Annotated in this window: 52 protein-coding genes, 1 pseudogene, 1 riboswitch and 2 other annotated features (1 of these 56 cut by a window edge); of the genes and pseudogenes, 9 read left to right on the forward strand and 44 right to left on the reverse strand. The window is 54.9% G+C overall.

Annotation, left to right across the window (positions count from 1 at the left end):
- Together rnhC and ACTVIM_RS13065 are read left to right on the forward strand one after the other, a co-directional pair.
- On the forward strand, nucleotides 1–466 hold the 3' portion of the coding sequence (gene rnhC, locus ACTVIM_RS13060; protein ID WP_445612835.1) for a ribonuclease HIII. Its footprint begins 470 nt before the window's first position; the window shows 466 of its 936 coding nt (coding positions 471–936); its start codon lies beyond the left edge, outside the window; it ends in the stop codon at nucleotides 464–466.
- A gap of 325 nt (nucleotides 467–791) precedes the next feature.
- Entirely contained in the window at nucleotides 792–1400 is a 609-nt protein-coding gene (locus tag ACTVIM_RS13065; protein WP_445612836.1) for a VanZ family protein, read from the forward strand.
- A gap of 299 nt (nucleotides 1401–1699) precedes the next feature.
- Here the strand turns inward: ACTVIM_RS13065 and ACTVIM_RS13070 are convergent.
- The 3 genes and pseudogenes from ACTVIM_RS13070 to ACTVIM_RS13080 form a co-directional block, all read right to left on the reverse strand.
- Nucleotides 1700–1912 (reverse strand): annotated as a pseudogene (locus tag ACTVIM_RS13070) (aldo/keto reductase); the annotation flags it as partial.
- Between the two features lie 98 nt (nucleotides 1913–2010).
- Nucleotides 2011–3000, reverse strand: coding sequence for an aldo/keto reductase (locus ACTVIM_RS13075; RefSeq protein ID WP_445612837.1), 990 nt, complete (start codon nucleotides 2998–3000; stop codon nucleotides 2011–2013).
- 25 nt (nucleotides 3001–3025) lie between these two features.
- Nucleotides 3026–3877, reverse strand: a complete 852-nt coding sequence (locus ACTVIM_RS13080; RefSeq protein ID WP_445612838.1) for an aldo/keto reductase — start codon at nucleotides 3875–3877, stop codon at nucleotides 3026–3028.
- A gap of 219 nt (nucleotides 3878–4096) precedes the next feature.
- Here ACTVIM_RS13080 and ACTVIM_RS13085 point away from each other — a divergent pair, with 219 nt between their 5' ends.
- Together ACTVIM_RS13085 and ACTVIM_RS13090 are read left to right on the forward strand one after the other, a co-directional pair.
- Entirely contained in the window at nucleotides 4097–5011 is a 915-nt protein-coding gene (locus ACTVIM_RS13085; protein WP_445612839.1) for an AraC family transcriptional regulator N-terminal domain-containing protein, read from the forward strand.
- A gap of 63 nt (nucleotides 5012–5074) precedes the next feature.
- Nucleotides 5075–5269, forward strand: a complete 195-nt coding sequence (locus tag ACTVIM_RS13090) for a TetR-like C-terminal domain-containing protein (RefSeq protein WP_445612840.1) — start codon at nucleotides 5075–5077, stop codon at nucleotides 5267–5269.
- A gap of 129 nt (nucleotides 5270–5398) precedes the next feature.
- Here the strand turns inward: ACTVIM_RS13090 and ACTVIM_RS13095 are convergent, their stop codons facing one another.
- The 3 genes from ACTVIM_RS13095 to ACTVIM_RS13105 all read right to left on the reverse strand — a co-directional run bounded on the left by ACTVIM_RS13095 (nucleotide 5399) and on the right by ACTVIM_RS13105 (nucleotide 9970).
- Nucleotides 5399–6064 (reverse strand): type 1 glutamine amidotransferase domain-containing protein, encoded by a 666-nt coding sequence (locus ACTVIM_RS13095; RefSeq protein WP_445612841.1) that lies wholly within the window; start codon nucleotides 6062–6064, stop codon nucleotides 5399–5401.
- 292 nt (nucleotides 6065–6356) lie between these two features.
- On the reverse strand, nucleotides 6357–9521 hold the full coding sequence (locus ACTVIM_RS13100) for an MMPL family transporter (protein ID WP_445612842.1): 3165 nt from the start codon (nucleotides 9519–9521) through the stop codon (nucleotides 6357–6359).
- A complete protein-coding gene (locus ACTVIM_RS13105; RefSeq protein ID WP_445612843.1) occupies nucleotides 9518–9970 on the reverse strand; it encodes a MarR family winged helix-turn-helix transcriptional regulator in 453 nt (150 codons plus the stop codon). Before ACTVIM_RS13105 ends, ACTVIM_RS13100 begins: the two co-directional genes overlap by 4 nt.
- A 352-nt stretch (nucleotides 9971–10322) precedes the next feature.
- On the opposite strand from ACTVIM_RS13105, the gene ACTVIM_RS13110 reads away from it, so the two are divergent.
- The gene (locus tag ACTVIM_RS13110; RefSeq protein ID WP_033019416.1) at nucleotides 10323–11612 is read left to right on the forward strand and encodes an alkaline phosphatase; all 1290 of its coding nucleotides are present in this window, start codon (nucleotides 10323–10325) and stop codon (nucleotides 11610–11612) included.
- Nucleotides 11613–11939: 327 nt separating this feature from the next.
- Here ACTVIM_RS13110 and crcB read toward each other — a convergent pair whose 3' ends face one another.
- The 3 genes from crcB to modA form a co-directional block, all read right to left on the reverse strand.
- A complete protein-coding gene (crcB, locus tag ACTVIM_RS13115; RefSeq protein ID WP_033019418.1) occupies nucleotides 11940–12290 on the reverse strand; it encodes a fluoride efflux transporter CrcB in 351 nt (116 codons plus the stop codon).
- Entirely contained in the window at nucleotides 12287–12673 is a 387-nt protein-coding gene (locus ACTVIM_RS13120) for a fluoride efflux transporter FluC (RefSeq protein ID WP_033019420.1), read from the reverse strand. The genes crcB and ACTVIM_RS13120 overlap by 4 nt, the downstream gene beginning before the upstream one ends.
- A gap of 46 nt (nucleotides 12674–12719) precedes the next feature.
- Nucleotides 12720–12782, reverse strand: a riboswitch (Fluoride riboswitch).
- 449 nt (nucleotides 12783–13231) lie between these two features.
- Complete coding sequence (gene modA / locus ACTVIM_RS13125; RefSeq protein WP_445612844.1) at nucleotides 13232–14023, reverse strand: molybdate ABC transporter substrate-binding protein; 792 nt, start codon at nucleotides 14021–14023, stop codon at nucleotides 13232–13234.
- Nucleotides 14024–14568: 545 nt separating this feature from the next.
- Here modA and ACTVIM_RS13130 point away from each other — a divergent pair.
- Nucleotides 14569–15492 (forward strand): helix-turn-helix transcriptional regulator, encoded by a 924-nt coding sequence (locus ACTVIM_RS13130; protein ID WP_339232767.1) that lies wholly within the window; start codon nucleotides 14569–14571, stop codon nucleotides 15490–15492.
- Between the two features lie 236 nt (nucleotides 15493–15728).
- On the opposite strand, the gene pheT is transcribed toward ACTVIM_RS13130, so the two are convergent.
- From pheT to ACTVIM_RS13160, 6 genes are all read right to left on the reverse strand, one after another.
- Complete coding sequence (gene pheT / locus ACTVIM_RS13135) at nucleotides 15729–18143, reverse strand: phenylalanine--tRNA ligase subunit beta (RefSeq protein WP_445612845.1); 2415 nt, start codon at nucleotides 18141–18143, stop codon at nucleotides 15729–15731.
- Nucleotides 18144–18164: 21 nt separating this feature from the next.
- Complete coding sequence (gene pheS, locus ACTVIM_RS13140; protein WP_033019434.1) at nucleotides 18165–19199, reverse strand: phenylalanine--tRNA ligase subunit alpha; 1035 nt, start codon at nucleotides 19197–19199, stop codon at nucleotides 18165–18167.
- A gap of 39 nt (nucleotides 19200–19238) precedes the next feature.
- Nucleotides 19239–19480 (reverse strand) — a binding site (T-box leader).
- Nucleotides 19481–19534: 54 nt separating this feature from the next.
- The gene (locus tag ACTVIM_RS13145) at nucleotides 19535–19948 is read right to left on the reverse strand and encodes a hypothetical protein (protein ID WP_445612846.1); all 414 of its coding nucleotides are present in this window, start codon (nucleotides 19946–19948) and stop codon (nucleotides 19535–19537) included.
- 41 nt (nucleotides 19949–19989) lie between these two features.
- Nucleotides 19990–20745, reverse strand: a complete 756-nt coding sequence (locus ACTVIM_RS13150; RefSeq protein ID WP_445612847.1) for a TrmH family RNA methyltransferase — start codon at nucleotides 20743–20745, stop codon at nucleotides 19990–19992.
- Nucleotides 20742–21266, reverse strand: a complete 525-nt coding sequence (gene msrA, locus ACTVIM_RS13155; RefSeq protein ID WP_033019525.1) for a peptide-methionine (S)-S-oxide reductase MsrA — start codon at nucleotides 21264–21266, stop codon at nucleotides 20742–20744. The genes ACTVIM_RS13150 and msrA overlap by 4 nt, the downstream gene beginning before the upstream one ends.
- 129 nt (nucleotides 21267–21395) lie before the next feature.
- On the reverse strand, nucleotides 21396–22139 hold the full coding sequence (locus ACTVIM_RS13160) for an HI0074 family nucleotidyltransferase substrate-binding subunit (protein ID WP_033019440.1): 744 nt from the start codon (nucleotides 22137–22139) through the stop codon (nucleotides 21396–21398).
- 140 nt (nucleotides 22140–22279) lie between these two features.
- Here ACTVIM_RS13160 and sspI point away from each other — a divergent pair, with 140 nt between their 5' ends.
- On the forward strand, nucleotides 22280–22489 hold the full coding sequence (sspI, locus tag ACTVIM_RS13165; RefSeq protein WP_033019442.1) for a small acid-soluble spore protein SspI: 210 nt from the start codon (nucleotides 22280–22282) through the stop codon (nucleotides 22487–22489).
- A gap of 161 nt (nucleotides 22490–22650) precedes the next feature.
- Nucleotides 22651–23178, forward strand: coding sequence for a hypothetical protein (locus ACTVIM_RS13170; RefSeq protein WP_445612848.1), 528 nt, complete (start codon nucleotides 22651–22653; stop codon nucleotides 23176–23178).
- 429 nt (nucleotides 23179–23607) lie between these two features.
- Here the strand turns inward: ACTVIM_RS13170 and ACTVIM_RS13175 are convergent, their stop codons facing one another.
- From ACTVIM_RS13175 to ACTVIM_RS13290, 24 genes are all read right to left on the reverse strand, one after another.
- Nucleotides 23608–24693 carry a M42 family metallopeptidase gene (locus ACTVIM_RS13175; protein ID WP_445612849.1) on the reverse strand — a complete coding sequence of 362 codons (1086 nt, stop codon included), beginning with the start codon at nucleotides 24691–24693 and terminating at the stop codon, nucleotides 23608–23610.
- An 88-nt stretch (nucleotides 24694–24781) separates the two neighbouring features.
- The gene (locus ACTVIM_RS13180) at nucleotides 24782–25267 is read right to left on the reverse strand and encodes a dUTP diphosphatase (protein ID WP_033019449.1); all 486 of its coding nucleotides are present in this window, start codon (nucleotides 25265–25267) and stop codon (nucleotides 24782–24784) included.
- A gap of 15 nt (nucleotides 25268–25282) precedes the next feature.
- Nucleotides 25283–25534, reverse strand: coding sequence for a DUF1294 domain-containing protein (locus ACTVIM_RS13185; protein WP_445612850.1), 252 nt, complete (start codon nucleotides 25532–25534; stop codon nucleotides 25283–25285).
- A 64-nt stretch (nucleotides 25535–25598) separates the two neighbouring features.
- Complete coding sequence (gene rplT / locus ACTVIM_RS13190) at nucleotides 25599–25958, reverse strand: 50S ribosomal protein L20 (RefSeq protein WP_011887944.1); 360 nt, start codon at nucleotides 25956–25958, stop codon at nucleotides 25599–25601.
- Nucleotides 25959–25983: 25 nt separating this feature from the next.
- A complete protein-coding gene (rpmI, locus tag ACTVIM_RS13195; protein WP_025949458.1) occupies nucleotides 25984–26184 on the reverse strand; it encodes a 50S ribosomal protein L35 in 201 nt (66 codons plus the stop codon).
- Nucleotides 26185–26197: 13 nt separating this feature from the next.
- Nucleotides 26198–26719, reverse strand: a complete 522-nt coding sequence (gene infC, locus ACTVIM_RS13200) for a translation initiation factor IF-3 (protein ID WP_074044349.1) — start codon at nucleotides 26717–26719, stop codon at nucleotides 26198–26200.
- Between the two features lie 53 nt (nucleotides 26720–26772).
- Nucleotides 26773–26908: a sequence feature (ribosomal protein L20 leader region), on the reverse strand.
- A 321-nt stretch (nucleotides 26909–27229) separates the two neighbouring features.
- Nucleotides 27230–29179 (reverse strand): threonine--tRNA ligase, encoded by a 1950-nt coding sequence (thrS, locus tag ACTVIM_RS13205; protein WP_445612851.1) that lies wholly within the window; start codon nucleotides 29177–29179, stop codon nucleotides 27230–27232.
- A gap of 322 nt (nucleotides 29180–29501) precedes the next feature.
- Complete coding sequence (gene ytxC / locus ACTVIM_RS13210; protein WP_445612852.1) at nucleotides 29502–30377, reverse strand: putative sporulation protein YtxC; 876 nt, start codon at nucleotides 30375–30377, stop codon at nucleotides 29502–29504.
- A gap of 323 nt (nucleotides 30378–30700) precedes the next feature.
- Entirely contained in the window at nucleotides 30701–31642 is a 942-nt protein-coding gene (gene dnaI, locus ACTVIM_RS13215) for a primosomal protein DnaI (RefSeq protein ID WP_033019454.1), read from the reverse strand.
- Nucleotides 31643–31653: 11 nt separating this feature from the next.
- Nucleotides 31654–33036 carry a replication initiation and membrane attachment family protein gene (locus ACTVIM_RS13220; protein ID WP_445612853.1) on the reverse strand — a complete coding sequence of 461 codons (1383 nt, stop codon included), beginning with the start codon at nucleotides 33034–33036 and terminating at the stop codon, nucleotides 31654–31656.
- Between the two features lie 105 nt (nucleotides 33037–33141).
- Nucleotides 33142–33603 carry a transcriptional regulator NrdR gene (gene nrdR, locus ACTVIM_RS13225; RefSeq protein WP_033019455.1) on the reverse strand — a complete coding sequence of 154 codons (462 nt, stop codon included), beginning with the start codon at nucleotides 33601–33603 and terminating at the stop codon, nucleotides 33142–33144.
- A gap of 67 nt (nucleotides 33604–33670) precedes the next feature.
- Entirely contained in the window at nucleotides 33671–34069 is a 399-nt protein-coding gene (locus ACTVIM_RS13230; RefSeq protein ID WP_033844294.1) for a hypothetical protein, read from the reverse strand.
- A 123-nt stretch (nucleotides 34070–34192) separates the two neighbouring features.
- On the reverse strand, nucleotides 34193–34567 hold the full coding sequence (speD, locus tag ACTVIM_RS13235) for an adenosylmethionine decarboxylase (protein WP_033019460.1): 375 nt from the start codon (nucleotides 34565–34567) through the stop codon (nucleotides 34193–34195).
- A 314-nt stretch (nucleotides 34568–34881) separates the two neighbouring features.
- Entirely contained in the window at nucleotides 34882–35910 is a 1029-nt protein-coding gene (locus ACTVIM_RS13240; RefSeq protein ID WP_033019462.1) for a glyceraldehyde-3-phosphate dehydrogenase, read from the reverse strand.
- Nucleotides 35911–36026: 116 nt separating this feature from the next.
- Complete coding sequence (coaE, locus tag ACTVIM_RS13245; RefSeq protein ID WP_445612854.1) at nucleotides 36027–36632, reverse strand: dephospho-CoA kinase; 606 nt, start codon at nucleotides 36630–36632, stop codon at nucleotides 36027–36029.
- Nucleotides 36633–36658: 26 nt separating this feature from the next.
- Nucleotides 36659–37483: a DNA-formamidopyrimidine glycosylase gene (gene mutM / locus ACTVIM_RS13250; protein WP_445612855.1), complete on the reverse strand. Its 825-nt coding sequence runs from the start codon at nucleotides 37481–37483 to the stop codon at nucleotides 36659–36661.
- Nucleotides 37484–37558: 75 nt separating this feature from the next.
- Entirely contained in the window at nucleotides 37559–40195 is a 2637-nt protein-coding gene (gene polA, locus ACTVIM_RS13255; protein ID WP_445612856.1) for a DNA polymerase I, read from the reverse strand.
- A gap of 151 nt (nucleotides 40196–40346) precedes the next feature.
- Nucleotides 40347–42095: a two-component system histidine kinase PnpS gene (gene pnpS, locus ACTVIM_RS13260; protein ID WP_445612857.1), complete on the reverse strand. Its 1749-nt coding sequence runs from the start codon at nucleotides 42093–42095 to the stop codon at nucleotides 40347–40349.
- Nucleotides 42088–42795 carry a response regulator transcription factor gene (locus tag ACTVIM_RS13265; protein ID WP_033019474.1) on the reverse strand — a complete coding sequence of 236 codons (708 nt, stop codon included), beginning with the start codon at nucleotides 42793–42795 and terminating at the stop codon, nucleotides 42088–42090. The genes pnpS and ACTVIM_RS13265 overlap by 8 nt, the downstream gene beginning before the upstream one ends.
- A 244-nt stretch (nucleotides 42796–43039) precedes the next feature.
- Entirely contained in the window at nucleotides 43040–43507 is a 468-nt protein-coding gene (locus tag ACTVIM_RS13270) for a MaoC family dehydratase (RefSeq protein ID WP_445612858.1), read from the reverse strand.
- A 144-nt stretch (nucleotides 43508–43651) separates the two neighbouring features.
- A complete protein-coding gene (gene mdh, locus ACTVIM_RS13275) occupies nucleotides 43652–44590 on the reverse strand; it encodes a malate dehydrogenase (protein ID WP_033019478.1) in 939 nt (312 codons plus the stop codon).
- A 26-nt stretch (nucleotides 44591–44616) separates the two neighbouring features.
- Nucleotides 44617–45888, reverse strand: a complete 1272-nt coding sequence (gene icd, locus ACTVIM_RS13280) for an NADP-dependent isocitrate dehydrogenase (protein ID WP_033019480.1) — start codon at nucleotides 45886–45888, stop codon at nucleotides 44617–44619.
- A 98-nt stretch (nucleotides 45889–45986) separates the two neighbouring features.
- A complete protein-coding gene (citZ, locus tag ACTVIM_RS13285; protein WP_445612859.1) occupies nucleotides 45987–47105 on the reverse strand; it encodes a citrate synthase in 1119 nt (372 codons plus the stop codon).
- A gap of 290 nt (nucleotides 47106–47395) precedes the next feature.
- Nucleotides 47396–47851, reverse strand: coding sequence for a DUF441 domain-containing protein (locus ACTVIM_RS13290; RefSeq protein ID WP_061912418.1), 456 nt, complete (start codon nucleotides 47849–47851; stop codon nucleotides 47396–47398).
- A gap of 108 nt (nucleotides 47852–47959) precedes the next feature.
- Here ACTVIM_RS13290 and ytvI point away from each other — a divergent pair, with 108 nt between their 5' ends.
- Entirely contained in the window at nucleotides 47960–49078 is a 1119-nt protein-coding gene (gene ytvI, locus ACTVIM_RS13295) for a sporulation integral membrane protein YtvI (RefSeq protein ID WP_445612860.1), read from the forward strand.
- Between the two features lie 161 nt (nucleotides 49079–49239).
- Here the strand turns inward: ytvI and pyk are convergent, their stop codons facing one another.
- From pyk to dnaE, 5 genes are all read right to left on the reverse strand, one after another.
- Nucleotides 49240–51003 carry a pyruvate kinase gene (gene pyk, locus ACTVIM_RS13300; RefSeq protein WP_445612861.1) on the reverse strand — a complete coding sequence of 588 codons (1764 nt, stop codon included), beginning with the start codon at nucleotides 51001–51003 and terminating at the stop codon, nucleotides 49240–49242.
- A 253-nt stretch (nucleotides 51004–51256) separates the two neighbouring features.
- Nucleotides 51257–52216: a 6-phosphofructokinase gene (gene pfkA / locus ACTVIM_RS13305; RefSeq protein WP_033844305.1), complete on the reverse strand. Its 960-nt coding sequence runs from the start codon at nucleotides 52214–52216 to the stop codon at nucleotides 51257–51259.
- Between the two features lie 183 nt (nucleotides 52217–52399).
- Complete coding sequence (gene accA / locus ACTVIM_RS13310) at nucleotides 52400–53377, reverse strand: acetyl-CoA carboxylase carboxyl transferase subunit alpha (RefSeq protein WP_445612862.1); 978 nt, start codon at nucleotides 53375–53377, stop codon at nucleotides 52400–52402.
- Nucleotides 53362–54234 (reverse strand): acetyl-CoA carboxylase, carboxyltransferase subunit beta, encoded by an 873-nt coding sequence (gene accD / locus ACTVIM_RS13315; RefSeq protein ID WP_445612863.1) that lies wholly within the window; start codon nucleotides 54232–54234, stop codon nucleotides 53362–53364. Before accD ends, accA begins: the two co-directional genes overlap by 16 nt.
- Nucleotides 54235–54351: 117 nt before the next feature.
- On the reverse strand, nucleotides 54352–57633 hold the full coding sequence (gene dnaE / locus ACTVIM_RS13320) for a DNA polymerase III subunit alpha (RefSeq protein ID WP_445612864.1): 3282 nt from the start codon (nucleotides 57631–57633) through the stop codon (nucleotides 54352–54354).
- Between the last annotated feature and the right edge of the window lie 38 nt (nucleotides 57634–57671).

Raw genomic sequence — 57671 nt, forward strand, 5'->3', positions numbered from 1 at the left:
CGTGCTCGACAACGCCGCATACAACCGCTGGCAGCAAACGGGCATGCCGCAGACGAAAATGAAGGCGCTCCTTCACAACCGGACGCTCGCGAAACTCGTTGACGCCATCGCGCCGATCGAACCGGAAGCGATCATCATCGACCAATTTTTAGAGCGCGAATCGTATTTCCGCTACCTCGCGGATGAAACGCGCATCGTCCGCGAGCGGGTGCATTGCCTGCCGAAAGCGGAAAGCGTGCACGTATCAGTCGCCGCCGCCTCGATCATCGCCCGCTATGTGTTTTTAGAAGAGATGGCGCGATTATCCCGCACCATCGGCCTCCCGCTTCCGAAAGGGGCCGGTGCTGTCGTCGATGAAGCCGCCGCCCGAATCATCCGCCTGCGAGGAGAAGAGGTGCTCGAGACGTGCGCCAAGCTTCATTTCGCCAACACAAAAAAGGCGCTTGCCATCGCCAAGCGCCGGTAGGGGTGTCCATCACTCCCATGGGAAACGACAGCGTTGGCTCCATCGTACAGACCCCGCAGCAACGAAACGCCGCTGTTTCCCGTCCTTTCCGGCTTTACAAAAAAAGTTACTATACCCTATTATTGTAAATTTTCGGTTCATCACCAAAACGTGTACTTGACAGACGGTGTACTTCTCTGAACAGGTGTAGGCAAAAATGATTGATTTCCTGTTCTATCGTGGATGCATCAGTAAGATGTGTGATGAAAAAATCAAGTACAACTTTTGGTGAAGAGCCAAAATTGATTACAGTTGGTAAATTCATAAACCGGGATTGGTGACATGCATGAAAACGATTGGATTCTCAGTTGACTTACATCCCCCGCTATTTATGATCGTTTTTGTCATATTATGTGGTATCACTTGCTTCATTTTGAAAAAAAGGAAAGCGAATATCACCGTGAAACAACTCTTTTTTGTCGCAGCTACGATATTTTATTCTTTGTCTGTTGTCAAATTAACCTTACTCCCAATCACGATCAGCTTTGATCAAACAAGCGATCCGGACATGCCTTGGAAATACTATTATCAGTTGATCCCGTTTCAAACCATTATCTCTGCGTGGAAGCAAGGCAACTTTTTGCAAGTGGTGGGGAATATTGTTCTCCTTCTCCCGCTACCGATTTTAATAGGACTATTGAAAAAACGCAGCACAGGCTTTTTTCGAACGTTGACTGTCGTCATTTCCGTAAGTTTGGGCATTGAATTGACCCAATTACTCATTAATTGTTTAACCGGAGTTCCAAACAAAGTAGCGGACGTAGACGATTTTATATTAAATTCCATTGGTGGTTTGGTTGGATGGGCAACCATAAAACTATATTTTGTTTTGATAAGGGAGAAGAACGATCCATCTTTTCACCTTCCCAATTCAGCGGACAACTCGACTCACTAATATGAGTCGTTCGTCGTGACAACAAAATAGGTTGCGCCTGATGACCGGTTTCAAGAAGTAAAGCGCCACCCCAACATCATGAAAAATGGGTGGATTCCTTAATGATGTGCCCATCAATTTATGAGACATGAACCTCCTTGTGGGCAGTTGGTAGCACAGCGATTCTAACCAAGGAATCGGGTTCATGTCTCCTTTTTTGTTTAGTTGTCAATTTATGTTAGCGAATTTGCTCATCTACAGACACAAAAAAAGCTGCCATAAAAACCGATTCATCACAGTTTTTATGGCAGCTTTTACTTCGTCTCTTCAATCGGCGTATCATAATCCCAGCGGTGAATTTGATACAGATCGACATAATCGGTGCCTAGACGTTTCAAACTTTTGTCGATCTCGCTCATGATGGCTTTTCGGGACAGCCCTTTCCGATTGGGTCCTTCGTGCACAGAGAAATACACTTTCGTGGCGATGACGATTTCCTCCCGATTGGCGTACTCTTTTAAAATGCGCCCGATCTCACCGCATCGGCTTGTTGACTCCTGCGGCAAGATCGGGAGTCGGCGCCAATGTTTCCGCCAAGTGGGCTACGCTTTTTTCACAATGCGACGCCCAACTATTTTCCAATCCGTTTTGCAAAGTCGGAATCAGCCGGATAACGGTCGCCGGCAATGTCGATGTTGGCGAGAGCATCGTTCAACTCCTGCCATTCCTCCGCCGTCAACACGACATCCAACGCACCTAGATTTTCTTCGAGGCGCTCCAATTTGCGTGTTCCCGGAATCGGCACAATCCATGGCTTTTGCGCCAACAGCCATGCCAAGGCAATTTGTGCCGGCGTGGCTTGTTTCTCGGCCGCAAACCGCTTGATGAGCTCGACCAGCACTTGATTGGCCTCAATGTTTTCCTGTTGGAACCGGGGCACAATGCGGCGGAAATCGGATTCGGCGAACCTCGCGTTCTGGTCAATCGCTCCCGTCAGAAATCCCTTGCCAAGCGGGCTGAACGGCACGAAGCCGATGCCGAGCTCCTCAAGCGCAGGCAGCAACTCTTCTTCCGGGCTTCTCCACCATAACGAATATTCGCTCTGGACAGCCGTAAGCGGCTGCACCGCATGCGCGCGGCGGATCGTCTGCACTCCCGCCTCCGACAACCCCCAATGACGGATTTTCCCCTCTTTCATTAAATCTTGAATCACTCCGGCTACTTCCTCGATCGGCACGTCCGGGTCGACGCGGTGTTGGTAGTACAAATCAATGACCTCGACTCTCAGGCGCTTCAGCGATCCTTCCACCGAACGGCGGATCGTTTCCGGTTTGCTGTCGAGCACTTGCTTGCCGTCGTTCATTTGAATGCCAAATTTCGTGGCAATGACCACCTCTCCTTTGAAGGGAGCGAGCGCCTCGCCGACCAACTCTTCGTTCACGTACGGCCCGTACACTTCCGCTGTATCAAAAAACGTGACCCCGCGCTCCACAGCTGCATGAATGAGCGCAATCATCTCTTTTTTGTCCGCAGCCGGCCCATAGCCGTAGCTCATCCCCATGCAGCCAAGTCCAATCGCGGACACTTCCAATCCGCTTTCGCCTAGTTGACGTTTTTGCATCCTTTTCCCCCCTTTTTATTTCCTATTAAATTTCCAACCGACGCTGGCAAAGCCATTTCACGATTTCCGGGTCGCGATGGGAAAAGAACAAGCTTTGCTTCGTATCAAGTGCGGCAATTTTGTTCATATCGTCTTGATCAAGCTCAAAATCAAAGATTTGGAAGTTCTCCACAATGCGCTCTTTATGCACCGACTTAGGAATCGCTACAATCCCCCTTTGTGTCAGCCAACGCAAAATGACTTGGGCAACCGATTTATGATGCTTTTTCGCGATGGATACTAACACTTCATTTTGGAAGATGCCGTTTCTTCCTTCCGCAAACGGCGCCCACGACTCAAGTTGGACATTGTGCTGTTTCATCCATTCTGCACTCTCCATTTGCTGGCAGAACGGATGCGTCTCAATTTGGTTGACGGCTGGAGTCACTTCATGATGAAGAATCAAATCGATGAGACGATCCGTGTGGAAGTTGCTCACGCCAATCGCGCGAATTTTCCCTTCGCGATACAGTTCTTCCATGGCGCGCCATGAGCCGTATATATCACCAAATGGCTGGTGAATTAAATACAAATCAACATAATCGAGCTGCAACCGCTCGAGCGATCTCGCAAAGGCTCGTTTCGTGTTCTCATAGCCGGTATCTTGAATCCACAGCTTCGTCGTCACAAAGATGTCTTCCCTTGGAATGCCGCTCCGTTTGATCGCCCGCCCGACCGCCTCTTCATTTTGATAAGAAGCGGCCGTGTCAATGAGGCGATAGCCGGTCATGAGCGCATCATAGACGCATTGTTCGCACAAATCGAAATCGGTGATTTGATATACACCAAACCCTAGGATCGGCATCTTAACGCCATTGTTCAACGTAACGGTTTGCATCGCCCTCTCCCTTTCATCGTCATTTAGGTCACTCATATCGCCCAAAGGACGCGCTAGCAAGCTTCATCCTTAGCGAGCACCGGACAATATCATTATGTCCCCTTTTGCCCAGCAACCGGTATCACAATCCTCGCAAATCATTGCCTAATTCTCTCAGACCTCTTTCGGTTGTGGAAGAAGTTTGCGTAAAATAAATTGTAGTGGAAGGGGGAAAAACAATTGAAATCAATCATTGAACAACAACATGAATTGGCGGTGCTCATCGAGCGCCATACAGGAAAAGACGGCGTTTACGAAACAGAGATTCCATCGCTTCTTCTTTTTCGCGAATCGCATCCCACAACACCGAAACATGGCGTCCAACGCCCGGCGTTTTGTCTAATCGTGCAAGGCAGAAAAGATGTCTGGCTGGCGGGGGAACGGTTTACGTACAATCCGACCCACTATCTTGTCGCCTCTGTCGACTTGCCAGTTATTTCCCAAGTGGTCGAAGCAAGCGAACAGACGCCGTATTTGGCCTTGCGGATGGAATTTGCGCTCCATCAAATCGTCGAACTGCTGCAGCACACCGACAACGACGTTTCCCTGCAAAAAAAGCCAAAACGGGCAATGTTCGTCAGTGCGGTTGAGCCTCCGCTGCTCGATGCGGTCATGAGGCTCGTTCGCCTGCTCGACACCCCAGAACATATCGACGTCTTAGCACCGATTTACAAAAAAGAAATTTTGTATCGCGTTTTGCACGGGCCGTATGGCGATGTCCTCCAACAAATGGCCGTCCAAACCAGCCATGCCCGCCAAATTTATCATGTCATCGAATATATTAAAGAACACTATCATCAACCGATCCGCATCGAAGAGCTGGCTGATTTATCTCATATGAGCGCAGCATCGCTCCATCGTCATTTTAAAGAGGTGACAGGGATGAGCCCGATTCAGTTTCAAAAACAGCTGCGGCTTCAGGAAGCCCGGCGGCTCTTGTTAACAGAGTTGATCGATGCCGCTGATGTCGCTTTTCAAGTCGGCTATGAAAGCCCGTCACAGTTCAGCCGCGAATATTCCCGCCTATTCGGACGACCGCCGAAAGAAGATGCGAAACGTTTGCGGGCTGAATACGGAGACAGAGCGAATGCGTAAATGAAAGAGAGGCCGGTTTGTTCACAGGCCTCTCCTTACTTTCGTCATCGTTTTTTACAGTTGATGATCAAGGAATTGAAACCGGACGTCGACACATCGAACGGAAAGAACAAGGGGCTTAGCGAAGATCTTGTCTTGCAATTTTTTGCTTCCGCCGGCGTTGGAATTGTCGAATGGTGGTTCAAGCATGGCATGCCGCTTCCGGCGCGGGTCATCGCCGAACAGACAGGGCGGCTGTTGGACCGCAATTTTAACTAACAAAAAGCGTCACCGACCATTGCCTGTAGACGGCTGTCGGTGACGTTTCTGAAGCATTTAGCGTGGAACGATTTTGACCGTCGCCGCCCGAGGGCGAGTGCTGATCATCGCGTCGAGATACGAGCTTCCTCATGCCCGTTCTTCGAGCGCCGCGACGACTTTTTCCGCCGTGCTCCGGCTCGATTGCGGGTTTTGCCCGGTGATCAAGTTGCCGTCGCGCACCGAGAAATCGGTCCATTTCTCGCCGCGGACGAAATTCGCCCCGCGCAGGCGCAAGGTCGACTCAAGCAAAAACGGCATATGCACATCAAGTTCGACCTCGCGTTCTTCCTCATCGGTAAACGACGTGACCGTTTTCCCTTTCACGATCGGCGTCCCGTCTTTGTATGTCGCGTTCACCAACCCTGACGGCCCATGGCAGACAGCGGCGATGATCCGGCCGTCTTCGGCGAATCGCTGCAACACGTATTGCAGCGTTTCGTTGTCCGGAAAATCAAACATCGTCCCGTGTCCCCCGGGGAGAAAAATGGCGTCAAATCCGTTCGCGTCATCTTTGCTTAAACGCGCCGTGTTTTTCAGCGCCGCTTCCGCCTCGGCCCAAGACGGGTCTTTCTCATTGATGCTGCGCGGATCCAACGGCACGTCGCCGCCTTTGATGCTCGCCACTTTCACGTCATACCCTTTTTCTTTAAACACCAAATACGGCACGGCAAACTCTTCAAGCCAAAGCCCGGTTTTGTGGTCGTCGGTGATCGTCGTATGGTTCGTCACCACCATGAGCACTCGTTTCGTCATGCCCGCCTTCCTCCTTTCCAGTCTGGAATGTTCTCTGCTCTCATCATACTTTACATTGAGCGAAAACGAAAAAAATATGCTTATGAAACGGAAATGTCGTCATGATGGCGCAAACCATGCCTAAGAGCGCAGCGATTGTAAGGAACATGCCGCTTCACCGCATCCTGTGTCCAATCGAAAAACCGTGTCGTTTCGCTCGTTCGCTCACGGCGAGGAAAAACCGCTGCTGTTCCGTCCGCGAAAAAAGAAAGCCGCTCCCTGAATCATTTGGGAGCGGCAGCAGCCGGTCATTTTAACTAATTTTCTGCTGTTCAAGCCCATCCGCCTCGCTCATCGGCTGTCCAAACGGCCACCAGTTGGCGCGGCCGAACGTGCGGACCATGACCGGGACAAACAGCGGGAGGACGACAAGAGCGTAAAGCAAAAGCCCTGTCAATACAATCGTCGCGATTTGCAAGAGCGACAGAACGCCGGACGGATACATCGCGGCAAACGTCCCGCCCAAAATGACGGCGGCCGAGATGATGACCGTCCCCATATGGCCCATCGCTGACAGCATCGCTTCTCTCACCGGCCGGTCGCGGTATTCGTTGAACCGGTCCATCAGGAAGATGCTGTAGTCGATGCCGAGCGCCATAAGCAGGACGAAGGCGAAAAACGACACCGCCCAGTTCAAACCGGCGTAGCCAAGGCCGTTGACGAAGATGAGCTCGGTGACGGCCATCGACGTGTAATACGTCAACACAAGCGACAAAATTAAGTAGAGCGGCATGATCAACGACCGGAGCAGGGCAGCCAGCACGATGGCGATCCCCGCCAGCATGAGCACCGCTGTGTGCCGATAGTCGGCGTTCGAAATCGCCCGCAAATCGGCATACGTGCTTGTGACGCCGCCGACGGCGATGCTCACCCCCTCCAGTTTTGCTTCTTTCACTGCCCGTTCGGCGGCGGCGCGAATGTCATCGATGCGGCCGAGCGCCGATATGGAGTACGGATTTTCTTTGAAAATGACATCAAACGTGACGATGCGCCGGTCTTTTGACATATACGCGTCTTTCGCCTGCGCAAATTCTTTGCTTTCAAGGGCCGCTTTCGGCACATGCCAGCCGGCCATGTCCTTCGCCGGCGCCGATGACAAATCGGCCAAATACGTTTCCGCTGTTCCCAGACCGCTGGCCACCTTCTGCAAACCGGACGCGCTTTGGTCTAGGCCGTTGACAAGCTGGCCGAGCTGGCCGCCAAGGGCCGAGAAGTGCTCAAGCAGCTGCCGCTGGCCGCCGTTGACTTGCTCGAGGCCAGCTGCAAATTGCGGCAGTTGATCAACGGCTTGTTGTTGGCCGTCGGCCGCTTTCGTCAAGCCGGCTTCAAGCTCGCCAAGCCCGGCGATGATTCGATCCAAACCGCCGTTAATCGCGGCTTGCCCGGCCGTCAGTTGGGCAAACGACTCATTCGCTTTCGCTAGGCCGGTGCGCGTTTGGTCAAGCGCCCCGTTCAACTGCGCGAGGCCAGCCGCCATTTGTTTCGCTTGATCAGATAAAGCAGCGACGGTCATTTTCGCTTGTTGATATTGTGCGTCTTCGCCGAGCTCCGGGTGCGACTGCTCGACTTGCGCAAGCAGCGTTTGCACGGCGGCAAGCTGATCAGCGACCGCCTTTAAGCCTGTTTCGACTTGCTTGTATTGGCTGCTGATCGCCGCCAAGCCTTGTTCGGCTTGTTTGTAGCCGCTAAGCAGCTGCGTGGCGCCGTCTTGCAGTTTTTTCGCATTGTCGCGCAAGGTCGCCAAGCCGTTTTTCAGCTCGCCGGCCCCGATCGCTCCGCGGCGCACGCCTTGTTCAATTTGACTCAAGCCGCTTTGCAGCTGGCGCAGGCCGTTCTCAAGCCGCTCCGTTCCCGAGACGAGCTGGCCGATGCCGGATGACGCTTGCTTCAGCTGCGGCGCGGAAGCGGAGAGCCGATTGCTTGCCGTCTCGAGCCCGGCGCCGATTTTCTCGATGCCGTCTTTGCCGGCGCCAAGGCCGTTTTTCAGCTGTTTCGCCTGCTCGGTGACAAATAGCTCTTTGATCGGTTCGCCTGTGGGCCGCGTCACCGAGCGGACGCTCGCCACGCCGTCGACGGTTTCGACTTCGCGGCTGATTTTTTCGATGAGCGCCATCCCTTTTTCGGAATCAAGCGGCTCTTTGCTTTTCAACACAATTTGTGTCGGCATGGCGTCTCCGGGATGAAAGTGGTCGGCAATAATGTCAAACGCTTTGACCGAGCGATAATGGTCGCCGATCTCTTCCATTGAATCAAACGACAGTTTGCCATCGTACGTCACGAGCACCGGCACCGTTACCGCTGCGACGATAGCGAGCGCGAGCAGCGGACGGGCGAACGCAAACCGTCCAGCCGCCAGCCAAAGCCGGCTTTGTCCGTGCTCAAGCTTTCCGCGAACCGGCCAAAACAGCTTCTCGCCAAGCACCGCCATGAAAAACGGCACGAGCGTCATAAGCGCCATAAGCAGCACCGCCACCCCGACGGCGACGGCGGCTGCCGATTGGTACAACTGAAATGTCGACAGTCCGATCGCGGCAAAACCGATCATGACCGCCAATCCGCTCGCCGCCACTGTTTTTCCCGCCGTCCGGTACGTGGCGATGACCGCTTCCGTGCGGTCACCGTGTTTCGCCAGTTCTTCCTTAAATCGGCTTAAAAGCAAAATGCAGTAATCCGTTCCGATTCCGAACAACACGGCCACCAAAAATGTTTGCGTAAACGTCGACAGCGGAAAGTTGACCTTATCGACCAAAAACGCGACGATCGACTGAGAAACGACATACGTCGCTCCGACCGTCAACAATGGAATCAACGACGCGACCGGCGAACGGAATACGGCCAACAGCACGATCAAAATAAAGACAACGGTAATTCCTTCCGTCTTCTTCACGCCTTCAAGCGAGCTGGTCACCACATCTTCATCGATCATCCACCCACCGGTGAAATAGTGCTCGACCTTGACGCCGTCCACAGCCTGATAGAGCGCGTCCGTCAACTGTTTCGCCGTCCGTCCGGCCGGGTCGATGCTGATCGAAATGAGCATCGTCGTCCCGTCTTTGGACACGAGCTTTTTTTCCAGCTCCTTATTGGCCAGCGGCGAAACGATTTCGGTAATATGCAGCTCGCTTTTTTTCTTTTCCAGCGCTTGAACCGCCTGTTCGATTTCCCGTTTGTCTTGCGCCGTCAATCCGTCTTTCTGATAAAAGACGAGCACGGCGGAGCGCTCATGTTCTTTGTTTTCCTGTTCGTTCGCCTCTTTGATCCATTTCGCCGCCAATGACGACGAATAGCCGTCCGGCACGCTCAGCTGCCCTTTCTCCCGAACAAGCTCGCCCATGTTCGGCGCGGTCATCATGAGCACCGCCGCGATGATGATCCAGCCGATGAACACGAACCATTTTCCTTTGATGATCGCTCTCATTTCGCTTCTTCCACCTCCTGCAGCACGCGGGCCAGTTTTTCATACGTGCGGATGAACGTTTCAATTTCTTCTTCTGGGAAGCGGGCGATCACTTCTTCCACGAGCCGATAGACGTTCCGGTCCATTTCCGCAATCCATGCTTCCCCTTGTTCTGTCAGCGATAAGACGATGACGCGGCGATCGTTCCCGTCACGCTCGCGGCGCAGCCAGCCTTTGTCGACGAGGCGGTTCGTCATCGCCGTCACCGCGCTTTTGTTCACGCCGAACATCGCCGCCAGCTCGGTTGACGTGCACGTCCCCCGCCGGCGAATATAGCGAAGCAAATAATATTGGTCGTGCGTCATCTCTTCGCAAAGGCTGTCTTTGACGAGCGCCGCTCCGCGCTTCATCACGAGAAACGAGACGGACAAATAACGGTCGATCCACTCGTCGATGTTTCGCCTTGCCACTTCTTCACCCCCAGTCGTTGTATCCATCTCGGATCGTCCATTTGGTTCAACAATTGAACTATTAATTAATGTATCAGGCTAAAGAAAAAAAGTCAATGAAAGAGGGCGATAAAAACCGCTGATTCCCTTCACTAATGGGAAAATGAATGAAAAACAGCACCGATGCAACAAGGTTTTTCTACTTGAGAAATGAGATGGTAAAGCCATATCGACGATTCACTCCACAGCCTCAAAGAGAAGGGGAACGTTGGGAACCATTCTTTACAAAACCGTTACATGGAATTCATCCCCATTTCATATGCCGCTTGTACAATCAAACTGACAAAATCATCTGAAAAGGGAGAGGAGAACGATGTTCCGAATGAAACGCCGCACGGCTTTGCTTATGGCCGGACTGAGCGCCGGGCTGACGCTGTATGCCGCCGGACAACAAACATGGGCGGCACCGGATCAGCTGGACAAGCCAGCCGGGTCACCGACAGTGAAAAATGTCATCCTTTTTGTCGGCGACGGCATGGGCACCGCCCATCGCGACGCAATCCGCTTGGCCACGAAAGGGATCACAGGAGAATTGGAAATGGACAACATGCCGTACAGCGGGCTCATCCATACGAACTCTGCCGATCCGAAATCGTTCATCACCGATTCCGCCGCGGCAGCGACAGCGATAGCGACGGGCGTCAAAACGTACAACGGCGCCATCGCGGTTGATTTGCAAGGAAAACCGGTGGAAACGATTCTCGAACAAGCGAAAAAAGCCGGAAAAGCGACCGGGCTCGTCACGACCTCCCAAGTGACAGACGCCACCCCAGCGGCGTTCGGCGCCCATACCGCCAAGCGCTCGGCGCAAAGCGATATTGCCAAACAGTACATCGAACAAACGAAAGTGGACGTCATATTGGGCGGCGGCGAAGACTACTGGTATCCGGCCGGACAGCCCGGTTATTATCCCGACCATCCCGCTGAAGATCCCGAAGAAGAAAGCAAAGGGACGCAAGGAAACTTAGTGGAGCGCGCCAAGCAGCTCGGCTATACGTACGTCCGCACCGCCGATGAGCTGAAACAGGCAGCGGGCCACAAGCTGCTTGGGCTGTTTGCCAACGAGGAGATGTTCCAACAACGCCCCGAAGGAGAAGGGGATGTGTACAATCCTGCCGTGCCGCTGCCCGATATGACAAAAAAAGCGCTTGACGTGCTGTCGCAAAATAAAAAAGGCTTTTTCCTCGTTGTTGAAGAAGAAGCCATTGATGAAATGAGCCATGAAAACAACGGACCGCTCATGATCAAAGCCGGCCAGCAGCTTGACGAAGCGGTCGCCGTGGCGAAACAGTACGCCAAGCGCCATCGGGATACGCTCGTCCTCGTGCTCGCCGACCATGAATGCGGCGGCTTGACGGTGGAAACGCCAGGCGGCACCGATGAGTCAGGAGACGGCAAAACGATTTCTGGCGAAGACGGTCCCTTTTCCATCGCTCATTCTTCACAAACGTTCGCCTTGGACTGGACGACCACCGGCCACACCGCCGCCGATGTGCCGCTGACTGCCATGGGGCCGGGAGCGGAACGGTTTGTCGGCGTTTATGAAAATACGCGTATTCATGACATTCTCGAACAAGTATTGTTTGCGAAAACTAGAAGATAACGCCGTCTCCCTTTCGCTCGTTTCCCCGCTCGTTCCTTGCTTGTGGACAGAGCGGGGAAGATTTTTGGATCCACCCAACCGCGCTTCTTCGCCCATGCGCCGTTGCGTTTGCCCCTATCTTCCGCGCCGGCCCGAACCGAAGAACAAGACCGCGCCGCTTTTCCTCTGGTGGCTCATCGATCGACAGGCGCTGCCCATTTGCCCTAGTGCCAGCCAAACGGCAAGCGCGGCGGAAAAAGGCTTCCAAGCTGACGTTCCTGTCTCATTGTCCTTGCTGCCAATCAAACGGTAAGCAATGGAAAAAAGCTTTAAGCTGATGTTTCTGCCTTATCGCCCTAGCTGCCAGCCAACCCATGCCAGCAGGATCCCGCACGAGTAAGTGACCGCCACATAACCGATCACCTTCGCCCATTGGCGTTGCTGCATCATTTGCACGCTTTCCCATTTGAACGTGGAAAACGTCGTGAACGCGCCCATAAAACCGGTGCCGATCAGTAGCTTTTCAGCATCGGCGGCGCCGCTTCCAGCCAGCCAACCGAGCAAAAACGAGCCAAGCAAGTTCACAATGAGCGTGCCGAGCGGGAAGCGCGGCGAGCGCCGGGCGCCCCAGCGGCTGACGGCGTAACGGCAGATGGCGCCAAAAAAACCACCGATCATCACCCATAGCGGTGCCATCATCGGGCCATTTCCCCCTTTCGCTTTGGCTGGGCGGCAGCGGAGCCCGCCCATGCCGCGGTTAGACCGCCGAACAAACTGGCGGCGATATAACCAGCGGCCATGCCCCATCGCCCTTGTTCCAGCAATTCGATACACTCGACGCTAAGGGTAGAAAACGTCGTATACGAGCCAACAAAACCGCTCGTCACCGCCGTTTGTAGCCATGGCGGCCACGCCGGGCGGCGGGTGAATGTGACCGTGAGCCAGCTGAGCAAAAACGAGCCTGTCCAGTTGATGAAAAGCGTCGCAAACGGAAAGCCATGGGCGGCGGGAACAAGCAAACCGAGCCCATAACGGACAAGCGCGCCGATCATGCCGGCGATACCGACGGCGAGATAGACCAATCAGACCCCCTCCTTCCGAAAAATGAACAGACTCCTGCCGCTTCCATTCGCAGCAGGAGTCATCAGCCGGAAACCGGCGGTTATGGCGAACTCCATCGCCTATGAAGTTCAGTTTTTCTTCATTGTACCATATGTCTTGGTTCGCTGTGAAGACCGACCTAGGAGACCGGTGATTTAAGCGGACAAGCCGCTGATCAAGCCCGTTTCTCAAATCGAAAAGCCTCGTCGCATCAGGATCACCTTTCAAACGATCCGCCATTGCTCAAAAGAAACAACCGTTTTTCACCAGCCTTCTAGAAGGCTGGTGATTTACTCGCGCAACCGCTTCTTCGGATCGTTTCTCAAGTAGAAAAAATTTGCTGCATCAGCCTCTATGCTCACGCGTTCCATCGCCGATTAAGGCAAACAGCAGTTTTTCACCAACCTTCTAGAAAGATGAGGAGGAAAGCCGGCATGTTGCTTCCCCGCATCATTTCTCACATAGACCCTTGTAGCGTCGGTGCTGCTTTTCCCACCTTCCCGATCGATGGAGGGAAACAGTAGGCTTTCCCGCGCTTTCTACCGGGCGCGGCGGAACCCGTGTTGTTCGAAAGTGTGGAGCGCCTGTTCACTCGTCAAATAAGAGTAAAACTCCCGTGCCTCCTTGAGATGTTTGCTCGTTTTGACCACACCGAGCGGGTAGACGATCGGACCGTGCATACGGCTTGGCACCGCGGCGGCGATGTTGACGTTGTCGGACACGAGCGCATCCGTCCGATACACAAAGCCGGCGTCGACGTTGCCGGTTTCCACGTAGGTCAGCACTTGGCGCACGTCTTTCGCGTAGACGAGCTTCGGTTTGACTTGCTTCCACAGCCCAGCCTGCTCTAGCGTTTGTTTCGCGTACATGCCGGCCGGCACCGACTCCGGAATGCCAATCGCCACCCGTTTGGCGCGGATCAGGTCACCGAGCGACCGAATCGCTTCTTCTCCTTGTTTTGGAACGATGAGCACCAGCTCGTTGGCGAGCACCGTTTTTTCGTGCTCGGAATCGATCAGCCCTTCTTGTTTCAGCTTCACAAACGGCTCGACCGCGGCGGAAAAAAAGAGATCGACCGGCGCCCCTTCAGAAATTTGTTTTTGCAAAGCGCCCGATGCGCCAAAATTATAGTGAATGCGGATGTTCGGGTGCTTTCGTTCAAACGCCGTTTTCGCTTCTCCCAGCGCTTCTTGCAGACTGGCCGCGGCCGAAACAATCAGCTCTGTTTGGTCCGCTGATTCCATTCGCTCGGCGCGTTCTTTTCGATCGCCGCCGCAGCCATACAAACCGAACAACAAAAACACCGCGATGAGCCATGCCATGTTTCGCATTTGCATCCCCCTTATCTTCGCCTAGAAGGTTGGTGATGGAAGGAAACAGACCGCCTATCAGCCTTGTTTCTCAAATAGAAAAGCTCTGTCGCATCGGGAGCATCTTTCGCAAGCTCCCCCCATCGTCCAAATGGAACAACCGTTTTTCACCAGTCTTCTAGGAGGCTGGTGATTTAAGGGAGCAAGCCGCTTGTCAGGTCCATTCTTCCAATAGAAAAGCCTCGTCGCATCAGGAGCGCCTTTCAAACGATCCCCCATTGCTCAACAGAAACAACCGTTTTTTACCAGCCTTCTAGAAAGATCAGTGATTTCAGCAAAAAATCAGCGTAAACCTGGCCTTTCGCCAAAATTGAGAAACCTTGCAAAATCCACTTTATTTTCCTTACTAGAACGGCTGTTGGTTTCATCCCCCTCATCTTTCATCAACCTTCCAAAACTATTATATCTAATTATATCTAATTATTATTAATGATAACTAGTTATAAAAGAAAACTTTTTTCACTTCCCTCTCTTTACGCTACAATAAAAGAAAGGGGGATTGTCGAATGACGGAACCGCGGTCCTACACGATTGAAGAAATCGCTTCCTTACTAAAGGTGTCCAAACTAACGGTGTACGACTTAGTAAAAAAAGGGAAATTGCCTGCCTTTCGTGTCGGGCGGCAAATGCGGGTCACCGCGGACGATCTCGAGCGGTACATCGCCGGGCAAAAAGGGGAGGTAGCCGCCACTCCCCCTGCCGTCTTGCGTCCGACCGAAACCGCTCTTCGCCCTGTCATTATCAGCGGCCAAGATGTAGCGCTCGATTTGCTTGGGGCTCATCTCGACAAAAGCGGCCGTTATCGATCGCTTCGCACCTATACGAGCAGCCTCAACGGGTTAATCGCGCTGTACAAAGGGCAAGGGGACATCGTCAGCGTGCATTTATTTGACGGGGAAACAGGCGAGTACAACCGCCCGTATGTCGAAAAACTGCTGACTGGGCATGCGTACATCATGGTGAACGTAATGCGCCGGCTCATTGGATTTTACGTGCAAAGAGGAAATCCGCGCGGCATTCAAACGTGGAGCGACTTGGGAAGGAACGATGTCACGATCGTCAACCGAGAAAAAGGAGCGGGGGCGCGTGTGCTTCTAGATGAACAGCTGCGCCGGCATGGGCTATCTCCTTCCGCTGTCCACGGGTATGAACGGGAAGAAACGAGCCACGTAAGCGTGGCTTCCGCAGTGGCGGCGGGCTTGGCGGATGTTGGCATCGGCACGGAAAAAGTGGCACGGATGGGCGGCGTTGAGTTTATTCCGCTCGTGAATGAGCAATATGATGTTGTCATGCTGCGGACCGCCGAGAACGAGCCGCTCATCGCCGCTGTCTTGAACGTGCTTCGCTCCGATTCGTTCCGCACCGAACTCGAGGCGCTTGGCGGATACGATGTGTCGCAAACCGGGCGCATCATCGCCGAGCGCAGCTGACCGAACGGCCGCCCCGTGTCGTCGATTTAGCCCTTTTTTGACCGATACGCTGTTTTTTGACTATCCAAAGCTCGTCTTCCCAATGTCCAGATGCGATGAAGAACGGCAACATGAACAGCGGCGTTGGATTCGCTAGGTGATGAGCCTCCCCTCTCTTTTCCTGACGTTTGCTGGCATACACGTCAAAACAAAACTGGCCCGAAAAGCAAATTCGCTTTTTGGGCCAGTTTTTCCTATCACCCGCGCAACACAGCGCCAAACTGCTCTTCGACCGCGGCAAGCACTCGCTCATGAACGGCCGTGACTTCTTCATCGGTGAGCGTCCGCTCCGGATCATAGTAGCGGAGCGAGAAGGCGAGCGATTTTTTCCCGGCCGGCAGACGGTCACCTTGGTAGACGTCAAAGAGGGCGACGTCTTTCAGCAGCGGCTTCCCGGCTTCTTCGATCGCTTGTTTGAGGGCGCCGGCTTCGATGTTGTCATCGACAACTAAAGCGATGTCGCGCACAACCGACGGGAAGCGCGGAATCGGTTCGTAGCGGATCGCTTCGCTTTCCGCGTTCAACAGCTCGGACAAGGCGAGTTCAAAGACGTACGTCTCTTTCAAATCGTACTCTTTTTGCACCGCCGGATGGAGCTGGCCGACAAAGCCGATCACCGTTCCGTCAAGCGCGATCTCGGCCGTCCGCCCCGGATGCAAATCGGCGCGCTTCGCCGGGCGGTAGCTGATGCGATCAGACAGCCCAAGCAGGTCGAACAAGCCGTCAAGCACGCCTTTTGTAACATAGAAATCGGCCGCTTTTTTCTCCCCTTGCCAAAGGTGAGCATGCCATAAGCCGGTGATGACGCCGGCGAGCCGCTCGTTTTCCGCTGGCTGAACGTTTTCCCCGCGCGACAAATAGACGGAGCCGATTTCGTACAAGGCGACGTTCTCGACTTGGCGGGCGCGGTTGTAGCTCGCCGCTTCAAGCAGATGCGGAATCAAGCTTTGCCGCAAAACGCTCCGCTCCTCGCTCATCGGCAGCGCCAAGCGGATTGGTTCGGCGGTCTCCAAAGCAAAACGCGCCGCTTTGTCCGGGCTCGTCAATGAATACGTGATCGCTTGGAACAAGCCGGCTCCTTCCAAATAGCGGCGGACGCGGCGGCGCTTCGCCTGGTACGGCGTGAGCCCGCCCGGTTTTGCCTCGGCCACCGGCAACGTCGCCGGCAAATGGTCGTAGCCGTACAAGCGGGCGACTTCCTCGATGATATCTTCTTCGATGGCAATGTCACGGCGGCGCGATGGGACATGAACGGTGAACGTTCCGGTGTCTTCGGTGAACGGAAATTGCAAGTTCGCCAAAATCGCGGCCACTTCCTCTTTCGACATCGCCGTGCCGAGGACGCCGTTGATCCGTTCAAGCGTGACCGTCACGACCACCGGCTCTTCTTTCCATGTGCTGGCTTCGACGATGCCGCCGACGACCTCACCGCCGGCGTATTCGGTCATCAACGCCGCGGCGCGTTCAAGCGCTTCTTTCGTCCGCGCCGGATCGATCCCTTTTTCAAAGCGGGTGCTCGCCTCGCTACGCAGCCCGTGGTCTTTCACCGCCTGGCGGATGACCGGGCTCGCAAAATACGCCGCTTCGATGAACACTGTTTTCGTGTCGTCACGCACTTCCGAATTGGCCCCGCCCATTACGCCGGCTAAGGCGACCGGCTCGCGGCCGTTCGTGATGACGAGATGATTGTCGGTCAGCTTCCGTTCGACATCGTCAAGCGTCACGATCGTTTCGCCTTCGTTCGCACGGCGGACGACGATCTCCTTCGAACCGAGGCGGTCGTAGTCAAACGCGTGCAGCGGCTGGCCGTACTCAAGCAAAATATAGTTCGTAATGTCGACGACGTTGTTGTGCGGGCGAATGCCGGCGGCCATCAAGCGCGCCTGCATCCAAAGCGGCGACGGGCCGATCCGGACGTTTTTCACGATCCGCCCGGCGTACAGCGGATTGTCTTCCGGCGCCTCGACGCGGACAGAAATGTAGTCATGGATCATTTCATCGTTTTCTTTGACCACCGCTTCCGGCAGCTTCACCGCGCGGCCGAGAATGGCGGCCACTTCATAGGCGACGCCGATCATGCTTAAGCAGTCAGCGCGGTTGGGCGTTAACGAGAGTTCGAGCACTTCATCGTGCAAGCCGAGCCATTCCAGCGCATCGGCGCCGACCGGCGCGTCGCTCGGGAAGACGAAAATGCCGTCGGCGTATGCTTTCGGCACGACTTTCGTTTCGATACCGAGCTCTTGGAGCGAACAAATCATGCCGTTTGACTCTTCGCCGCGCAGCTTCGCCCGTTTGATTTTAAAATGGCCCGGCAGCACCGCCCCGACTTTGGCGACAGCGACGTTTTGCCCTTTGGCGACGTTCGGGGCGCCGCAAATGATTTGCACCGGCTCTCCTTCGCCAAGATCGACAAGACACTTTCGCAGTTTGTCGGCGTTCGGATGCGGCTCGCATTCGAGCACGTGACCGATGACGATTCCTTTCATTCCCCGGTCAAGCGCTTCGACCCGCTCGACTTCAATGCCGCTTTTGGTGATGCGCTCCGCGAGCTCTTTGGCAGTGATGCCGGTCAAATCGACATACTCGCTTAGCCAACGGTAAGACACGAGCATTTAGAACCCCTCCTTTTTCTGCTATACACGCAAAAATTGCCGCAAGAAACGTAGATCGTTTTGATAAAAATGACGGATGTCATCAATGCCATACTTCAGCATCGCGATCCGCTCCGGCCCCATGCCGAACGCAAAGCCGGTGTACGTTTTCGAATCAAAGCCAGCCATCTCAAGCACGTTCGGATGCACCATGCCGGCGCCTAAAATTTCGATCCAGCCCGTGCCTTTGCAGACGCTGCAGCCGTGCCCTTCGCAGCGGAAGCAGGACACGTCGACCTCGACCGACGGCTCCGTAAACGGGAAAAAGCTCGGCCGGAAGCGGATGTCGCGCCCTTCCCCGAACAGCTTGCGGGCGAATTCGCGCAGCGTCCCTTTCAAGTCGCTCATCCGGATGTGGCGGTCCACCACCAAACCTTCAATTTGTGTAAACTGGTGCGAATGGGTCGCATCGTCGGTGTCGCGGCGGTACACTTTGCCCGGGCAAATGATTTTCACCGGGCCGCGCCCGCGGTGCTTCTCCATCGTCCGCGCTTGCATCGGCGATGTATGGGTGCGAAGCAAAATCTCTTCGGTGATGTAAAACGAATCTTGCATGTCACGGGCCGGGTGGCCTTTTGGCAAATTGAGGGCTTCAAAGTTGTAGTAGTCGGTCTCGACTTCCGGCCCTTCAGCGATCGTGTAGCCCATGCCGATAAACAAGTCTTCGATTTCCTCGATCACACGCGTCAGCGGATGCGCATTGCCAAGCCGCACCGGCCGGCCCGGCAGCGTCACATCGATCGCTTCGGCCGCCAGTTTTCGTTCGATTTCTTCTTCTTCCAGTTTCGTTTGTTTCGCCTCAAGCGCCTGTTGAATCGCCTCTCTCACTTCGTTGGCCAGCGCGCCGAGTTTCGGGCGTTCCTCCGGCGGCAGCGCCCCCATGCCGCGCAGCACTTCGGTAATCGGCCCTTTTTTGCCTAAGTAGGCGACGCGCACCTCATTGAGCGCTTTTAAATCGCCAGCTTGGTCAATTTTGGCAAGCGCTTCTCGCTCGAGTTCATGCAACCGTTCTTTCACGCCTATCCCTCCTCGTTTCAAATAAAAAAACCCGCCCCAGTAAGGGACGAGTTGTTGCTCGCGGTACCACCCTTGTTAACAGCACCAATGAAGACGCGCTGTTCGCTTCCTTGCCATAACGGCCAAAAGCCGGACCACCTTTACATCCCGCGTTGGGATGGTCCCGGTGTCAACTCGGGAGGTGAACTTCACTTGCGTCGGCCATAAAAACGCTCCCAGTCTATGGCGTTTTCTCCCTGGATGGCGAGCAGCAAGCTACTTTTCTCCGTCATCGTTGTTATCGGTATGGGAAATGTCGCTATTCATTATACGCAAATGGGCAGGCAAAGGCAAGGTCAGGCCGAGATTTCTTTGCGCAGCTCATCGATTTCCGCTTCCTGTTCAATCGAGCGGATCGCAAGGCGCTCCATAATTTTTTCCTGCCGCACTTGCCCTTCCTTGAGCGCGGCAACATCTTTTTTAACCCCTACCATGTCTTTTTTCATGGCATCCATGTCTTTTTTCATGGCGTCCATGTCTTTTTTCATGGCATCCATGTCTTTTTTCATGGCGTCCATGTCTTTTTTCATGGCGTCCATGTCTTTTTTCATGGCGTCCACATCACGTTGCAGGCGATCGACTTTGTCTTCAAGTTGCTTCACGCTTCCTTGCAGCTTGACGATATCGATGCGCATTTGTTCGATGTAGGCCCCTTGAACGTCAAGGCGCTCAAGCACCGCGTTCAACAGCGCCCGAAGTTCGTCATCCATACGCCTCCGCTCCCTTTTCCGATTGATTTTCAAATTTTATTTTACCGCACCGCCCGCAAAGAATAAAGCAAAATTCCGGCCGCCACCGCGACGTTGAGCGACTCCGCCTGGCCGTAAAGCGGGATGCAGACGTTTTCTGTCGTCATCTCGAGCAGCTCGCGCCGGACGCCGCTTCCTTCGTTGCCGACAAGCAAGGCGAACGAAGACGACGGACGAACGGTGCGGTAATCGGCGGCGTTCTCCAAGGCGGTGCCGTATACCGAAATGCCTTGCTTTTGGAAACGCGCGATCCACTGCGCCAGATCGCCTTTGACAACCGGAAGGTGAAACAGCGATCCTTGCGTCGCACGGACGACTTTCGGGTTGTACAAATCGGCGCATCCTTCCCCTAAAATGACCGCATCAATGCCGGCCGCATCAGCCGTGCGAATCATCGTGCCGAGATTGCCGGGGTCTTGCACGGCGTCAATGAGCAGCGCCGTGTTCACATCGCCAAGCTCGGCCGCGGCTTGCCGGCAGACAGCCATGATCCCTTGCGGTGTTTCCGTGCTGCTGATCGCCTTCATCACCGCTTCCGTTACGATCACCACCGGCACATCGCTGACGTTCCATCCCGGCGGAATGGCGGCACGCTCGTCCACAATCAGCTCGACAAGCGGCGCTTGGCTTTTTAGCGCCTCTTCGATGAGATGGAATCCTTCGAGCAAAAACCACCCGGTTTCGTCGCGCCCTTTTTTCGTCAGCAACTTTTTCCATTGCTTCACGCGCGCGTTTTTTGGCGATTCGATCCACTTCACCGCTTCGCCCCCCAATGTTTGGCGATAAATTCGTCGCGACCGGAAGCGGCCCGGTCTTGCTTGTAATGGTCCGGATTTTTCTTATGGTAGTTTTGATGGTACTCTTCCGCCGGATAAAACGTCGTGGCCGGCAAAATTTTCGTCACGATCGGCTTCGAGAAGCGCCCGCTTTCTTCCAACGCCCGCTTCGACTGCTCAGCGAGCTGGCGCTGTCTTTCGTTATGGTAAAAAATCGCCGTCCGGTATTGCGGACCGCGGTCGTGAAACTGGCCGCCGTCATCGGTCGGATCGATTTGGCACCAATACAGCTCCAAAAGCCGCTCATATGGGAACACGTCCGGGTCAAACGTGATTTGCACCGCCTCGTAATGGCCGGTCGTCCCGGTTTTCACTTGCTCATACGTCGGATTTTCGACATGCCCGCCCGTATAGCCGGAGACGATGCCGTAAATGCCGTCGAGTTCTTCAAACGGCGTCACCATGCACCAAAAGCAGCCGCCGGCGAATGTCGCTTTTTCCATTTCGGTCGTCACCTCATGCGTCAAGTTTCTTCTTTTGATTATAGCAAACGGTGTACAATTGTCATCTTTCACGCCCAAAGCCAAGTTCCTTCACAAAGCCAGACGCGTTCCGTTCCGCACGCCAGCCGCTCATGTCTCCGAGTCAAGCCGTTGTTTCATTTCGGCAAGCAAGCGGTCAAACAGCGGGATATAGTCGGTGCGAATGCGTTCATAAATATCCATCGCCGTTTCTTCATCATACGTATGGGACGTCCGGTTGCGGTCTTCCAGCATGCGAAGCCATGTCTCTCCGTCTTCAATCAACCCTTCCCGAAACGCCTCGCGAATCGTTTTTCTTGGGCTCGTCACTTCGGAGTATCCTTGGTACTCCAAATAAAGTTTCATCCATTTCCACGCCAGTTCGTATGTGAATTCAAACCGTTGAATGGTCGCATCGACAACAAGGTCATCTGTTTGCGCGTCTCTTGCGGCGCTTTGCCGGAGTTTGGCGAGCGCCCGTTCGAAATCGTAACATCGATCCATCAGCCGGCTCATTGTAACCATCACCTTTCCCCGCTCATTCGTTTGGAAAATCGTCTTCCCTTCCTTGTCAATCGCTGTTTTTAACCGCTCGTTGCCGATCTCATCATAATCAATCAGATCGATTCGATAAATGATGGGCAATTCATCCAAATCTGATTGCAAGCGGTGCAACAACTCGTTTGATTTTCTAAATTTGATGGCTATATCAATATCCGATGTTTTCTTATCATCGCCTCTCGCCCTTGAACCAAACAAAATCACTTCTTCAACGGCATCGGCGTAGCGCTGAAACAGATGAATCAGCTGGCGAAACACCGCTCGCTCGAATCCGTATCTCGTTTGAGCCGCCATCCTCTCTTCCCTCGTTTCCAAGATCGTTGCCTTCATTATACCATAGTCTGGCAAGCGCAACGACTTCGACCGCCGATGCATAAATCCGCCGCCAGTGGCAAACGATAACGATGTACCATACGAATAACGAGGTGAGACAGATGGATTTGAACTTGCGGAAAGCCATTATGCACAATGTCGCCAACAATTCCAAAGACCAACTTGAAAACACGATTGAAGACGCGATCCAACGCGGTGAGGAAAAATATTTGCCCGGCCTCGGCGTCCTGTTTGAAGCCATTTGGACGCACGCCACCGAGCAGCAAAAAGACATGATGCTCACGACACTCGAGCAGGCGGTGAAACAATAACCGCCTGCTTTTTTCATGACGGAACGTCTCAGACATCAAGTTCCTCATGAATGATGACAGAAATCGTTTCCTCCCCCTATTTACCAACTAAATAAATAACTGGAATGACGACAAGAAGTTATGATAAAATAGATAAGAGAATACAGAAAGGGGAGATTATTTTGAAAAGGTGGACAACCATTGTTCTTTTCATGCTTTTGCTTTTCGTTCCGCTTCGCGTATCCGGTGCCGGTTCATCCGCTCTGACGGAAGCGGTAAACAAGCAGTTTCAAGACACGCTGACTTACTACAAAAATGGTTCTGTCCAAATCCTCGACAGCATGACCACATCAACGGAAGTAACCGAAAACGACACGAAAACGACAAAAACCGTGAAAGTCGTGCTCGCTCAAGGGAGCGAGATCCGAGACAACCTGTTCGTTTTTGATACCAAACAAATTTTCTATTACGACGCTGATAGCCAAAAGCTGCTGGATTCCGCTTCCCTTTCCAAAAATGAGGACATCAAGCAATTTGAGAAAAAGCATAAAGGGGAACTAGGCAAAAAGTTGAGCCCGCTCTCCTTTACCGTTCTGCTCGTTGCTTTGCTGCTGACCATCACGTTTCCGCCGCTTGTGGCCATTTGGTTCTACGGCGATGCTTCGGTCTCGCATCGCTATACATCCAAAGCGGTGAGCATGAAAGCTTGATCTTGGCAGCGGTAATGGATACCGTCAACCATTTGTGTAATGTAATGGAGTAGGGGTTCTCGGAAATGGATTTGGAATGAATAGGGAGGGAACGAGTTTCCTCCACACAGGGGACTGAACGTTCAGTCTTCTGCGTGGAAAGAGACATAGGTAAGGTTCTTCTTTCTCTACGATTTTTGGTCCAATCAGAGAATACCCTACCTTTTTCTTTTGGGCTAGCAAAATGCTTTACACAAAATTTTATACATCATCGCCAAATGCTTGACAAAAAATGTTAAAAAAAGCGGGGGATTGATGATGTTTTCCGACATGAGGGAACTATACCCTATTTATTCACCGGCCTTCTGGGGCCGGCTGCGTCCATCAGCGCCCTGCCGTCTGCCCCACCGCAATATCAAAAAACACCGGCCGCTTGGGCCGGTGTTTCCATTAGTCAAACGTCAGTTGCTTCACTTTGTCGGCATCAAGCCGTTTGATCACTTCGACAAGCAGCTTGACCGTGTTTTCGTAGTCGTCGCGGTGCAAAATGGCGGCGTGTGAATGGATGTAGCGCGTCGGGATGGCGATCGTCAGCGACGGAACACCGCTGCCGGTTAAGTGGATCGCCCCCGCGTCCGTGCCGCCGCCCGGCATGGCGTCAAAATGATACGGAATGTCGAGCTCTTCGGCCACCTCGATGACAAACTCACGCAAGCCGCGGTGCGACACCATCGTCGCATCGTACAAGACGATGTGCGGACCGGCGCCGAGTTTGCCCATCGCTTCTTTTTCCGACACCCCCGGCGTGTCGCCAGCCACGCCGACGTCAACCGCAAAGGCGATGTCCGGCTGAATGAATTGGGCCGCCGTGCGCGCGCCGCGCAAGCCGACTTCTTCCTGCACCGTGCCAACGCCGTATACCGTGTTCGGATGGTCGACGCCCTTCAGCTGCTTGAGCACATCGATGGCGACCGCACAGCCGATCCGGTTGTCCCACGCTTTGGCCAGCAGCATTTTTTCATTGTTCAATACCGTGAATTCAAAATACGGCACGATCATATCGCCCGGGCGGACGCCCCATTCCATGGCTTCCTCGCGGCTCGTCGCGCCGATGTCGATGAACATGTCTTTGATGTCGACCGGTTTTTTGAGCGCTTCCGGCGGCAAAATGTGCGGCGGCTTCGAACCGATGACGCCGGTGATGTCGCCTTTTTTCGTCACAATCGTCACACGCTGGGCGAGCATCACTTGGCTCCACCAGCCGCCGAGCGTCTGAAAGCGGATGAACCCTTTGTCATCGATTTGCGTCACCATGAAGCCGACTTCGTCCAAATGGCCGGCGATCATCACTTTCGGTCCGCCGGATTTCCCTTCTTTTTTGGCGATCAAGCTGCCGAGCCCATCGGTGGTCACGTCATCGGCATAAGGAGCTATGTACGTTTTCATCACCTCGCGCGCTTCCCGTTCGTTGCCGGGCACGCCTTTGGCATCGGTCAGCGCTTTCAACATCGTCAACGTTTCGTCCAATTTCGCCATCTTGACACCCCTTTCCGGTTTTGTCCACTTTTTTATTATACTTCTAACGGTTGGCAATGTTCAATCATTCGCCCTTCGAAAAAATCAATTAATATCGTTCATTTTGCCGTTGGTGGTTCACTTCGTTTTTCCGGCGATACGCGGCGGCCACCGCCTCGGACGAAAAACCGAGCGTCACGCCGAGACGCCAATATTCCGTGAACAGCACATCATAATCTTCAGGCGCTTTCGTCTCCCCAAACCGATCAGCGTGGCGAAACACGGTGAGAAACTGTTCGACAGGCAGCCGCTCAGCCGCCGGGATCTCTCTCTTTTCATAGAAAAATCCGCATTCCAGTCCGAGCGATAATAGAAAATGCAAACCATCCACATACTCCTCGAGCACCCGCTCCATCGGCGCCGGCGGCTTCACGCTCCAAAACTTAAAACAGCGCGTCTCGTTCGCCAGCTCGCCGAGTTCAACGAGAAAGGCGAGCATCTTTCGGCTGAACAAGTTTTCCTGCACGAGACCGTGCTCCGCTTCAATCCGTTCATCCAACGTCCTCTGCATGTCGTAAAGCAAGGTCCAGTTCATTCTCTCCTCCCCTTTCTATTCGATCCACTGCCAATACACTATCAATTCTGCCGCCGCCAACAGCGGCAAGCCGTATCGAAATCGGCGATGGCGCGTTTTGTGGCGAAACGTATACATGCCCATCATGGCTCCGAAAGCGCCGCCCACCCACGCCAGCAGCCAAAGCGTCTGCTCAGCGATGCGGAACCGATGGCGTCTCGCCTTATATTTGTCAAGCCCCATGGCAAAAAAAGCGAGAAGATTGACGGCTATGGCATATTGTATCATATGGTCCCTCCTTTACTCCATTTTCAATAAAAACGGCCATCCTAGTCGAGGATGGCCATCGTTGTTACTTATTCAAATTTGCCTTCGCCAAGTCAGCGAGCTGGGCAAACGCCGCTTGGTCATTGACTGCCAAGTCGGCGAGCATTTTCCGGTTGACTTCAACGCCGGCCAGTTTCAAGCCGTGCATGAGGCGGCTGTAAGACAGGCCGTTTTGGCGGGCGGCCGCGTTGATGCGGGCGATCCACAATTTGCGGAAGTCGCGCTTCCGTTGACGGCGGTCGCGATACGCATACATGAGCGATTTCATCACTTGCTGGTTCGCGACTCGATATAACGCGTGTTTCGCGCCGAAATATCCTTTGGCAAGCTTTAATACTTTTTTGCGACGTCTGCGCGTCACTGGTCCACCTTTTACGCGTGGCATAATCGTTCCCTCCTATAGTCGGTCATTATTTCAAGTTGTCGAGCATTTGGCGGATGCGCTTAAAGTCGCCAGGCGAGACGAGCGTCGCTTTGCGCAGCTGGCGTTTTTGTTTTTTCGTTTTATTGGCAAACAAGTGGCTCGTATACGCATGACCGCGTTTTAATTTGCCGCTCGCCGTTTTTTTGAACCGTTTCGCCGAGCCGCGGTGAGTTTTCATTTTAGGCATCCCTAGTTCCTCCTTACTTGTTGTCGTTTTTCGGTGCCAGCACTAAAAACATGTTGCGCCCGTCCATTTTCGGCGCCGTTTCGACGACCGCAATGTCGGCGCACGCTTCGGAGAAGCGGTCAAGGACGCGCTGCCCGATTTCTTTATGGGTGATGGCCCGCCCTTTGAAGCGGATCGTCGCCTTCACCTTATCGCCTTTTTCGAGAAACTTGCGCGCGTTGCGCAGCTTCGTGTTGAAATCGTGCTCCTCGATCGTCGGGCTGAGGCGCACTTCTTTCACATTGATGACTTTTTGCTTTTTGCGCGCTTCTTTTTCTTTCTTTTGCTGCTCGAAGCGGAATTTGCCGTAATCCATGATCCGGCAAACGGGCGGTTTGGCGTTTGGCGCGACAAGGACAAGGTCCAAGTTGCGTCTTGCCGCGATCTCGAGCGCTTCCTGCTTCGACTTGATGCCGAGCTGTTCGCCGTTTTGGTCGATCAAGCGCACTTCCCGGGCACGAATTTGTTCGTTGATGATAAAATCTTTGCTAATAATGAGCCACCTCCAAGGTTTTTTCCGACTGGCTTGTTTGCCGGCAGAGCTCCGCCCCCAGCAAAAAAGCGCGGATGCATAAAGCACCCGCGCACGGCATTCGCATCAACCGGCGATGAGCCGAACCATCGCAACCTGCCAACAACCTCTTGGCGTCGGTCAGGTGAGAAGCGGGCGCTTCTGCTTTGGACAAACAAGCAATCATTCCACTTTATACACTATACCACCTTGGCGATGGCATGTCAAGGAGCGGTTCTTGATAAACACAACGTCCTTCATTATAACCGAACATCTTTTTGTTGACAAGAGAAAAATGATAATTTTTTATAAAAACGTTTTGCTGTCCTTTTCTTCCTTGTTTTCGATGCAACGGGGCCGTCTTTCCGTGAAAATGCCGGCCTGACGCGGATGTTCATCCCCCGGTTGGAGGGCAGATCACGCTGTCCATGGATCTTTTCTATGAAACAAACGCGGCCCGACAAGCGGGCAGGCCGCCTGCGGGCCATTGTTGGCTCATCGTTCTTTCGCTCGTTTTTGCCGCACTTCTTCTTCCAGGCTAGCGATAAATTCATCTAGCGCGACCGTCCGGCTTTCTTTTTCGCCGTAGCGGCGGACGTTAACCGCCCGCTCGGCCGCTTCTTTGTCGCCGACGACGAGCATGTATGGGATTTTTTGCATTTGCGCTTCGCGGATTTTATAGCCGATTTTTTCATCGCGCTCGTCGACTTCGACGCGGAAGCCGTTCGCCTGCAGCGCTTGTTTTACTTCATATGCATAATCGAGATGCGCTTCCGGCGATACCGGAATCACTTCCACCTGCACCGGGGCAAGCCACGTCGGGAACGCGCCTTTGTATTCTTCGATCAAGAAGGCGACAAACCGTTCCATCGTCGAAACGACGCCGCGGTGAATGACGACCGGGCGATGCGGCTTGCCGTCTTCGCCGATGTACGTCAAATCAAAGCGCTCCGGCAAGAGGAAGTCAAGCTGCACCGTTGAGAGCGTTTCGTCTTTGCCGAGCGCCGTGCGCACTTGCACATCGAGCTTCGGCCCGTAAAACGCCGCTTCCCCCTCGGCCTCATAGTAGTCGAGGCCGAGCTCGTCCATCGCTTCGCGCAACATGCGTTGCGCCTTTTCCCACATCTCGTCGTCGTCGTAATATTTTTCCTTGTCATGCGGATCGCGGTATGACAAACGGAACGAATATTCGTTGAGCCCAAAGTCTTTGTATACTTCCAAAATCAAGTTGACGACGCGCTTAAACTCGTCTTTGATTTGATCCGGGCGCACGAAAATGTGGGCGTCATTGAGCGTCATGCCGCGGACGCGCTGCAGCCCGGTGAGCGCTCCGGACATTTCGTAGCGGTGCATCGTGCCGAGCTCAGCGATGCGGATCGGCAGCTCGCGATAGCTGTGCAGCTTGCTTTTGTAAATCATCATGTGATGCGGGCAGTTCATCGGCCGCAGCACAAGCTGTTCGTTATCCATTTCCATCGGCGGGAACATGTTTTCTTTGTAATGGTCCCAATGGCCCGATGTTTTGTACAGCTCGACGCTGCCAAGCACCGGCGTATAGACATGATCGTAGCCAAGGGCGATTTCTTTATCGACGATGTACCGTTCGATCAGGCGGCGGATCGTTGCCCCTTTCGGCAGCCAAAGCGGCAGCCCTTGTCCGACTTGCTGCGACGTCATAAACAGCTCGAGCTCTTTGCCGAGTTTGCGATGGTCGCGCTCTTTCGCTTCTTCAAGCAAGTGCAAATAATGATCCAACTCTTCTTTTTTGAAAAAGGCCGTGCCATAGATGCGCTGCAGCATTTTGTTGCTGCTGTCGCCGCGCCAATAGGCGCCCGAGATGCTAAGCAGCTTAAACTCTTTGATTTTGCCGGTCGACGGCACGTGCACGCCGCGGCAAAGGTCGAAAAACTCGCCTTGCTCGTAAATGGAAATCGTCTCGCCTTCCGGAATGTCGCGGATCAACTCGAGCTTCAAGTCGTCGCCGATTTCCTCATACCGCCTTATGGCTTCTTCGCGGCTCACTTCTTTGCGGACGATGTCGAGATTTTCTTTGACAATGTTGCGCATTTCGGCTTCGATTTTTGGAAGGTCATCTGGCGTCAACTTATGCTCCATATCGATATCGTAGTAAAAGCCGTTTTCAATGACCGGGCCAACACCGAGCTTAACGTTGTCGTACAGCCGCTTGATGGCCTGCGCCATTAAATGGGCGGTGCTATGGCGCAAAATGTCAAGCGCCTCCGGCATGTCTTGGGTAATAATGACGAGCTCGCCGTCTTCGTGAAGCGGCGTGCGCAAATCGACGAATCGGCCGTTCCATTTTCCGGCGATCGCTTTTTTCTTCAGCCCCGGGCTGATCGAGGCGGCGATGTCTTCGGTTGACGTTCCGCTTGGAAACTCCTTTTGCGCTCCGTCGGGGAACGTAATGCGAATGACGTCTGGCATGAAGTTCACTCCTTTGCATTGGTGTGTCAAAATAAAAAAACTCCTCCCTTAAAAAGGGACGAGTTTTCGTCGTGGTTCCACCCTTCTTCCCATGGCAAACCAACGCCATGGCTCAACACCGATAACGGCCGTCCGCCGGCGGCAACTACTGGGCGTAGCGTTCGCTGCCGCAGCTCTGAGGGGGTAAGCGCACTTTTCGTGTTAGGAAGGTTCCAGCCGCTGCCTTCCCTCTCTGGAAACCGTAAAAATGCGCCCATGTCCTCGTCATCGCTTTGTTTTCCTCTTATCTATGACGACATTATAGCGAAAACGGTCGAGAAAATCAACATTCTCCCCCATGCCCGGCATTGGCGGCAAACAACCGGGAAAAGTCGGCGCGGCTGTGGAGACGAAGCCGCTCTTCAAACACGTTTTGGATCGTCTGCACCATGCCGTCATCGGGGTCATCCGTGTACAGTTCAATTTTCGACGGGGCGAGCGAAACGAGCGGCGCCAGCACCGATGAATCGATGTACATCGGCTGGCTGACGACAAGATGGCGGTCGATCATTTGCCTCACTTCTTCCGCGGACAGCTCCCGCCGCTCGCTGTCATAGAACAAAAAGCGAGGCGGATCATGCAGCAAATACAGCCGCGGCCATGCCGGTTTCCTTGCAGCGACGCAATCGCGCAACGTCTGCACAAAGGTTTGGTATTCTTGTTCAAGCTTATATTCATCGATCGCCAGTTCGACATAATGCTGCAACCGCTCCATATACGGTTTCAACCGAAACATCGCAAACGAGGAAAACGAAAACGACAGCTCGTCGCGCAAAAAGGCGCGGAACGCTTCAACCAAAAGCGCCGTTCGCGAAGCGGCAAACGCCGGCCCTTTTCGGTAATCGCGCCGCTCGCCGTCCAAAAACGAATGGGCGAGCGCCAAAATTTGCTGCTGTTCTTCCGGGTCGCGAAAATAAAACCAATCGGAAATCATCGCTAGCATGAACCGATCTTCCATATGTTCGCGCACAAACGCCGTCATCGCGGGGATGATTTGCGTTTCCAGCGCACGCGCTTCCTCGCCTTGTATGTAAACCGCCACCGTTTTCTTTCCGTCATACGCGGCATGAAACAGCGGAGCATCGGCCGGTTTTCGTTCGTTCAGCAGCCAAAACAGCTTTTCCGCCTCGCTTGCCTCGTCAAAATGGATTTCGATCACCCGCTGTCCCCCCTCAGCCTAAAGGAATGCTTGGTTTATATATATGGGGACAACCGGACGTTTAGACTAAAAAAACGCAAAGCGTAGCGGCGTTTCGCCTAGGGGGCGGGTGATTTAGTGCAAAAACGACGGATTCCACTCATTTCTCAATTAGAAAAACCTTGCAGAATCCGCTTTCTCTTCTGAATGAAAATGCCGCCGATCGGGAGTTGACAGTGGTTTTTCACCAGCCTTCTAGGCGCGGCCAGACAAAACATCGGCGTCCTGTTTTCAGGAGCCGATGGCAAAGAGCGGGCAAGGGGCGCGAGAATGCGGTGCGTGCGTTAGCCGTTTTGCTCGCGACGGTTTGGTCCGGTCAGTTCAATCGGGTACGCCAAGTAGCGAATTCGTTCCATGATGCGCGCCGCCTTCACCTTTTCCTCTTCACCGCGCTGGGAATAAGTCAAATGATGGGCCAGCTGCTGCAAATTAAAATTCGACGTAAAAAAGGTCGGCAAGTTTTCAAACATCCGGTATTGCAAAATCGGCCCGAGCACGTCATCGCGCACCCAGCTCGACATCGCCTCAGCGCCAAGGTCATCGAGCATCAAAATCGGCACTTTTTTCACGTAATCGAGCTTTTCGTTCATCGTCTGGTCTTGCAGCGAATGCTTCATCTCGCGAAACAGCTCCGGCACATAGACGATGAGCGACGCGATGTTTCGTTTGGCAAGCTCATTGGCGATCGCCGCAAGCAAGTACGTTTTGCCGACGCCGAACGACCCATGTAAATACAGACCTTTCATTTTTTTTCCCGGCTCGTATTCGGCCACAAACCGCTCGGCAAATCCAATCGCTTTGATCCGGCCGTCATCGCTGAGGTCGACATCGGAGAGCGACGCCCGCAAAATTTCACGCGGCATAAACATGCTTTGGATGAGCGACTCTTGGCGCTTCCGTTCGTCATGCTGCACCTTTTTCGGGCAGCGGTCATACTCAATCTCTATTCGGCCGCTGCTGATCACCAAATTCGGCTGATACCCTGGCAACATGTTTGGACATCGCTCCAACCCCGGGCATTGGCGGCAATGCCCGTTCTGCTCGATAAACTCGTACAGCTTCATGAGACTGCGGTCGACCGCTTCCGCAGACAGCTGCGGTTCGTGCGCCTGCAAAAACGGCTGCACGTCCGGATGCGACAAAATATAGCGCTTCATTTGTTCGTAGCGCTGCTTAAAGCGTTGATTGCCAAGCAGCCGCTGCAATAATTGATTGACTCGTTCCATCGCCTTTCCACCTACGATCCGTCCCGATATTTTTTCAGCCGCTCCTCGATCTCCTTGCGCGCCTGTTCGACATCGAAATCATCGTCTTCCGGCTCGCTGTAATCCATCTTCAGCCAGTCCGGAACCATTTCGGTGCGCACCACTTTCCGCACCGTTTTCGTCCCTTTTTCTTTTTCATTCGCCCAGCTTTGATACGTTTTCGCTTCCTCTTTCGCCAGCTCCATCGCTTCTTTCACCGTCTTCACCTTTTTGCGCGCCCAATGGCTGGCGATCTTTTCTACGTATTTTTTTGACAATTTCATATTCGTCCGCAACATGACATAATAAATGAGCACATTGACGACGCCGGGAAGCAGCTGCTGTTGGAACATAATGTCTTCGATCAGCTGCAAATCGGCCAGCGACGGCTCGGCGCCGCCGGCGATTTCTTTCAGCAGCTGGCGCGGGGAAATCGTTTCGAGCTGTTTCATCAGCTGTTCTTCTTTCGTGCGCGGGTTGGCGTTTTCCATCGTTCGATAAGCAAGCGGCTGCACCCGTTCCACCAGGCGCGGGGAAACGCCGCCATGCTCCAGCTCATACCATTCGCGCGCCGCCTGCCGCAAGGCGTCGATGTCAATATGATACGACGGATCAATGACGCCAAGAACAAGCTTTTGCATCTCAAGCGGCGGAATGCCATACAAAAACGCCAGCTTTTTAATCGCCTCTTTCACTTTTGCTGTCATCGCGCGGCGCGGTACGAGCTGTTTCGACAACCCGGCGAAAAACAACTCAAAATCAAACACCTCGTCATCGAGGGCGTACGATGCCTCCTCGCGCCCGACATGCGCCTTTCCTTCATTCAGTGGCCGCTGTTCTTCGCTGAAACGAGACACCATCCGCTCGGCAGGAACGGCGGCAAACACGTCGGAAAATGAGCGCGTTACCGGGGTGAACCGAGCGACATCCGCCATCGGCCGGGCGAAAAAGTCGCTCAACTGGGCGAACAAATGGCGGCCAACTTGACGCTGCAAAAAGGTGCTCAACATCTCATCGCGAAAAAACTGTTCCGGTGTCATCGGCGGGCGCAGCTCGTAAAGAAACAGCTTCGGCTCATCGTCACCGAAAGCGCGGACATACGTATTCAGCAACCCGATTCCCTCCAGCTTCAGCCGTTCGCCGTAAATGTCCGGAAGGCTGCATTGCATAAGCTCCATGAGGCGGCGATGGGTCGCCTCCTGCCCGCCAAGCAGCTCCCAGTCCCCCCAAAGCGTCATATACAAAGCTAGCGCGCGATGGCCGATGAGCGGCTGGTACAACAGCGTCAACACTTGGCGGTCCAGCTCGTGCAGCGCTCCGCGGTTTTGCACGACATACCGGTCAACTGCAATCAGTTCTTTCCAATGATGCCGCATCATCTCAACCTTCCATCTTGCGTGATTCGTTTCAACCCGTCCTCCCCCTTTCGGCAGGGAAAAGGCGTTGAAAAAAGGGCTTGCCGTCCAACGCCAAAGCCCTTTTTACCGCTGTTCTTTTTTGATCAGCTCTTTCAGTTCTTCGATAAACACGTTAATATCCTTGAACTGCCGATAGACGGAAGCGAAGCGGACATAGGCGACCTCATCGATGCGCGACAGCCGCTCCATCACCATTTCCCCGATTGTTTCGCTTTTGACCTCCGACACTCCTTGTTGGCGCAGCTCGCGCTCGATTTCCTGCGTCACCTTTTCCAGCTCCTCGAGCGCCACCGGCCGCTTTTCGCACGCTTTGATCAAGCCGCGCAAAATTTTCTCGCGGCTGAACTCTTCGCGCGTTCCACCTTTTTTGACGACAATCAGCGGCGGCTCTTCAATTCGTTCAAACGTTGTAAACCGGTAATGACACTGTTCGCATTCGCGCCGGCGCCGGATCGAACGCCCTTCCTCGGCCGGACGCGAGTCGAGCACGCGCGTACCTTGATGATGGCATGACGGACATCGCATAACATTCACTCCGTTGCTTTTCTTATTATCTATCATACCGGAATGGCGGCAAGCAGACAAGCCATAGTTAGCCGTTCAATCCCGATCCGATATACGGCAAGCGCGCATCGAGCTTCCGGTATAGCTCAAGAATCACCGATCGGCTGCGGCCAAAGTCAAACGGCAATAGGCGCGTCTCTGTTGTCACGGAAAAGTCGACCGCCGTTTCAAACGGGCGCACCGAGATGACTGTCGCGACGATAAACAGCTTTTTTCCGCGCTTCGTTTGCGCACAAATTTCGCCGCGCTCTTCGGAAACGGAAAGAAGTTCAGCCCCGGGCAGCGAGGCGAGCAGCTCTTTGACGGCGGCCATGACAGCGCGGTTCGCCGCTTTGTAATAATGGCTTCTTAGCTCGACGTCTTCATGATTCTCCCTCGTTTCGCAATGGTTCGTCAAGGCGTATTTCCATTTGTTCCACATGCTTATCTGCCACGCTCCCTAGTCCTTAATTTGCTTTCATCATACCATGTTTTTCGCTGCCGCAGCACGGTGAAAAATAGAAAAAGGAGCGTTCTGTGTACGCTCCTTTTCTGCCGTTCGTGCTGTCCGTTACAGCGCTTGCGCTTTTTTCACTTCAATCGGGCGCATGCCGCGCGGAAGTTCGATCGTCTCCCGCGTTTGCGCACCGAGCTTTTCAGCGATATAGTCGGCGGCAATCGTCGGATCGAGATGGCCGCATGTATACACATCAATGCTCGCATAGCCGTGTTCGGGAAACGTATGAATCGTCAAATGCGATTCCGAGATAATGACGACTCCACTTACCCCTTGTGGAGCGAATTTGTGGAACGCTACTTCGCGAATTTCCGCTCCCGATTTCAACGCGGCGTCAACGAACGTTTTCTCGATAAAGTCCATATCATTCAGTTTGTCAAAGTCGCATCCCCAAAGTTCCGAGATAACGTGACGACCCATCGTGTCCATGCAAAAATCCCCCTTTTAACCAATTTTCTCAAAGAAAAAATAGAAGAACAGCTGCAAAATGGCATGTATAACTACCACGGGGGAAAGTTAGTCCTAAGAGGTCCTAACCCTTTAAGTAGTCACATTACCTTTGCCGTTAAGAAGTTCACGAGACATAGTATACTTTGTTTAGGGGGGTTTTGCAACAGACTTTTTTATTTTTTTTTGCCTGCCGAAAAGAAAAAGCGCCCGCGCCTGTTCGGCGCCCTGGTCAATACCGCGCCGCAAAACAGACGGGCGCTTTCCGCCCTTCTTGGCAGCGAGCGAAGACGGTGTCACGCGTTGACTTGGAGACTCTCCTTCATTTTTGCCGCGACAAGTTGAGCAAGATCGACAACGCGGCAGGAATAGCCCCACTCATTGTCATACCAAGCGAGCACTTTCACTTTCCGTCCTTCCATCACCATCGTCGATAAGCCATCGATGATCGCCGAATGAGGGTTCGTATTGAAATCAATCGAGACGAGCGGCTCCATCGTAAAGTCCAAAATTCCTTTCAGCGGCCCACGAGCGGCGCGGATGAACGCTTCGTTCACCTCATCGGCGGTCACCTCGCGCTTCACATCGACCACTAAGTCAACGAGGGAAACGTTCGGCGTCGGAACGCGGAGCGCCATGCCATGGAGCTTCCCTTTTAAATGCGGCAGCACCAGTCCAAGCGCTTTTGCCGCTCCGGTTGTCGTCGGGATGATCGACTGCGCGCACGAACGAGCGCGGCGCAAGTCTTTGTGCGGATTGTCGATGTTTTTTTGGTCGTTCGTATACGCGTGAACGGTTGTCATCAGCCCGTTTTCAATGCCAAAGGCTTCATCAAGCACTTTGACGACCGGCGCCAAGCAGTTGGTCGTGCACGATGCGTTAGAAATGATGAAATGGCGGTCAATATCGAGCACGTGTTCATTGACACCGACAACGATTGTCACATCTTCGTTTTTCCCAGGCGCTGTTAAAATGACGCGCTTCGCCCCCGCTTCTAGGTGAAGGCTAGCTTTTTCACGATCATTGAATTTGCCGGTCGCCTCAATGACGATATCAATATCCATCTCGTTCCATGGCAACCATTTCGGGTCGCGCGAGTTCAACAGCTTTACTTTTTTGCCATTGACCAACAGCCCGTCTTCCAAAGCGACTACCTCACCTTGGAATTGGCCATGGTTGGAATCGTATTTCACTAAATGGGCTAACGTTTCCGGCGGGTAGCTGGCGTTCACCGCCACGATATCAAGGTCTGAACAGCCGATGGCGCGGCGGAACACCATCCGTCCGATTCGCCCGAATCCGTTAATCGCCACTTTCGCCTTCATTCGCTTTGTTCCCCTCTCATATATGTTATACTATTTGTTTAAATTCCTATAAATAGTATATCATATTTTTCAAGGTCGTGGAGAACAAAATAACAAAAAAGCAATAAAAAAGACGCCTATTTTTCCAAGGCGCCCCATGTTTCCAAAACGGCCAGCAGCTGCCGGCGCGTCTCCTCGATCGTTCCGTTATTGTCCAGAACCGCATCGGCTCGCTTTACTTTTTCCGCCAGCGGCCATTGGGCGCGAATGCGGGCGAGCGCTTCCTCTTTCGTAAATCCGTTTCGCGCCATCAGCCGGCGAAGCTGCGTCTCTTCATCAACGAAAACGACCAGCACTTTATCTACCCAATCGGTCAATCCGCTTTCAAATAGCAGCGGAATATCAAGCACGATCGTTTTCGCCCCGGCGCGAACGAGCTCCTCCTTTTCCGCCAGCATACGGCGGCGCACGGCGGGATGAACGATGGCGTTGAGTTTCGTCCGCTCGGCTTCATCGCTGAAGACGATCGCCCCCAGTTTCGCGCGATCAATGTCCCCGTTTTTTTGCAAAATGCCTAGACCGAAGGCGGCAACGATTTGCCGATAGGCATCTTCTCCCGGCCGTACGACCGCACGCGCCGCTTCGTCCGCGTCAATGACCGGAAGCCCGAGTTGGCGCATCATGGCGCTGACCGTGCTTTTGCCGCTGGCGATTCCCCCAGTCAGCCCGATCGTGAGTACCATCGCTTGTCTCCTTTCCCATCGGTCGCCTACCGCTGGCAGCGCGGGCAATAGTGCGTCCCGCGGCCAGCGACGACCGTTTTTTCAATCAACGTTCCGCATTGTTTGCACGGCTCCCCTTTGCGCCCATAGACGGACAGGTGATGTTGGAAAGTCCCTTCTTTCCCTTGCGTGTTGACATACGTGCGCACCGTGCTTCCTCCTCTCATCACCGCCTCGCCGATGGTCGCGACCATGTGCTCATGGAGCCGGCGAATGTCTTCGTCCGTCAAGGAAGCGGCTGGGCGGTCCGGAAGAATGCCAGCCCGAAACAGCGCTTCATCGACATAAATGTTGCCAAATCCGGCCACAACCGTTTGATCGAGCAGCAGCGCCTTGACCGTCCGTTTCGTTTTCGCGGCTTGTTGGGCCAACAACGCCGGGGAAAATGCCGGTGAGAGCGGCTCCGGCCCCAACTGGTCAAGCGGAGGACGGCGGTCGGCTTCTTCTTTGCGGTAAACGTGCATCGTGCCGAACTTACGCACATCGCGGTAACGGAGTTCGCTGCCATCGGTGAAGGAAAATACGACATGCGTGTGCGGCGCGAGCGGATCGTGGGCGCTAGCGACCGTATAGCGGCCTTCCATGCGCAAATGGGAGATGAGCACATCCTCATCAAGCAAAAACTTCAAAAACTTTCCGCGCCGCTCAATGCCGCGCACCGTCTGGCCAGCCAACCGGTCGGCAAACGCTTGCGGGTCGTGCGGATGGCGAATGATCTTCGGCCAAAACACGCGCACCGCCGCGATCGTTTTGCCGGAAACGAGCGGCAAGAGCGTGCGCCGGATCGTTTCCACTTCAGGCAGTTCAGGCATAGGAAATCCCTCCTTTCCTCTCTTGTCGATCCGCCCGTGCGGCTTCCGGCATCGGCGCGCCTTTAAGACCGGGCGTTATTTCGCATCATACCATGTCGGTCCGTAATGATAATCGACTTTCAGCGGCACGCGGAGCGTGACGGCTTGCTCCATCACTTCCGGCACGATTCGGCACAGCCGCTCTATTTCGTCACTAGGCGCCTCCAAAATGAGCTCGTCGTGCACTTGCAGCAACAGGCGCGCCTGCAGCCGCTCTTCCTTCAGGCGCGCGCTCAAATCGATCATCGCCTTTTTAATGATGTCAGCGGCGCTGCCTTGGATCGGCGTATTCATCGCCGTCCGCTCGGCAAAGCTGCGGACGTTGAAGTTGCGGCTCGTGATGTCCGGCAAATAGCGGCGCCGATGCAAAAGCGTGGTGACATATCCTTTCTGTTTCGCCTCTTGCACGATCGTTTCCATATACCGCTTGACGCCCGGGAAGCTGGCAAAATAGCGTTCGATAAACTCGGCGGCCTCTTTGCGCGTAATGTTTAAGTTTTGCGCCAATCCGTAATCGCTGATCCCATAGACGATGCCAAAGTTGACGGCCTTCGCTTGCCGGCGCATGTTGGGGGTGACGTCCTCTTCCTTGACGTGAAAAATGTCCATAGCCGTTTTCGTATGAATGTCCAAATCTTGGCGAAACGCTTCAATTAAATTGTCATCTTCGGCGATATGGGCCAACACGCGCAGTTCGATTTGCGAATAGTCAGCGGCAAACATGAGCCAGCCAGGCTCGGACGGCACGAACGCTTGCCGGATTTTCCGCCCTTCTTCCAGCCGAATCGGAATGTTTTGCAAGTTCGGCTCCGTCGAGCTGAGGCGACCGGTTTGCGTCAACGCTTGATTGAAGATCGTATGCACTTTCTTCGTATCCGGGCGCACGACCTTCAACAACCCTTCGACATATGTCGACTGCAGCTTGCCTAGTTGGCGGTAGTGCAAAATATTCTCCACAATCTCGTGATGGGGCGCAAGCTTTTCCAGCACGTCCGCCGATGTCGAATAGCCGGTCTTCGTTTTTTTCAACACAGGCAGTTGCAGCTTTTCAAATAAAATGACACCGAGCTGTTTCGGCGAATTGATATTGAATTCTTGCCCGGCCAGTTCGTAAATGCGCCGTTCGGCCGCGCGCAGCTGCTCGGCGAGTTCCTGCCCCATCTGGTTCAGGCGCTCGGTGTCCACTTTCACCCCGGTGAATTCCATATCGGCCAAAATCGCCGCTAACGGCTGCTCAAGCGCCATCAACAGCTCGTCCTGCTCGTTGCGGCGCAAGTCATCCATCATTGGCCGCTCGAGCGCCCAAATCGCCGCCGCCTTGCGGACGAGATGCTCGGCGAGTGCCGGCTCGTCCGGAACAGACCGTTTCGCCCCTTTGCCGTAGACCGCTTCATCGGACCGCACGGCCTCGTATTGTTTCATTTTGGCCACCGCCGCGACATCGCTGGCATCTTGTCCGGGGTTGAGCAAATACGCCGCCAGCAGCAAATCAAACGAGACGCCGCGCAGATCAATCCCCTTCCATCGTAAAGCGACCGTCGCCCGCTTCGAGTCAAACATGCTTTTTTTCTTCGTCTCATCGGCAAGCCAAGCGCGAAACTGCGGGTCAGCCAGCGCCACCTCCGAAGGTAGGAAAAACCGCCCGCGTTCCGAGACAACAGCAATGCCGACGATCGGCGCGTCATGATAGTTGTCTTCCACGACTTCAACGACCAAGGCCGCCTTGTCAGCAAGCATCTCTTCCGTCACGCGCTCCGCCATGGTGAAGTCGATGTGGGCAAGCGGCTCGCTCTCTTCCGCCCTCGGCCCTTCCATCTTCTCAAGGAGCGACTGAAACCCGAGCTCTTTAAACAAAGCGATCACGCTCTCCCGGTCTTCGCCTTCGTAGGCCGTATCCTCAAGCGACAGGGCGATCGGAGCGTCGCGGCAAATGCCCGCCAGCCGTTTGCTTAGAAGGGCGGTATCGCGATGTTGGCGCAGCGTTTCTTTCAGCTTTTCCCCTTGGATTTCATCAATGGAGTCGAGCACATTTTCGACTGTCCCGAACTGCTTTAACAACTTGACCGCCGTTTTTTCGCCGATGCCGGGCACGCCAGGGATGTTGTCCGATTTATCCCCCATCAGTCCTTTTAAGTCAACGATTTGCTCGGGAGCGAGCCCGTATTTTTCGCGAATCGTTTCCGGCGTGTACGATTCCATCTCGGTGATCCCTTTTTTCGTGATTTCCACCGTCACATGGGGGGAGGCGAGTTGGGTCAAATCCCGGTCTCCGGAGATGACTTTCACCTCAAACCCGGCCTGCTCAGCGCGGGCGGCGAGCGTTCCAATAATGTCGTCCGCTTCGTAGTTGTCAAGTTCGTAAGCTGGAATGCGATAGGCGTTCAACAGCTCGCGCAGCAGCGGAAACTGCTCGGACAATTCCGGGGGCGTCTGCTGGCGCCCGCCTTTATACTCGCGAAACACTTCATGACGAAACGTCGTTTTGCCCGCATCAAACGCCACTAACAAATGGGTGGGCGCCTCTTCCGCCACGATTTTGCGCAGCATCATGGCAAATCCGTAGACCGCATTCGTATGAACGCCTTTGTCGTTATGCAAAAGCGGCAGCGCAAAAAAAGCGCGATAGGCCACACTGTTGCCGTCAATCAAGACCAGTTTTTTCTTCAACCCCATCCCTCCTCGGATGCTTCTTGTTTTTATTGTATCATGCGGCGGCGTTCCAGAAACATCGCCTCACTGCTCCAGCCCCCAAAGCGGTGCTGAAGGGCCGTCTCAGCCGAATGGACTCGCCCTCCCCCAACCCGGCAGCGATGAAAAAAGCCGGCTACCGCTCCGGCTTGGGAAAGTGAATCGTAAACACCGTGCCGCGCCCGACTTCGCTTTCCACGGTGATGAAGCCGTGATGGGCTTCGACGAGATGCTTGACGATCGAAAGGCCCAGCCCGGTCCCGCCCGAATCGCGGCTGCGCGCTTTATCGACGCGGTAAAAGCGCTCAAAGATGCGAGGAATCTCCTTTTTCTCAATGCCGATGCCGGTATCTTTGACGCGCAGCCACACTTCCTGCGCCGTCTCCCCCGCGTCGACGATGACTTGCCCTTGTTCGGGCGTATAGGCGATGGCGTTGGCCAACAAGTTAAGCAAAATTTGCTTCAGCCGGTTTCGATCACCGCGAATGACCAGATCCGGCGGCGCCTTGACTTGCAAAGCGATGCGCTTGGCCGCCGCCCGCTGGCGGAACACCGCTGCCGCTTCCTCCATGATCTCGGCCGCGTTCACTTCCTCCCACTGAAGCTGAAAGCCTTGCTGCTCGATTTTCGATAAATCAAGAAGCTCTTCGACGAGCGTTTGCAGCCGTTCGCTTTCTTTTAAAATAATGGCCAAAAAGTGCTCGAGCGCCTGCTCATCTTTCATCGCTCCATCCAACAGCGTTTCGGCAAACCCTTTAATCGATGTCACCGGCGTTTTCAGTTCATGCGAGACGTTGGCGACAAAATCTTTGCGGATTTGCTCGAGCCGCTTCAGTTCGGTAATGTCATGGAAGACGACGACAATCCCTTTCCACTCAGCGCCTTTTCCGATAATCGGGGCGCCGTAGACGTCAAAGTGCTTTCGCTCAATCCCGACCGTCAGCCGCATATGGCGGCGCATCGCCGCCTCGGTCATGAAAATCTCGTCGATCAAGCGGACGATGTCGCGGTGCGGGAGCACATCGGCATACGGGCGATACAAGGCGTCGGACGGATCGATGTGAAATTGGGACTGAAAGGCGCGGTTAATGAGAAACACATGGCCGCGGTGATCGATGAACAGAAGGCCGCTGCCGACGTTTTCAATAAGCGTATGAAGGCGATCGGTCTGAATTTCCCGCGCCCGGCTCATTTCTTGCAAATGGCGAGCGAGCCGGTTGATGGAACGGACCAACATGCCGGCTTCTTTATATTCGCCATCGGGCACCCGGGCGGCGTAATTGCCTTTTTCCAGCTCAAACGCCACCTTGGTCGCCTCTTCAATCGGTCTCATATATTGATTGGCGATTTTCCAGCCAAGGGCGATGATGACAACGAGCGCCATGCCAAGGCTGCTGATGAGAACCCCCCAAATCCGCTCGTTCACCGCTTTGAGCGAGCTCGTCGGTGTGCTGACGACGACGTATCCGTCCTGTCCGCTTGGCCCATACGGAACAAGGCAGTAGTACACATCGTCCGTTTTTTCAATCACCGAAAAGCGCGCGGACGTTGTCGTCGGCAAAATGGAGCGGATGATGCGCGCGTGGTCCTTGTCGCTGATCGCCGCGATGCGCCCGCTGTCAAACCGCACCCGCCCATCGCGATCGAGCACGGTGATGCGCGAGGACAGCTCGTCCCCCATTTCTTGCAAATCGGTGCGAATGCGCTCAAGCGGTTCATTTTCCAACAAAATGGCGAGCGCTTTCGCCTCCTTTTCCATCCGCTTATTGATCGTCTCGGTATAAAACTCTTTCAGCAGCTGACCAAGCAAAAAGCCGAGGGCGATCAACACGGCCGCAATCAGCGCCACAAGCCAGAAAAGAAGCCGGGAGCGAAGGCTACTCATGCCGTTTGGGCTCCTCCAGTTTGTATCCGAGGCCGCGCACCGTTTTGATGTACGCCGGCTTTTTCGTATCGTCTTCGATCTTGTCGCGCAAGTGGCTGATATGGACGTCAACGATGCGCGTATCGCCGGCAAAATCGTAATTCCAAACCGCGCTGAGCAACTGGTCGCGCGTCAACACCCTTCCTTTATGACGGCCCAAATAAAGAAGCAATTCAAACTCTTTCGGCGTCAACTCGAGCGGTCTGCCGCCCACCGTCGCTTCGTAGCGGTCCGGGAAAATTTCCAACTGCCCGATGACAAGCCGTTCGCCTAACTCAGCCGCCGGTTGAGAAAGCTCGGTGCGGCGCAAAATCGCCTTCACCCGCGCGACGACCTCGCGCGGGCTGAACGGCTTCGTCATGTAGTCATCGGCGCCCAGCTCCAACCCGAGCACTTTATCAAACTCATCATCGCGAGCCGTCAACATTAAAATCGGCGTCATGATTTGCCGCTGGCGAAGCCGCTTGCACACTTCAACGCCGTCCAGCTTCGGCAGCATCAAATCGAGGATCATCAGCGCCGGCTGTTCACGCTCCACTTTATCTAGCGCCTCTTCGCCATCATAGGCGGCGGCCACTTGAAAACCGGCCTTCTCCAAATTGTAGGTCAACAACGTCACAATCGGCTGCTCATCGTCAACAACCAAAATTTTCTTACTCATTCCGCTCCTCCCATTCGCCAGTCATTCTATTTGTATCATACCATACTTTCCGCTTTCGTTCGGCAAAAAAAGAAAGAGGGTGTCGCAAACTGCGGCAAGACCCCCTCTTTTTCGCTATAAAAACAGACGTTCTCCGTTCATAACCGCCCGGCTGTCCGAAAGCAGCCCCCTTTCGCGTCCATCCCGCGCCCATCTCTCCTCCCCTGTTCCATCTTCCCGTCCAAGTGAGCGCTGCTCTTTCAGCCTAAAAATTTTCAAGCGCACGGCTGTCCAAACGTGGCAACGTATGCGGCGGACAGGCGGACAGCTCGCCGGTGAGCACCATTTCCGCCCCGCGCATCGCCGTCACCGCCAACGTGACGCAATGGCTTTCTTCATCCACGTCAGTCACTTCCAGCAAAAATTCAAGCGTTTCATAATGATACACTGGCCGGAGAAAGCGAATATCATTCCTTGTAATATAACTGCCCGGGCCTGGCAAATATTTCGACACCGCCGATGTGATCATTCCCATCAGCATGATCGGCGGAACGACCGGCTTGCCAAACGGCGTTTGCGAAGCGTAATCGTGCTGAATGTAGAGCGGGTTGGCATCGTCGGTCAACCCGAGGTAAAGCAGCAAATCTTTGTCTTCGATGGCCGCTTGGAACACAAGTTTTTCCCCAACTTGAATTTCTCCGATTCGTCTCCCCAGCTTTCGCTTTTTCAACATGGTTCCACCCCTTTGTTGCTCCTGACCCTCATGGTCTGCGGTCGTCACTAGCAGCGTCAAGCGCTGTTTTCGCACCCTAAATCAGAAAGCGCTTTCAAAAAACGGCGGCAAAAATCCGGGCCAAGCCCGAATTTTTGCATCGTACTATTCGAGCACGCGCATGACGTTTTTCACCGACTCGACCGACTTGGCGAGCGCTGCTTTTTCCTCTTCCGTCAGCTCGAGCTCGATCACTTTCTCAATGCCGTTGCCGCCCAAGATCGTCGGCACGCCCAAATAAATGCCTTCGTATCCGTATTCGCCTTCGAGGTAGGCGATCGCCGGCAAAATGCGGCGCTGGTCTTTCAAAATCGCCTCGACCATTTCAACAAGCGAAGCGGCCGGCGCGTAGTAGGCGCTGCCGTTGCCGAGCAAATTGACGATTTCCCCGCCGCCTTTGCGCGTCCGCTCAACGATGGCGTCCAAACGGTCTTTCGGAATCAGCTTTTCGAGCGGGATGCCGCCGGCGTACGAATAGCGGACGAGCGGCACCATGTCGTCGCCATGGCCGCCGAGCACAAACCCGGTGACATCCTTCACCGAAATGTTCAGCTCCTGGGCGACGAACGTGCGGAAACGCGCCGTATCGAGGACGCCCGATTGGCCGATGACCCGGTTTTTCGGGAAGCCGGATTCCTTGAAGACGGTGTACGTCATCGCATCGACCGGGTTCGTCAAGACAATGATGTAGCAGTTCGGCGAGTATTTAACGACTTCTTTCGTCACTTGCTTCATAATTTTCTGGTTCGTCGTCACCAAATCATCGCGGCTCATGCCCGGCTTGCGAGCGATGCCGGCCGTAATGACGACGATGTCGGAGTCCGCCGTATCGGCGTAGTCCGACGTGCCGACGATGTTGGCGTCAAACCCGAGCACCGGGCTCGACTCGAGCATGTCGAGCGCCTTTCCTTTCGTCGGGTTTTCGAGCTGCGGAATGTCGACGAGCACGACGTCGCCGAGCTCTTTTTGCGCCAAAAGGAACGCCGTTGTCGCCCCCGTGAATCCAGCGCCGATCACCGAGATTTTTTTCCGTTTCATCGCCATCGTTTGCCATCCCTTTCTTTTACAGGTTAGTCCATATTGCGGATGAGCGCATCAGCGAATTCCGAACATTTCACTTCGGTTGCCCCTTCCATCAGGCGGGCAAAGTCATACGTCACGATTTTCGCGGCGATCGTTTTTTCCATCGCTTTGATGATCAATTGCGCCGCTTCGTTCCAGCCGAGATGCTCAAACATCATGACGCCGGACAAAATGACGGACGACGGATTGACTTTGTCAAGCCCGGCGTATTTCGGCGCCGTGCCGTGCGTCGCTTCGAAGATGGCGTGACCGGTTTCGTAGTTGATGTTTGCCCCCGGCGCGATGCCGATGCCGCCGACTTGAGCCGCGAGCGCGTCGGAAATGTAGTCGCCGTTTAAGTTCATCGTCGCGATGACGTCAAACTCGCGCGGGCGCGTTAAGATTTGCTGTAAGAAAATGTCAGCAATCACATCTTTGATGATGACTTTTCCGGCCGCTTCTGCTTCGGCCAGCGCTTTGTTCGCCGCTTCTTTGCCTTCCGCTTCGACGATGCGGTCGTATTGCGCCCATGTGAACACTTTGTCGGCAAACTCTTCCTCAGCGAGTTCATAGCCCCAGTTTTTAAACGCGCCTTCAGTGAATTTCATAATGTTTCCTTTATGAACGAGCGTCACCGATTTGCGGCCATGTTCGATCGCATAGTTGATCGCCGCGCGCACAAGCCGTTTCGTTCCTTGTTCGGAAATCGGCTTAATGCCGATGCCGGACGTTTCCGGGAAGCGGATTTTGCGCACGCCCATCTCGTTTTGCAAAAAGTCGATCACTTTTTTCACTTCCGGCGTGCCTTTGGCATATTCAATGCCGGCGTAAATGTCTTCCGTGTTTTCGCGGAAAATGACCATATCGGTGTCTTCCGGGCGTTTCACCGGCGACGGAACGCCTTGGAAGTAGCGAACCGGCCGCAGGCAGACGAACAAGTCAAGCTCTTGACGAAGCGCGACGTTCAGCGAGCGGATGCCTCCGCCAACCGGCGTTGTCAGCGGCCCTTTAATGGCGATTATGTATTCGCGGATCGTCTCGAGCGTTTCATCCGGAAGCCAGCTGCCCGTCAGTTTGTATGCTTTCTCGCCGGCGAGCACTTCCTTCCAGACGATTTTTTTCTCGCCTTTGTACGCTTTTTCCACCGCAGCCTCGAGCACGCGCGAAGCGGCCGCCCAAATGTCCGGGCCGGTTCCGTCCCCTTCAATGAACGGGATGATCGGATTGTTTGGAACGTTGAGCACACCATTGGTTACAGTAATTTTTTCCCCTTGCGTCACGAGTCAAACCCCCAATTTTTTTATTTTGCAAAGGCGTGAAGGCGCGCCTTCCCGCCTTGTCCACCTGTTTCGTCCTGCTCAACCTTGCTCAGCCTTGTTCAGCCGCGCTCGTCGATCGGCACGTACGACCGCTTGCCCGGACCCGTGTACTCGGCGCGCGGACGGATGAGCCGGTTGTTGTCATATTGTTCCAAAATATGGGCGATCCATCCCGACGTGCGGCTGATCGCAAAAATCGGCGTAAACAAATCATGATCGATTCCTAAACAATGGTAAACCGAGGCGGAATAAAAGTCAACGTTCGGCGGCAGTGCTTTTTCCGATGTGACGATTTCTTCAATCTTCGTCGACATTTCGTACCAATGCGGCTCGCCGACGAGCTTCGTCAGCTTTTCCGACATTTTTTTCAAATGTTTGGCGCGCGGGTCGCCTTTCCGGTACACGCGATGGCCAAAGCCCATGATTTTCTCTTTATTGGCCAGCTTTCCGCGAATGTACGGCTCAACGTTGTCAACGGTGCCGATTTCCGTCAGCATTTTCATCACCGCTTCGTTTGCCCCGCCGTGAAGCGGTCCCTTTAAGGCGCCGATCGCCGCTGTAATGCCGGAATACATGTCGGAGAGCGTCGCCACGCAAACGCGCGCCGTGAACGTCGATGCGTTCAACTCGTGATCGGCGTGCAACACGAGCGCCTTGTCGAACGCTTCGGCAGCAACGGCGTCCGGCTCTTGTCCGGTCAGCATGTACAAGAAATTGGCAGCAAAGCTCAAATCTCGGCGCGGCGTAACCGGTTCCAGCCCTTTGCGCACGCGGGCAAACGCCGCGACGATCGTCGGGATTTTCGCCTGCAGACGGATCGCTTTCCGGTAGTTCGCCTCTTTCGTCATGTCGTCCGCTTCCTCGTCGTACAGCGCAAGAAGCGAAACCGCCGTGCGCAACGCCGCCATCGGATGCACGTTGGCAATCGGATACAGCTTGAAGTGCTCAACGATTTCCTTTGGAATGTCCGCGTTTTCCGCCAGCTGCTTCTTCAATTCTTCGAGCTGCGCTTTTGTTGGCAGCTCCCGATGCCAAAGCAAATAAACGACCTCTTCAAAGGAAGCGTTTTCGGCCAAATCGTCAATATCGTAGCCGACGTACGTCAATGTATCATCGATGATCGAGCTGATGCTTGAGGTTGTCGCCACAACCCCTTCTAAACCGCGGGTTACCGTCATGTCCAATCTCCCCTTCTTTTTCATAAGTTCCGCCCATCATCGTTGGAAGGACGATGAGCGCTTGCTCGAAACCGTGGCAAAAACGAAGGCATGGGCGAAAGTGCTTACATCGCCGCGCCAGCCGCCTTGCAAAAACGCTGTTCCCCGCTTGGCCCGAAAAACGAACTCACGCTTATTATTATAAACAATTATCAGACTTTTGTCAGCTGTCATACGTCATAAAGAGACAGGCGCCACGAACAAGCGGAACACGCTTCGCCGACAAACGAACCGGTCGTTTGCCCGAGCGGTTAAAAATATTCTACCATTTTGATGACCGCATAGGCAATGCCAGCCCCAATCAGCGGACCGACCGCCACACCATGGAAAAGCGCGACGGCGATGATCGTCCCGAACGCCAAAGCGGCCGTCATTTGCGGATCGCTCGCCAACAGTGTCACTCCTCCTTTGGCGATCAAGGCGACCAAAATGCCAGATAACAAAGCGATCCAAGCCGACAGCGATTGCAGTGAACCAACGAGCTCTTTCCAGCCGATGTGTCCAGCGGCAATCGGAGCGAGCACCGCGATCGTAATAACGGTCACTCCCCAATGAATCCCCTTCGATTGAAGGATCGACAAAAGCGGCTCGCTAAAGCCGGACCACTTTACGGCCAGCAGCACAGCGACTGCGATCACAAGCGACTCGTTTTTCGACAGCAAGCCAAGCGCCAACAGCGCCAGCAAAAACAACACCGATTCATTCACGGCGGCTCATCCTCCTTCGAGCGGGATAGGAAACTTGTTTTTTTTTTTGCTTCTTCGTAAACAAACGTGTAATATTATCCATATGGAGATTCGGTTGGGGGTGAAACATTGTCCCGAGTGTATGTCGACCGTTTTTTGCGCTTTTTTTTCGTCGTTGCCATCGCCGGCATTAGCGTTTGGGCGCTGTATTACATCGCAACGTTGACGTACCCGTTTATCATCGCTTTCTTCATCGCCCTGCTCATTAATCCGCTCGTCGATGGGCTGGAGCGGAAAGCGAAAATGCCGCGCTGGCTGGCGGTCAGTGTCACGCTTATCGTCCTGTTCGCCGCCGTCGCTGGGATCGTGACGCTGTTGATCGCCGAAATCGTGTCGGGAACGCAATATTTGGCCGATGTCGTGCCTAGCAAATTTCAAGCACTAGTTTCGTACATCGAAACGTTCGTTGCCGATCAGCTCATCCCGATCTACAAAGATTTGGCGGGCATGTTCAAAAGTTTAAGCAGCCAGCAGCAAGATACGATCATGAAAAACATCCAGTCGGTAGGGCAAAAAATCGGCACAACGGTAGGGGAATTTATCCAAACGATTTTGCGAAACATTCCCCAGCTTCTCGCCTGGCTGCCCAATATCGCGACCGTCTTTATTTTTTCTCTGCTGGCCACGTTTTTCATCAGCAAAGACTGGCATCGGCTCATGCGCATGGCGCAGCGCTGGCTGCCGGCGAAAGCTCGCACAAGCGGCAAAACGGTGTTCGTCGATTTGAAGCGGGCGCTGTTCGGCTTTATGAAAGCGCAGGCGACGCTCATTTCGATTACGACGGTCATCGTGTTAATCGGCCTGTTGATTTTGCGCGTCGATTACGCGATTACCATCGCCTTGATCATCGGGTTCGTCGATCTTTTGCCGTATTTAGGAACCGGGATCGTATTCGTCCCTTGGATCATTTACGCGGCGGTGAGCGGCGACATCCCGTTTGCGATCGGCCTTGGCGTTTTGTATATCGTTGTGCTCGTCCAGCGGCAGATTATGGAGCCGAAAGTGCTCTCCTCATCGATCGGCCTTGATCCGCTCGCCACGCTCATCGCTTTGTTCGTCGGCTTCAAGCTGCTTGGCTTTCTCGGGCTGATCGCCGGGCCGGTTGCGCTCGTCATCATCCGCACCCTTCACAGCGCCAACGTCTTTCGCGACATTTGGCGGTTTATCATCGGCAAGCCGGCCGCATAACTGACAGAGCGCAGCTGCCGTTTGTCGGTTTAGGCGAAAGGGGGCGGCGGAAAAAGCCGTCTTCCGTGAAGACAGGCTTAACATATCGCGCGGCACAAAAAATAGATGAGGAAAGAGGGTGTTCCCATCCATTGGGGACACCCTCTTTTGATGTGGACCGGCTACAAGACGCTCGCATGTCCGCGGTAAATGGCGCCAAACCCGCCGTCGACCGTGATTTCTTGTCCGTCTTGAAACAGGCGGGTCGCATTCTCGACCCCGACGACGACCGGAATGCCGAGGCTTAACCCGACGACGGCCGCATGGCTCGTCAGCCCGCCTTCTTCGGTGATGATCGCCGCCGCTTTTTCCAGCGCCGGCATCATATCGGCATCGGTGCTGGTGGTGACCAAAATGCCGCCTTCCACCATTTTTCGGCACGCCTCTTCCGCCGTTTTGGCGACGACCGCCTTGCCGAACGCTGACTTGCGGCCGATGCCTTGCCCTTTGGCGAGCAGATCGCTGATGACGTGCACTTTCATTAAGTTCGTCGAACCGGTTTCCCCGACCGGCACGCCGGCGGTGATCACGACCAAGTCTCCGTGCTTCACCAAACCGGAACGCACCGCCGCATCAACGGCCACATCCAACATTTCATCCGTCGTGTTTACATGCGGCGCTTCTTTCGTATAGACGCCCCAGACGAGCGCCAACCGGCGCGATACCGCCTCGTCTGAAGTGACGGCGATAATCGGCGCTTTCGGGCGGTATTTGGCCACCATTTGCGGTGTTTTTCCGCTCACCGTCGGCGTAACGATCGCCGCGACATCCAAATTCAACGCTGTATGGGCGACCGACTGGCCGATGGCATCAGTAATCGTCGTCGCGCTTTCTTTTGTACGCTGGGACAAAATATCGCGGTGCTCCAACGCCTGTTCGGTGCGAAGCGCGATTTGGTGCATCGTGCGGACCGCTTCGACCGGGTAGTGGCCGGCCGCTGTTTCCCCGGAAAGCATGACCGCATCCGTACCGTCAAAAATGGCGTTGGCGACGTCGCTGGCCTCCGCCCGCGTCGGACGCGGGTTGCGCTGCATTGAATCAAGCATTTGCGTCGCTGTAATGACCGGCTTGCCGAGCATGTTGCATTTTTTAATGAGCATTTTTTGGATGAGGGGGACTTCCTCAGCCGGAATTTCCACACCTAAGTCGCCGCGCGCCACCATGAGGCCGTCGGCTGCTTCCAAAATTTCATCGATGTTGGCCACGCCTTCTTCGTTTTCAATTTTGGCGATGATTTGGATGCCGAGCGCATCGTTCGCTTCAAGCAGCTCGCGGATTTCCAACACATCGGACGCCCGGCGCACGAACGACGCAGCGATGAAGTCGATCCCTTGGCGGATGCCGAACAAAATGTCAGCGCGATCTTTGTCGGTGATGCCCGGCAAATTGACGCGCACGCCGGGAACGTTGACCCCTTTTTTGTTTTTCAGAACCCCGCCGTTTAAGACAGTGGTGGCAATTTCCCCCGCTTCTTTATCGATCGCCGTGACTTCGAGGCCGATCAGCCCATCATCAAGCAAAATGGTCGAGCCGACGGATACGTCATCGATCAGTCCCGGATAAGTGATGGAAATTTTGTCTCGGGTCCCGAGCACTTCGTTCATCGAAATGACGAGCCTCGCGCCTTCCTTCAGCTCGATGGCGCCGTTTTCCATGTTATGCGTGCGAATTTCCGGACCTTTTGTGTCAAGCAAAATCGCCACCGTTTTCCCGGTTTGCTGCGCCGCTGTGCGAATGTTGGCAATGCGCCTCCCGTGTTCTTCATGATCGCCGTGCGAAAAGTTGAGGCGCGCTACGTTCATGCCTGCCTCGATCAATTGCACAAGCTTGTCCACGCTTTCGCTTGCCGGCCCAATCGTACAAACAATTTTCGTTTTCCGCTTCATCGCTTCTTCTTCCTTTCCCCTCGGGAAGTGAACTCCCCGCCGCTTCCGAACAGGCGGGGGCTTCAAGCGGCTTGGACGTGTTTGCCGAACGGCAAGACACCATCCCGACTACGCTGTCTTTCATTCCGAAATGTCTGCTCTACTCGTAGACTAGCATATTCGTCAATGATTGCCAACCGCGCTTCCTCTCCCGGCGGGCCCATGGGACCGCCGCTCGCCCTTTCTTGGCGCCGGGAGATGGTTTTCAAAATTGTTAAATCGACAGCTCTTTCGACAACGCATACATCCGCTGATCGATCGTATGAATTTGGCTCAACGCTTCGGCGATGTCATGGTCGACGAGCCGGTTGTTTTGGATGCCGACGCAACGACCGCCTTTGCCTTCAAGCAAAAGTTCGACCGCCCGGGCGCCGAGACGGCTCGCTAACACGCGGTCAAACGCCGTCGGCGATCCGCCGCGCTGCACGTGGCCAAGCACCGTCACGCGCGTCTCAAAACCGGTCGCCTCTTGAATTTGCCGCCCAACGTCAACGCCGCTGCCGACTCCTTCGGCGACGATGATGATGCTATGTTTTTTGCCGCGTTCATGGCCGCGCTTCAAGCGAGCGATGATATCATCCATATCGTAGTCCGCTTCCGGGATCAAAATCGTCTCCGCCCCACCGGCAAGCCCCGACCATAAGGCAATGTCGCCGGCATGGCGGCCCATGACTTCAATGACATACGTCCGCTCATGCGACGTCGCCGTGTCGCGAATTTTGTCAATGGCGTCAATAACGGTGTTCAACGCCGTATCAAACCCGATGGTAAAATCCGTCCCCGGGATATCGTTGTCGATCGTCCCGGGCACGCCGACGCACGGAAAGCCATGCTCGGTCAATTTTTTTGCCCCTTGGTAGGACCCGTCACCGCCGATGACGACCAGCCCTTCAATGCCGTGTTGTTTCAGCTGCTCGATTCCTTTTTTCTGCCCTTCCTCCGTCTTAAACTCCGGACAGCGGGCGGTGTAAAGAATCGTGCCGCCGCGATGGATAATATCCCCGACATCGCCGACTTCAAGCTTTTTGATATTGCCGGCAATCAGTCCGGCATAGCCATGATACACGCCGTACACTTCGACGCCGTGGTAAATGGCTTTGCGGACGACCGCGCGAATGGCCGCGTTCATGCCCGGCGAGTCGCCGCCGCTCGTCAATACACCAATCCGTTTCATCACTTCCACCTCATTTGTCTCGAATTGCACACGTCCGACCTCATACGTCTGTCGCCTCTAAACATTCCTAATGTACCATGAACGCCTGTTGAACACAACAGGGAACGCACGCTGAAACGGCTTACAAGGGGCGATTTTTTAAACAGAACAAAGCTGTCCCGCCAGCGGAGGACAGCTTGTTTCTTATCTTGCCCGAATCGTCTCTTGTAAAAACGAGACGCGGCCCATTTGTTTAAATTTTTCGTAGCGCTGTTCCACGAGCGCCTCGCCGTCGAGCGCCAGCAGCTCTTTCAGCGAAGCGCGCAGCACGCGGTCGATTTCTTTCGCCTGTTCATCGGCATTGCGGTGGGCGCCACCTTTCACTTCTGGGATGATTTCGTCAATGACGCCAAGCGCTTTTAAGTCGTGAGCGGTGATTTTCATCGTTTCCGCCGCCCGCTGCGCCAATGAGGCGTCTTTCCACAAAATCGCCGCCGCCCCTTCCGGCGAGATGACCGAGTACGTGGAGTTTTCGAGCATATGAATATGGTTGCCGACGCCAAGCGCCAGCGCCCCACCGCTTCCGCCTTCGCCGATGACGATGCAGACAACCGGCACGGTGAGTCCCGCCATTTCAAACAAGTTGCGGGCGATCGCCTCGCTTTGCCCGCGCTCTTCCGCCGCTTTGCCCGGATAGGCGCCTTTTGTATCAATGAAGCAAATGATCGGACGGGAAAACTTTTCCGCCTGCTTCATGAGCCGCAGCGCTTTCCGGTAGCCTTCCGGGTGCGGCATGCCGAAATTGCGGCGCAAATTTTCTTTCGTATCTTTGCCGCGCTGGTGGCCGATCACCGTCACCGGAAGCCCGTCGTACATGGCAATGCCGCCGACGATCGCTTCGTCATCGCCGAAGCAGCGGTCGCCGTGGCACTCGAGAAAGTTTGTAAACAGCCGCTCGATGTAATCGAGCGTCGTCGGCCGGTGCGGGTGACGGGCGATTTGCACGCGATCCCACGGCGTCAAGTTCGCGTACACTTCGTTTTCCAATTTCGCTAGGCGCGCCTCCAGCTTTTCGATTTCCGCCGATAAGTCAACGTCTGCCGTTTTCATGAACTCTTTCAACTCTTGAATTTTACCGCGCAGCTCAACAAGCGGCTTTTCAAATTCTAATTCCGCCACCATCCCGCTTCCCCTCCTCCGTTATGAATCGCCAGCACAACGGCCAGCTTTTCCTTCAGCTCATGACGATGGATGACAGCATCCAGCTGCCCGTGCTTCAGCAAAAACTCCGCCGTCTGGAAGTCTTCCGGCAGCTCTTCGCGCACCGTCTGCTCGATGACGCGGCGGCCGGCAAAGCCGATGAGCGCCCCCGGTTCGGCAAAGTTATAATCCCCAAGCGAGGCAAAGCTCGCCGATACACCGCCGGTTGTCGGATGGGTCATGACGGAAATGAACAAGCCGCCGCTGTTGCTGAATCGTTTGAGCGCGGCGCTCGTTTTCGCCATTTGCATGAGGCTTAGCACCCCTTCTTGCATGCGGGCGCCGCCGGACGCGGTAAAAATGAGAAACGGCACGCCTTGCTCCCTCGCCTGTTCAACGGCGCGGGCGATTTTTTCGCCGACAACCGAGCCCATGCTGCCCATGCGGAACGACGAATCCATGACAGCTATGACGAGCGGATGGCCGTCAAGCGTCCCTTCGCCGGTGACGACTGCCTCGTTCAGTCCGGACTTGCGCCGGTCTTCTTCCAGCTTTTCGCTATAGCCCGGAAAACCGAGCGGATTGACCGAGATCATATCGGCGTCATACTCGCGGAAGCTGCCGTCATCCAGAAGGCTGGCAATTCGCTCGCGCGCCGGCAGCGGGTGATGGTAGCCGCAGCTTAGGCAGACGCGCAAGTTTTTGACCAATTCTTTCGTATACATGATTTTTTTGCATTGCGGACATTTCGTCATCACGCCTTCCGGAACTTCATGCTTCAGTTGTTCGGCAGGCAGCGGCGCGTATTTTTTCTTTTTGCCAAATAAGTCTTTCCACATGAGGGAGCCCCTCCTTTATGATCCATTGTATCGGTTTCCTGGTTTATACTGCAACACCGAAAAAGAAAAGTGGAGGGCAGATCGCGCTGCCCATGGAGCTTTTCCGTAAAGAGCGATTTATTTGACGGCAACGGCGCCAAATCCGAACAAAGCGATCAGTTCATCGACAAAGGGCGCCGTCAAAGCTACCGCATACCGCTCCGGCAGGCGGAGAAGCGCGCGTTTGCGTTCGTCATACAAGTAAACAGGCGTGCGGCCGCTATGCTGTTCAAGCAGCTGTTTCAACGCAGCGAGCCGGCCGCTGTCCGCGCCGCTGGCATTGATGTAGAGCGCCGACACCGGCAAGCCCCACGCGCGGCGGATGACGAGCTGGCGCCGTCCTCCGCGCCTTTCCATCGTCCCGGAAAGCAAAACGAACGCTCCCTCCACGAGCTCAGCAGCAGCGCGGGCATATATCGGTGGAAAAGCGACCGCCTCCACTTCTCCGCTTTCATCGCCGATGGTCAAAAACGCCATCTCCTCGCCAAACTTCGTCCGCGTTTTCCGCAGCTGCGCGACCGCCCCCCCGACCACCACGGACGGGCCGTCCGCCTCAGCGGCGAACACGGCATGCGCCGCCTGAAACAACGGTCGGCATACCGCCGCTGGATGCGGGGTGACGGCAAAACCGAGACATTCTCTCTCCCGGCGGCGCCGCTCGCTGGGCGTCCACGGTTTGGCCTCGGCGTATTTCGGCTGGGGTGAAAATCCGATCGCTCTCCCGTACGCGCTCAGCCATTCGGCATGTTCGGCGGCGATCTCAATGCTCGCTGAAAGGACGGCGCGCTCGACTCCAAACTCATCGAAGGCACCGGCAGAAATCAGCGCCTCCAGCGCCGGACGCGCCAATCCTTTCGGCAGCAGGCGAACAGCAAAGTCGAAAAAGTCGGCAAACGCCCCGTGCGCTTTTCGCTCATCGATGATGAGCTTCGCGGCCGAGCCGACATGCTTCACCGCCGAAAGCCCCGTGCGGATCGCCTCCCCTTCGATCGCAAACCGATAGCCGCTCCGGTTGATCGACGGCGGCAAAACCGGAAGGCCCTTCCGCTCCGCCTCGCGGCTGTAAAGCGCCATCGTTTCCCGATCGCCGGCCGCATCCGCCAACATGACCGCATAAAAACAGAGCGGATAATGCGCTTTAATATACGCCATCGCATACGACAGCCGCGCATAGCTGACCGCGTGGCTTCGATTAAAACCATAATGGGCAAAGCGAACGATGTGCCGGTACAGCTCCTCGGCCACGTCCTCGGCGTAACCGTTCGCAAGGCAGCCGGCGACAAACGCCTCTCTCTGCTCGGCCAACAGCGCCTTTTCCTTTTTCGCCACTGCCCGCCGGAGCACGTCCGCTTGTCCGAGCGAAAAGCCTGCCAGCCGGGCAGCGATTTGCATAATTTGCTCCTGATAAATCAACACACCGTAAGTCGGCGCCAAAATGGGAGCCAGATCCGGGTGCGCATACGACACCGGCTCTTCGCCGCGCTTGCGCCGGATGTAAACAGGGATCATCTCCATCGGGCCGGGGCGGTACAACGCGTTGACCGCGACCAAATCCTCAAACTCGGACGGCCGCAGTTCAGCAAGCACGCGCTTCATTCCCGCGGATTCGAGCTGAAAAATGCCGTTCGTGTCCCCCGAACTAAGGAGCGCGTACGTTTTGGCATCATCGAGCGGCAGCGCGTCAACCGCAAACGGCCGCCCCGTCTGCCGCTCGACGAGGCGCACCATCCGGCCGAGCAGCGTCAACGTGCGCAACCCGAGAATATCGATTTTCAACAACCCTAGCGCCTCAAGCGCGCCCATCGCGTATTGCGTGAGCGGCCATGGGCCGTGGCTAGGCTGCAGCGGCACATGGGCGAGCAGCGGCTCGGGGCTGATGATGACGCCGGCGGCGTGAATCGACGTGTGGCGCGGCAAGCCTTCCAGTTTTTGCGCTACAAAAAGCCAACGATCCCCGCCGCGCACGGCGCTAACCGCCCGACGAAAGGCAGCCGATTCGTCATGCCAGCGACGAATCGTGAGTCCTTGCCGGTTGGGCAGCAGCGCGATCACCCGCTCCGTTTCCTCCCCGGGAAGGCCGAGCGCCTTCGCCGTCTCGCGCAGCGCCGCTTTGGCGCCGAACGTGCCGAACGTAATGATTTGCGCGACGCGATCATGACCGTATTTGTCGGCGACGTAACGAATCATTTCCTCGCGTCGATCGTCGGGAAAGTCCAAGTCAATATCCGGCACCGACACGCGCTCCGGGTTTAAAAACCGCTCGAACAACAGCCCGTATTCCAGCGGATCAACATCGGTGATCGATAACGCGTAAGCGACAAGCGAGCCGGCAGCCGAGCCGCGGCCCGGTCCGGTCATGATGCCGCGCCGGCGCGCGTAGGCGAGCACATCGGCGACGATCAAAAAATAGTCGCTGAAACGAAGCGATTCAATGATAGCCAACTCGTGCTCCAACCGCCGCCAATAGCGCGCATCCGCTGACGGCACGCGGCGAGCGAGTCCTTGTTCGCAAAGGCGGCGCAAATAGCCATCCGCCGTTTCCCCATCCGGCACCGGGAACTTCGGCAGCCGCCGGCGACCAAACTCGAGGCGGAGCGCGCACTGATTGGCGATCTCGATGCTGTTGGCAAGCGCCTCCGGCCAATCGGCAAAGCGGCGGGCCATCTCGTCCGGCGCCGCCAAGTGACGCCCGTCCTCTTCAGCAATGTTTGCGAGCGGTACCCCGCGGCTCAGCGCCTGCAAGCAGCGAAACGCAAGCGCATCCTCGCGCTCCACGTAGCGGACATCGTTCGTCGCAACGGGCGGTATCCCGAGCTCCTCCGCAAGCCGCCGCAGCCCGTCCTCATACGGCGCGCGCCACCGCTCGCCGCGCTGGATGGCGATATACAGGCGGCCAGCAAACAGCTGGCGGTAGCGGAACAACGTCTCTTTCGCCCGCGCCACATCCCCAGCGGCGAGCAGCGATTCGACCCGCCCGTTAGACCCTGGCGTGATGGCCATGATTCCCCCGCTCAAGCGGCGAAGGACGTCCTCGTGAATGCGCTTTTCTTCCCCCATTTGCACCGCTGTGCTGATTTCGATTAAATGGCGGTATCCTTCCTCATTGGCAGCCAGCAGGACGAGCGGAAATGCCGCTTCATCTCCCTCGAGGATGACATCCGTCATCATGCCGATGATGGGGCGGAGGCCGTGCTGCTCGCACTCCCGGTAAAACGGAATGGCGCCATACAGCACATGGCGGTCGGTGAGCGCCAACGCCTCATAGCCGAGCTGTTTCGCTTTGGCCGCAAGCGCCTCGACCGTCGCCGCGCTTTGCAGCAAGCTATACGCGCTGACCACATGCAAATGAACGAACGACATGGTCCTCCCCCTCTCCGTTTCGCGGGCGAAAACTTTCT

The organism is Geobacillus sp. YF-1 (assembly GCF_052692335.1).

What these genes read in the sequence shown, in the direction of transcription:
- ACTVIM_RS13065 (WP_445612836.1), top strand. Translation starts at nt 792, where the DNA reads ATGAAAACGATTGGATTCTCAGTTGACTTACATCCCCCGCTATTTATG.
- ACTVIM_RS13075 (WP_445612837.1), bottom strand. Translation starts at nt 3,000, where the DNA reads ATGCAAAAACGTCAACTAGGCGAAAGCGGATTGGAAGTGTCCGCGATT.
- ACTVIM_RS13080 (WP_445612838.1), bottom strand. Translation starts at nt 3,877, where the DNA reads ATGCAAACCGTTACGTTGAACAATGGCGTTAAGATGCCGATCCTAGGG.
- ACTVIM_RS13090 (WP_445612840.1), top strand. Translation starts at nt 5,075, where the DNA reads ATGATCAAGGAATTGAAACCGGACGTCGACACATCGAACGGAAAGAAC.
- ACTVIM_RS13095 (WP_445612841.1), bottom strand. Translation starts at nt 6,064, where the DNA reads ATGACGAAACGAGTGCTCATGGTGGTGACGAACCATACGACGATCACC.
- ACTVIM_RS13100 (WP_445612842.1), bottom strand. Translation starts at nt 9,521, where the DNA reads ATGAGAGCGATCATCAAAGGAAAATGGTTCGTGTTCATCGGCTGGATC.
- ACTVIM_RS13110 (WP_033019416.1), top strand. Translation starts at nt 10,323, where the DNA reads ATGTTCCGAATGAAACGCCGCACGGCTTTGCTTATGGCCGGACTGAGC.
- crcB (WP_033019418.1), bottom strand. Translation starts at nt 12,290, where the DNA reads ATGATGGCACCGCTATGGGTGATGATCGGTGGTTTTTTTGGCGCCATC.
- modA (WP_445612844.1), bottom strand. Translation starts at nt 14,023, where the DNA reads ATGCGAAACATGGCATGGCTCATCGCGGTGTTTTTGTTGTTCGGTTTG.
- ACTVIM_RS13130 (WP_339232767.1), top strand. Translation starts at nt 14,569, where the DNA reads ATGACGGAACCGCGGTCCTACACGATTGAAGAAATCGCTTCCTTACTA.
- pheT (WP_445612845.1), bottom strand. Translation starts at nt 18,143, where the DNA reads ATGCTCGTGTCTTACCGTTGGCTAAGCGAGTATGTCGATTTGACCGGC.
- ACTVIM_RS13145 (WP_445612846.1), bottom strand. Translation starts at nt 19,948, where the DNA reads ATGGATGACGAACTTCGGGCGCTGTTGAACGCGGTGCTTGAGCGCCTT.
- msrA (WP_033019525.1), bottom strand. Translation starts at nt 21,266, where the DNA reads ATGGAAAAAGCGACATTCGCCGGCGGCTGCTTTTGGTGCATGGTGACG.
- ACTVIM_RS13160 (WP_033019440.1), bottom strand. Translation starts at nt 22,139, where the DNA reads ATGGCGGCTCAAACGAGATACGGATTCGAGCGAGCGGTGTTTCGCCAG.
- sspI (WP_033019442.1), top strand. Translation starts at nt 22,280, where the DNA reads ATGGATTTGAACTTGCGGAAAGCCATTATGCACAATGTCGCCAACAAT.
- ACTVIM_RS13175 (WP_445612849.1), bottom strand. Translation starts at nt 24,693, where the DNA reads ATGGCGAAATTGGACGAAACGTTGACGATGTTGAAAGCGCTGACCGAT.
- ACTVIM_RS13180 (WP_033019449.1), bottom strand. Translation starts at nt 25,267, where the DNA reads ATGAACTGGACCTTGCTTTACGACATGCAGAGGACGTTGGATGAACGG.
- ACTVIM_RS13185 (WP_445612850.1), bottom strand. Translation starts at nt 25,534, where the DNA reads ATGATACAATATGCCATAGCCGTCAATCTTCTCGCTTTTTTTGCCATG.
- rplT (WP_011887944.1), bottom strand. Translation starts at nt 25,958, where the DNA reads ATGCCACGCGTAAAAGGTGGACCAGTGACGCGCAGACGTCGCAAAAAA.
- rpmI (WP_025949458.1), bottom strand. Translation starts at nt 26,184, where the DNA reads ATGCCTAAAATGAAAACTCACCGCGGCTCGGCGAAACGGTTCAAAAAA.
- thrS (WP_445612851.1), bottom strand. Translation starts at nt 29,179, where the DNA reads ATGCCAGACGTCATTCGCATTACGTTCCCCGACGGAGCGCAAAAGGAG.
- dnaI (WP_033019454.1), bottom strand. Translation starts at nt 31,642, where the DNA reads ATGGAACGAGTCAATCAATTATTGCAGCGGCTGCTTGGCAATCAACGC.
- ACTVIM_RS13220 (WP_445612853.1), bottom strand. Translation starts at nt 33,036, where the DNA reads ATGCGGCATCATTGGAAAGAACTGATTGCAGTTGACCGGTATGTCGTG.
- nrdR (WP_033019455.1), bottom strand. Translation starts at nt 33,603, where the DNA reads ATGCGATGTCCGTCATGCCATCATCAAGGTACGCGCGTGCTCGACTCG.
- speD (WP_033019460.1), bottom strand. Translation starts at nt 34,567, where the DNA reads ATGGACACGATGGGTCGTCACGTTATCTCGGAACTTTGGGGATGCGAC.
- ACTVIM_RS13240 (WP_033019462.1), bottom strand. Translation starts at nt 35,910, where the DNA reads ATGAAGGCGAAAGTGGCGATTAACGGATTCGGGCGAATCGGACGGATG.
- coaE (WP_445612854.1), bottom strand. Translation starts at nt 36,632, where the DNA reads ATGGTACTCACGATCGGGCTGACTGGGGGAATCGCCAGCGGCAAAAGC.
- mutM (WP_445612855.1), bottom strand. Translation starts at nt 37,483, where the DNA reads ATGCCTGAACTGCCTGAAGTGGAAACGATCCGGCGCACGCTCTTGCCG.
- polA (WP_445612856.1), bottom strand. Translation starts at nt 40,195, where the DNA reads ATGGGGTTGAAGAAAAAACTGGTCTTGATTGACGGCAACAGTGTGGCC.
- pnpS (WP_445612857.1), bottom strand. Translation starts at nt 42,095, where the DNA reads ATGAGTAGCCTTCGCTCCCGGCTTCTTTTCTGGCTTGTGGCGCTGATT.
- ACTVIM_RS13265 (WP_033019474.1), bottom strand. Translation starts at nt 42,795, where the DNA reads ATGAGTAAGAAAATTTTGGTTGTTGACGATGAGCAGCCGATTGTGACG.
- ACTVIM_RS13270 (WP_445612858.1), bottom strand. Translation starts at nt 43,507, where the DNA reads ATGTTGAAAAAGCGAAAGCTGGGGAGACGAATCGGAGAAATTCAAGTT.
- mdh (WP_033019478.1), bottom strand. Translation starts at nt 44,590, where the DNA reads ATGGCGATGAAACGGAAAAAAATCTCGGTGATCGGCGCTGGATTCACG.
- citZ (WP_445612859.1), bottom strand. Translation starts at nt 47,105, where the DNA reads ATGACGGTAACCCGCGGTTTAGAAGGGGTTGTGGCGACAACCTCAAGC.
- pyk (WP_445612861.1), bottom strand. Translation starts at nt 51,003, where the DNA reads ATGAAGCGGAAAACGAAAATTGTTTGTACGATTGGGCCGGCAAGCGAA.
- pfkA (WP_033844305.1), bottom strand. Translation starts at nt 52,216, where the DNA reads ATGAAACGGATTGGTGTATTGACGAGCGGCGGCGACTCGCCGGGCATG.
- accA (WP_445612862.1), bottom strand. Translation starts at nt 53,377, where the DNA reads ATGGTGGCGGAATTAGAATTTGAAAAGCCGCTTGTTGAGCTGCGCGGT.
- accD (WP_445612863.1), bottom strand. Translation starts at nt 54,234, where the DNA reads ATGTGGAAAGACTTATTTGGCAAAAAGAAAAAATACGCGCCGCTGCCT.
- dnaE (WP_445612864.1), bottom strand. Translation starts at nt 57,633, where the DNA reads ATGTCGTTCGTTCATTTGCATGTGGTCAGCGCGTATAGCTTGCTGCAA.